We start from the raw sequence: 57,671 nt of genomic DNA on the forward strand, positions 1-57,671 counted from the left end.
GCCGATCTGCTCGCTCACCGAATTCTTGCTGGCCCAGGACGTGCCGAAGTCACCTTGGACGGCGTTGCCGAGCCACTCGACGTAGCGCGTCGTTATCGGACGGTTCAGCCCTAGGTCCTGGCGAATATTGGCAACGGCCTGCGGCGTTGCCGACTGGCCGAGATAGGTGGTTGCAAAATCGCCGGGCAGCGCTTCCAGCCCACCGAAGATCAGGATGGAAACGGCAAAAAGCAGGACGATGCTGAGCACGAAGCGCTCGAGGATGAGGGCGAGCAGCGGAAAACGCTGCCGGAACCCGAGGCCGGGCAGGATATTGCTTGGGGCCGGATTGGTCATGGCGAAGACCTCGCGCTAAAACGTCGGGAGGACCGCGGATTTCACCCACGGTCCCGGCTTCGTTGGAGATCGGAGGGGCATGCGCCCCTTGCCATCAGGCGTCCAGCCAAACGCGGGTCGCGACGTAGCCGTTCGACATGTCGTTGCCGATATCGTCGACATAGCCCTTCAGCGTCTTCGAAGAGGCCATGATGTTGTCGTTGAAGACGGGCAGGATCAGACCGCCATCGTCTCGCACCATCAGAGCCAGCTGTCGATAAAGCACCTTGCGCTTGGCTTCATCGAGCTCAGACCGCGCCTGCAATACCAACTTGTCGAAGTCAGGGTGCTTGAAATGCGTGTCGTTCCATTCGGCGGTCGATAGATAGGAGGTGGAATAGCGCGAATCCTGTGTCGGCCGGCCGCCCCAGAAGGAGGCGCAGAAGGGCTGCTTGTTCCAGACATTAGTCCAGTAGCCGTCTTCGGGTTCGCGCTTCACGTCGATCGTGATCCCGGCCTTGCGCGCGCTTTGCTGGAACAGGATCGCCGCATCCACGGCGCCCGGGAAGGCTGCGTCGGAGGTGCGCAACAGAATTGGACGGTCGAGACCCGATTTCTTAAAGTAGAAGGCGGCCTTGTCGGGATCATACGGCCGTTGCTCGATATCGGTCGGCGCCAGGGGGTAGTTGGAGTTGACCGGATAGTCGTTGCCGATCGTTCCATAGCCGGCGAGAACCTTGTCCAGGATCGACTGGCGATCGATGGCATATTTCAACGCGAGACGAAGGTCGCTGTTGTCGAAGGGCGCCGTGTCGCAATGCATCAGGAAGCAGTAGAAGCCCTTGCCTGCATTTCGGATGATACTCACAGTCGGTGCCCGCTGCAGCATAGGAACTGTCTTCGGGTCGATACTGTTGACGAAATGAACCTGGCCGGAGGCAAGCGCCGCAACGCGGGCCGTGTTGTCGTTGATGACGAGTATTTCGACGCTGTCGACAAAGCCGCGGTCGGAGCGCCAGTCGTCCTTGTTTTTCTCGAATGTGGCGCGGACCCCGGGTTCGAAGCTTTTTAGAATGTAAGGACCGGTGCCGACAGCTGCTGCCGGCTTTTCGACGCCGCCCTTCGGCTGGATGATCAGGTGGTAGTCGGTCAAAAGGAGGGGCAGATCCGCATTGCCTTCGGAAAGCGTCAGAACGAGATCGCCCGCCTTTTCTTCAATGCCTGCAATTGACGCCATGAGCCCAAGTGCGCCCGACTGCGAGTTTTTGTCCGCGTGCCGCTTCAGCGTCGCGATGATATCGGCGACGGTCATCTTGCTGCCGTCGTGAAACCGTACATCGTTCCTGATCTTGAAGGTCCAGATCGAAGCATCCGCCGACGGCGTCCAGGAGGTTGCCAGCGAGGGCAGGGGTGCACCAGTCTTGGGATCGGATCCGACAAGTGTGTCGCCCCAGAGGCGGCCAATGACGAACAGTACCGAGGCACTGTATGTCGCCGGGTCGAGCGCGTCGCTGGTGGCGCCGCCCTTGAGGCCAAGCTTCAGATGGCCGCCACGCTTGGCTTCCTGCGCCCGTGCGTCACGCGGCATCAGGAGGCCCGAGGCGAGGGCCGGCAAGGCGCCGAGCGCGACGGCACCGCCGAGGAAGTGGCGGCGGCCGATTTTCGGCTGCGAAGATTGATCCTTTTGATGCGTCATGACGGTTCCCTCTTTTTCATTTGTAAGTGGGAACGTAGAGGCTGGGCCGGCTCACGCAATTTCGCGACTTGACGCATCCTTAAGCGAGTTTACGCTGGTTCACGAGAAGACGGAGTTACGGATGCCTCACCTGGTCGAGAACCTCAAAATCGCCTGCGCAACGCAACGTTCAATTTCGCATCTGTGCCGTGCAATCGATATCAACCGGCAACAATTCAATCGATACATCAACGGCCAGACGAGGCCTTCCGCCCATAATCTGGCTCGCATCGCCAACTATTTCGATCTTGACGCAGCCGACTTTGGCCTCGCTCCCAAGCAGTTTCGCGAGCGACTTCACAAACCCGTCCTCGGTATCAACGGAGGTTCAGAGCTTCTCAAAGCGTTTCCCGGAAACCTAGCCGCGCTCAGGCGTCACATCGGCTATTTTCAGACCTATTATCGTTCGCCATCCTGGCCCGGGATGGTTGTCTGTTCGTGCAGCCGCCTTATTGAGCAGGGTGGATTGGTGCAGGCCAAATCGATGGAGCGGCTTCGAGACCTCGGAAGCGGCATTCAGCAGTTTTCGAAATATGTGGGCTTGGCGGCCTTCTATCGGAACCGGATCTTCATCACGCAGCGTGTCGTCGGACCGAACGCCATGCTGTCGCAGACGATCCTCCTGCCATTCGACGAGTATCAGCGCGTCTATCTACGCGGGACGACGATGGGAATTTCCTGGCGAAGGGAAAACCTCCCCTATGCCTCGCGGATGATCTGGCGGCATGTCGGCACCGAGCCAGACTTGCGTGAACTTCTTGCGCGCTGTGGACCTGTCCCGCTATCGTCGCGCCAGCTACCACCGACGGTGCGCTCATTCCTCGAGGATCCAGCTGCAGAAGTATATGAGGTGCCCGCGGAGTATTGAGAAAAGTCCGGGGGGATGTCACAACGGCCGCCAACGGATCACCAGGCAGTTTTCCTAGATATTAGTCGCTGTGTAGAAGTCGAAGGGGACAATGTGCTGCGACACGGTCGGTGATCGGTCGGTATCGAGAGCTTGCGCCATTGCACGCACCAAGGTCTCCCCCAACTGCTTTGCCGGGTGAGATAGGACGACCTTGATCAATCCTTCAGCAAGACCGGCTTTTGTTTCATTCGTGAGTTCGTGTGCTATGACCACCAGGCGTTTGGCTGCCGGACCACCATCCTCCCGCAGGGCTCGCATCACACCGGTGATGCCGCCGCCGGCAACGTAAAGTCCGACCCAATTTGGTTCGGTCTGCAAAAGGTGACGCGTGGCCTCATAAGCAATTTCGGGCTCTTCAAGGGTTGCAACCGTCTCCAGCATCTGAAAGCCCGGCGCGCTCTCCCGGAAGTATGATCGAAAACCCATTTCGTTTAGTTCTTGCCCGGATCAATTGAGTTCCGGGCATCCATAATCAGATCGGGCTGCTAGGCTGCCTGACGGAAACCGATGATGGCCTTGGTCTCAAGGAATTCAGCGATCGCCATCGGACCCCATTCACGTCCGTTGCCGGACTGCTTGTAGCCCCCGAAAGGCGCAGCCAGATCAAGATTGACATTGTTCAGGTAGACTTGGCCGGCACGCAGGCGACGCGCGACAGCTTCGGCCGCAACCCGCTCACCCTGGACATAGGCAGCAAGGCCGTAGGTCGTGTCGTTGGCGATCCTCACCGCTTCCTCCTCGTCGGAATAGGCGATGATGACCAGGACTGGCCCGAAGATTTCTTCGCGCGCGATCGTCATGTCGTTGCGCACATCGGCAAAGATCGTAGGCCGGACGTAGAAGCCAGCATTAAGCCCGTCGGGACGGCCGAGCCCTCCAGTCACAAGCGTGGCGCCTTCATCGAGACCCGACTGGATCAGACGCTGGATTTTGTTCCATTGCGCTTCCGAGGCCACCGGTCCCATCTTTGCATTCGAAGCAGGATGGCCGACCGACCACGTTTCGGCGGCCGCCTTGGCATAGCTGATTGCTTCGGCAACCTGATCGACGTGGACCAGCATCCGAGACGGTGCGCTGCAGTTCTGTCCGCTGTTCAGCATCATCTGCGCCACGCCCCCTTCGACAGCAGAAGCGAGGTCCGCGCTACGGAGAACGATGTTGGGTGACTTTCCCCCCAGTTCCTGATGCACCCTTTTGACTGTGAGGGCACCGGTGCGAGCCACCTCGATCCCAGCCGCAGTTGAGCCGGTGAAAGATACAAGGTCGACGTCGGCATGGCTCGTCAAAGCATTGCCGACAACGCGGCCATCTCCATGAACAAGGTTGAACACGCCCTTGGGTACGTCGTTTCATGTCGGCAAAGGCGGTCGACAGCAGCTTGCGCAAAACCTCGGCCTTACAAAGAAATAGTAAACGTCAGTCACTACTTGGAACCACAGCATGCTGGTGGCAGGGTAAGGAGAAAGGCCACACGGCCTTCAGCGCCCGCAGGTTTGGCGCCACGTTTCATACTTCGCCAAGTGCTCGTCCTTGGTAGGAGGGTAAAGACCGATGATGGCTTCGCCAGCCTTGACCTGCTCGAGGACAAAATCCTCGAAGCTTTCCATCGCCGTGCATTCCTCGGCAAGTTCTTCCGCAAGATGAGCTGGGATTACCATCACGCCGTCTCGATCGCCGACCAGCACGTCACCGGGAAATACCGCCACATCGCCGCAGGCGATCGGCACATTGATATCGAGCGCTTCGTGGTGAGTCAGATTGGTCGGGGCCGACGGCTTTGCGTAATAGGCGGGCATGTCGAGTTCGCCGATGCCGACCGCGTCGCGAAAGCCGCCATCCGAGACGACGCCGGCGGCGCCGCGTAGCGCCAGGCGGGTGATCAGGATCGACCCGGCAGTCGCTGCGCGGGCGTCCTTACGGGCATCCATCACCAAGACATGGCCGGGTGGGCAGGTTTCCATCGCGACGCGCTGCGGATGATCGGCATTGCGGAATACGGTGATCGGATTGCGATCCTCGCGGGCCGGAATGTAGCGCAGTGTAAAGGCCTGCCCGACCATGGTATCGGCCTTCGGCGCCACGGGCACGACGCCCTGGATGAACTGGTTGCGAAGGCCGCGCTTGAACAGCGCTGTGGCGATCGATGCGGTCGAGATCTTCTTGAATTTGGCGCGGGTCGCTTCGCTCAATACGTAGTCGGTCATCGGTATTCCCTTCCTCAATAGATATCCGGCTCGCCGGCATTCTTGCCGAAACCGGTTTCCAGAAAATCGAAGTCGCAACCCTGGTCGGCCTGCGTCACGTGGCGGGAGAACATCCAGCCGTAACCGCGCTGGAAGCGCGGCTCCGGCGCCTTCCATTCGGCCTTGCGGCGGGCAAGCTCATCCCCGCTCACCAGCATGTCGAGTTGACGATTGGGCAGGTCGAGACGGACGATATCGCCGTTCTGCAGGAGCGACAGCGGCCCGCCGATATAACTTTCCGGCGAAACGTGCAGCACGCAGGCGCCGTAGGATGTGCCGGACATGCGGGCGTCGGAGATGCGCAGCATGTCGCGGTGGCCTTGCTTGATAAGGGCCTTGGGGATGGGCAGCATGCCCCATTCGGGAAAGCCCGGCCCGCCGAGCGGGCCAGCATTTCGCAGAACAAGCACATGGTCGGGCGTGACGTCGAGTTTCTCGTCGTCGATCGCCTTCTTCATCTCCGGATAGCTGTCGAACACCATGGCCGGGCCCTGATGCACATGATATTTCGGGTCACAGGCAGCCGGCTTGATGACGGCACCGTCCGGGCAGAGATTGCCGCGTACCACGGCGAGCGAACCCTCGTGATAGACCGGATTGGAAAGCGGCCGGATGACATCGTCGTTATAGACCTGCGCGCCCTCGAGGTTCTCACCCATGGTCTTGCCAGTAACGGTCATTGCCGAAAGTTCGAGCCGGTCCTCAATCTGCTTCATCAAGGCTCGCAAGCCACCGGCATAGAAAAAGTCCTCCATCAGGTAGTCCTTGCCGGATGGGCGGACATTGGCGATCAGCGGCGTGACGCGGCCGAGGGCGTCAAGGTCGTCGAGCGTCAAGTTGACACCGGCGCGCCGCGCAATGGCGATCAGGTGCACGACTGCATTCGTGGAACAACCGGTGGCCATGGCGACGATCGCGGCATTGCGGCAGGCAGCATCGGTGACGATCCGGTCGGGGGTGAGATCTTCCCAGACCATGTCGACGATGCGACGGCCGCAGCTTGCCGACATGCGCTGGTGGTTGGCATCGACGGCGGGGATCGACGAGGCACCAGGAAGGGTCAGGCCCATGGCATCGGCAATCGCCGTCATGGTCGAGGCAGTGCCCATGGTCATGCAGGTACCGGCGGAGCGGGCAATGCCACCCTGCACGCCCAGCCATTCCTCGTCGGAGATGTTACCTGCGCGGCGTTCGTCCCAGTATTTCCAGGCATCCGAACCGGAGCCCAGGATCTTCCCCGCATAATTGCCACGAAGCATCGGGCCGGCGGGGAGATAGATCATCGGCACGCCGGCCGAGATGGCGCCCATGACGAGGCCAGGCGTGGTCTTGTCGCAACCGCCCATCAGCAGGACGCCGTCGAGTGGATGCGAACGGATCATCTCTTCCGTCTCCATGGCCAGCATGTTGCGGTAGAGCATGGAAGTCGGCTTGGTGAAGCTTTCGTCGACCGAGAGCGACGGCATTTGAACCGGGAAACCACCGGCCTGGGAAACGCCACGCTTCACATCCTGCACGCGTTCCTTGAAGTGCGAATGGCAGGTGTTGAGTTCCGACCAGGTGTCCAGGATGCCGATGATCGGCTTATCTCGAAAGTCCTCTTCCGCATAGCCGAGCTGCATCATGCGTGAGCGGTGACCGAATGAGCGCAGGTCGTCAGGCGCAAACCAGCGGGCGCTTCGCAGCGTTTCTGCCGTTTTTTTGTTTGTCATGGGATGACCTTCTTGGGAATTGCGAAGGAACAGTCTGACATCTATTCCTTCATGCCCCATTTCTGGATGGTATGGCGTTCGATCGTCTGGAAAACGAGGTTTTCAACGATCAGACCGATAATGATGACGGTGAGAAGGCCGGCGAATACCGCCGGGATATCGAGCAGGTTGCGGTTCTCGAAGATGAACCAGCCGAGACCGCCCTGGCCGGACGAGACGCCGAAGACAAGTTCGGCGGCGATCAGCGTGCGCCAGGCAAAGGCCCAACCGATCTTCAGACCGGTGAGGATGGACGGGAAGGCGGCCGGCACGAGGATGCGCAGCACGTATGAAATGCCGGTGAGGCCGTAGTTTGCCCCGACCATGCGCAGGGTGCGAGACACGCCGAGGAAACCGGAATGGGTGTTGAGGGCAACGGCCCAGAGCACCGAATGCACGAGCACGAACACCAGGCTGGAGGCACCCAGGCCGAACCAGATCAGCGCCAGCGGCAAAAGCGAGATGGCCGGGAGCGGATTGAACATTGCCGTCATGGTTTCGAGAAAGTCGGTACCGATACGGGTGTTGATGGCCAGCACGGTCAGGAGCGCGGCCAACACCGTGCCCACCGCATAGCCCACGAACAGGATCTGCAGCGTCGTCCAGATCCGGGCCGGCAGTGTCCCGTCCGCAAAGCGGTCGATCAGCGTGGTGATCGTGTCGGTGAGGGTCGGGAACAGCAGCGGGTTGTCGAGAAACGAAGCATAGACCTGCCAGACGACGGCAAGGGTCAGGATCAGCAGCGTCTTGCGCAAGGCGCCGATGCCCCACAGGGTTTCGAGTGGGCTGAGCTTCTGTTCCACCGGCTTGATGTTGTCATAAGGTTTGTTGGCCTCGACATCGGCCGCGAGAATGATGTTTGCGGACAGCATGGCTTATTCCTTGTGACCGGGCTCGTGGGAGAACAGCAGGTTATGGATATCGCGCTCAAGGGCCGCGGCGCTGCCATCCTCGTGGCTGATCCTGTCTACATCGACGACCTCTGCCTTCACGCGGCCGGGATGCGGCGAGAGCAGCAGGATGCGGTTTGAGATCTTAATGGCCTCTGCGATCGAGTGGGTGACGAAAATGACCGTGAACTTGGTGTCTTCCCAGAGCTGCAGCAGCTCGTCCTGCATCTGCCGGCGGGTCAGCGCGTCAAGGGCGGCGAACGGTTCGTCCATCAGCAGGATGTCCGGCTGCATGGCCATGCCGCGGGCAATGGCCACGCGCTGTTTCATGCCACCCGACAGTGTGTGCGGGTAGCTTTCGATGGCGCGAGTCAGCTTGACCTTGTCGATATATTGGCGAGCCAGCGCCTCGGCTTCGGCCTTCGGCAGCTTGCGGGCGACAACGAGCGGGAACATGACATTTTCTAACACCGTCTTCCATGGCATCAGCTGGTCGAATTCCTGAAACACCATCATCCGGTCTGGCCCGGGGCGCTTTACCTCACGGCCGTTGATGTGGATCGCGCCAGCAGACGGAGCCATGTAGCCGCCGACAGCCTTCAGCAGCGTGGACTTGCCGCAGCCCGAGGGGCCGAGAAGAACGAAACGGTCGGATTCGCGGACATTGAAACTGACGTCTTCGGTGGCGGTGATGAGAAGGTTGGGTGTCTTGTAGCGCAGTGTCACGTGGTCAACGGACAGAAGCGGTGCCTTGTCGGCAGCCGGCGCAATGCGCTCGGCGGCGGCAATATTTGCCTGCATGATGGGTTCACTCCCTAAGAGGAGCAGCGGCAAGCGTGTCCGCCGCTGCTGGTGTCGCGACGGGCTCAGTTGCCGTTGAGATAGGCGCTGTCGGGCAGGTAATAGTCGGTCCAGGCCTTTGGCATGGTCTTCAGCGTGCCGATCTTGCTGAGATGTGCGGCAAACTTCATCGTTCCCTGCGGGTCGGTGCGCCATTCGTCCATGCCGGGTTCCTTCAGCATGGCGAGAAGATCGTCGAGGCTGGTCTTGTCGCCGGAGATGGACTTATAGGCTTCAAGGGCTGCCTTCGGATCCTTCTTGATGAAGGCGACGGCCTCTTCGGTCGCCGTACGCAGTGCCTTGACCAGTTTCGGATTGGCTTCTGCGAAGGCCGTGGTGGTGAAGAAGGTGGCTTGGGTCAAGGCACCGCCAAGGATTTCGCGCGAATCCGTGACCTTGTGGACACCTTGCTGTTTCAGCTCGACATACTGGAACGGCGGTGCGGAGAAGTGGTTCTTCACTTCATGCTTGGAGTTGGCGATGGCTGCCACTGCATCCGGATGGCCGAGCTGCACGGTGTTGGAATCGAATTTCTTGACCTGATCGTCGCCATAAAGCTTGGCTGCCGCCATCTGCAGCAGGATAGCCTGGGTCGAGACGCCGACAGTCGGCACGGCGATCTTGTCGCCTTCGCCAATATCCTTCAGCGATTTGATGCGCGGGTCGTTGGACACCATGATGACAGGTTGGGCCGAGCTGGTGATGATGCCCTTCACCTTGCCGCGGGTGCGATCCCACAGAAGCAGGAGGTTGCCAGTACCTGTATTGACGACATCGACATTACCGGCGAGCAAGGCATCAGTCTGGGCGCCACCGCCGCTAAAAGTCCGCCATTCGACGGTCACGCCCTCGACACCCTCGTTGGCGGCCTGTTTTTCGATGAGCTTCTGCGTCTCCATCACGTGGCTCGCAAGATAAAGAATGCCAGGCTGCCGGGTGATGGAGATATTGGTCTTGTCCTGTGCCTGGCTCGGACAAGCCAAGCCTAGAGCCATAGCAATTGCGGTCACGCCGCTGATCAAGAGTCGCATGGTTTTCCTCCCAAGGTGCGGACCCTCCCGGCCCGGGTTTCGCCTAGTGTGAAAAGCGATTAATGCATTGAAGCACTAAAACATCAGTGCATCAACCCCGCTTTTATGTTTTAGTACTGTGATGGCGAGCAAGTGGATGGAAATGGGATGGGTAGTGTGATGAGGGGCAGCCAACTGGACCGTTCGAGGCAGGTGGCGCTACAGGTGCATGAAATTCTGCGGGAGCGCATCCTCAAGGTAGAACTAGCGCCAGGCACGATTTTGTCGCGGGCATCGTTGCAGTTGGAGTTCGGGGTCAGCCAGACGCCGGTACGTGACGCCCTGATGCGGCTGCAGGAAGAAGGGATCGTCGATGTCTATCCGCAATATGCGACGGTTGTGGCGAAGATCGATATTGACCATGCCAGGCAAGCGCAGTTCCTGCGGTTGTCGATCGAACTCGAAGCGGTGCGAAGGTTAACGGAGGCGGCACCCGCCAAGACTGCAGCCGAACTTGGAGAAATCCTCGCCAGGCAGAAAGCGGTGGCAACGCCCGAAACCTACGACACATTTGACGGCATCGACCGCGAGTTTCACAGAAAACTCTATGAAAGGAGCGGCATCCTGCAGCTCTGGGCAAATGTTCGTCGCCAGAGTGTTCACCTCGATCGATTGCGTCGCCTGAACCTGCCAATGCCTGGAAAGATGCAGATGGTGATCGCGGACCACGCGGCAATCGTCGAGGCTATAGGGTCCGGCAAACCCGAGGCAGCGGCTGCGGCGCTAAGGCGCCATCTGTCAGGCACTCTTTCCATCATTGACGTTATCAGCGCAGAATTCCCTGATTATATTCGAGCTTGATTGGACAGCCCCAGGGACTATCACATTCCGAGAATAACGCTTCATAGGGGCTGATTTTTGTTACTCAGCCGAACCTCATGCTCTTAACAGGCGATAGAGACTGAGCCGAAATCGCGAACGCCAGTTCCATAAAAAGCGATATATGCCGCAATCGCCTGATCGATGGTTCGATTCCGTTCAAGACCGCAGGTACCCCAATCAACACCTACTGTTCTCCAGTCTCATCGTCGGCGATCTTGCGCAGCAGATACAACAACGCTATGCGTTCCGCGGGGTTGAGACGCGCGACGGTCTTTTCGCTGATGATATAGGCTTGTGGATACATGTCCTGCAGCAGGGCTTCGCCCTTGGGCAGCAGGGAGATCACCACCTTGCGGCCGTCGGCCTGGTCCTTGGAGAGATCGATCAGTCCGCGGGCCTTCAGCCGCTCGACGATGCCACGGATGGTCGCCTGGTCGACGGAGGTGGCCTTGACGAGCTCGACCTGTGAACTGGGCCCGAGGTCATGCAGCGCGCACAGCGTCACAAACTGCACCGATGTCAGGTCTGGATCACTGGCATTGGTCTGGAAAATCGACAGATGACGCTGATAGGCCTTGCGCAGCAGATGCCCGACTTGCTCCGTGACGTGGTAGCCATTCTGAGGCGCCGGCGCTTCGGGGAGGCCTTCGGTGTCTTTTGCGGTCATCGTCGGTGTGGTCCATCGGTTTGCGGCTCTTCGGCGCGAATGCATCGCGGACTGCAGGAAACATCACAGCAGGTTGCGCTGGTCAAGGCGTCTCGAGCCGCACCCGCTCCGCGCGATTTCACGCGAAGCGGTTTGGCTATCTCGGCTATTTGAAGTTGTACTTCATTTCCTTGACGGCGATGTCGCCATCCAGAACCATCGGTTCATCGTCGAGGAACAGCGAGCAACCGCGCATCGGGATGTCCAGATGGCAGGCGGTGTCGTTCGGGCCGCCGAGCTCGTTGTTGGGGCCAGTGGAGAACATCACGTTGCCGTAGAAGGAGCGTGCCTCCATGCCCATGCCTCCGGGGAATTCGCCGGGCACCATTCGATGCCACTTAGCGTTCTGATTAAGGCCCCAGCCGACATGGCTCATGCCCATGCCACGCGGGTCGTTGAAACCTGCCATATAGGATTTGACCAGCTCGGCATCGAGACCGCCACGAATGTCGGTGATCCAACCGTTTTCGATCGTATAAATGATCGGGTCGCGCACGTAGATGTTCTGCGGCAGCAGGATATCGCCCGGAGCAACGACGATTGTCCCGTCGACGCCATCGTCGTCACCACCGGTAAAGACAAAGCCGGACGGCCAATGATCCCAGCGGCCCGGCTCGTCCGTGCACGCATATTCCGTAATGGCGGGATAGGTGTTGAGCTTGTAGGTGACATCCGTACCATGCGGAGAAGTGATCCGCATCACCTTCGCCTTGGACAGCAGGTCTCCGGCAAATTCAACGCGCTCGCGCAGTTCCTTTGTCGGCAGCATGCGCGCCAGAATCTCCGGCGGTTCCACGGCGGTCAGGATACGCGTGCCGGCCGCCTGGATCGACATCTGTTCCGGGCTGAAGAGTAGAAAGATGCAATCGATCAGCATGTCGGCGGCCTTCAGGGCCTCTACCGCTTCCGGCATGGCAGCAAGGCCTGTCTGGCCGACCGCCCATGCACCTGCCGGCGGCACCGGCGGCAAACGCATGTGATACATCTTGGCGCCAAGACGCATGCCCGCCGCCATGAAGGCGTCGGCGTAATCGAGGCGCTCGTTGCCCTGGGTAAGGACAATGAGTTTTTCTCCCTCGTGGACGCCCGACATCTTCAACTGATGTAGGCAGATTTCCGTGAAGCTGAATTGATCCATGCTCGTTCCCTTATCTTGCTTGAAGGCTTGGGTGTTTCGTCCAGTTACGGACAGTCGGACTTGACCTTGGCGATTTCGGCGATCGCCTCCTCCCTCGAAACGACATCGCCATATTTGCTGTCGATATCGAAGAGGTTGGCATTGTGCGGATCCGGGTGCCGGTCGCCGACGCATTCGCGCACGACGATGCCCCGAAATCCGTGCTGGACCGCATCGACGGCGGTGGCGCGAATGCAGCCGCTGGTCGAGCAGCCGGCCATGATCACGGTGTCGATGCCCTGCGCATGCAACTGTGAGGCGAGGCTGGTGCCGAAGAAGGCGCTGGCATATTGCTTGACGATGACGAGCTCGCCATTGGAAGGCTCGACGCCGTCGCAGAACTCGGCAAGTGCGTTGCCTTCGACCATCCCCTTCATGACAGGCGATTTCTTCACCCACATGCCGCCATCGGCGCAGTTTTCCGCGAGATAGAGGATGCGCGTATGGATGACCGGAATGCCGGCCTCGCGGGCGGCCTGGATCAGCGCCGGTGTTTGCGCGACCGCTTCAACCACGCCCGCCGCAAACAAAGGCGCGCCCTCGGTGGTGTATCCCTTGAGGAAGTCAATGACGAGCAGGGCAGGGCGTTGACCGAAGCCGATGCGGTTGCCCCAGACGCCCTGATAATTGCTTTCTGCGCTCTGCATAATGGCCCTCTTCAGTAACCGCCGGACAGAAGTGCGCCGGCGCCGGGCACGACTGCCTCCAGGCCGAGCTTCTTCAACATGCAGTATGTGGTTGCAACCGCGGCGGTCAGAACCGGCTTGCCGGTCATGGCTTCGACCTTGGCAATCACCGGCAGCGACGGCATCTGCACGCAGGCCGAAAGCACGATCACGTCAACGTCGGTCAGGTCGAGCGTCTGCACGATGGCCGGCAGGTTTTCCGGGTCGTGGCGGGCGACATCGAGATTATCGGCAATTTCCAGCGCCCGCCAATCCATCACCTCGAAGCCCTCTTCGCGAATATAGTTCACGACGAGTTCGGTGAGGGGCTTCATATACGGTGCGACGACGGCAATCTTCTTGGCCTTCATCACCTTCAGGCCTTCGATCAGCGCGCCGGCGCTGGTAACAACCGGAATGTTCGTGTCGTTTTCCTGAGTGCGGCCGGTGAGGCGCTTTTCCGACTGGCGGTGATAGCCGAGGCCCATCGCCATGATCGCAACCAGGCAGGCGTATCCGAGAACATCGACGCGGGCGTCGGAAAGCTCGACGGCGCAACGGTCGGATTCGGCGTCCATCGCTGCCAGTTCTTCCTTGACCACTTTCTTCATTCGCATGCGGCTGGAGTGGAAGGTGAAGCGCTCGGGGCGGATGGACTGGCGTGCCGTCAACATGGCGGGAATTTCGGTCTCCATCGTTGTATTGGAGCTCGGAACGATCTGGCCGATACGGTAATATTTCTGCACGGATGGAATCCTCTGCGTTGCAAAAGCGAGTGTCAAACAAACGCCGGTGGATCGTCGATCCGCCGCCGTTCCAATCAACGGGAGAGAAAATCTCCAAGCGCGGCAAAGAAGCCGTCGAAATCATCCCAAGGGATCATGTGCCCGGCATTGGGCACCCGGGTGATTTCCAGCGCCGGATACAGCGAGCGGGCCTCGTCCTCGTCCACGGTTTCGATCACGCCTCCTCGGCCGGCCACCATCAGCATCACCGGCCGCTTGAGCTTCGGCAGATCCGGGAGGATGTCGTCCTTGTGGAAGTCCTCGAAGGCGGTGACGATGGCGGGCTCGTAGCAGGTGTGCAGCCATTCGGCGCGCAGTTTCAGCTGTTCGTCGGTCCATGTCGGGCAAAACGCCTTCATGCCTTCCGCATCGATGCCCTTCAGCGCAAGGCGGATGCTGTCGACATACCAAGGCAGCTTGCTCGGGTAGGCGCGGCGTCCGGGGCCAGAAACCGGCGGATCGATCAGCGCGAGCCTCGAAAACGCCTCGGGCGCCGCAACGGCGGCGCGGATGGCGATGCGCGCGCCCATCGAATGGCCGAGTAGGGCAGGGGCAGGAAGCCCGAGCGCTGTGGCGAAGCCGACCACGTCGGCGGCCATCGCGTTGAGGCCGTAATCAAGGTCGGGCCCCGTCGAAGACAGCCCCCGGCCGCGCACGTCGATCACGTAGACGTCGTAGCGTTCGGCGAGCCGCTCGGCGACGAAACCCCATGTGATCGCAGGGCTGGTGATGCCAGGGATCAGGATGACCGCAGAGCCGCTTCCGCCGTAGCGCAGATAGTGTTGCCGAATGCCGTTGGCGAAGACGTTCGCACCGTACAAGGCGCCGCCGCTCATGCTGCGGTCTCGCTCTTCAGCGGCTCGGCATAGATGTCGTAGCCATAGACCCACGCGGGATCCTCCTGCTTGAGCAGGAAGGTGTTGGCGTTCGAAACGCTCTGGACACGCGTCGCGCGGTCGCGGCGGTTAGTCTCATACAGTCCGAAAGCGGCGCGGAAATCGTTGATGCCGGTTTCCTGCAGGCAGCGGGTCAGCATGGCGGCGTCTTCGATCGCCATCGCGGCACCCTGCGCCATATGGGGTTTCATCGGATGGCAGGCATCTCCCAGCAGCACGAGGCGGCCCTTGCTCCAGAGTGGCAGCGGGTTACGGTTGAACAACGGCCACTTCGTCACCTCATCGGTGCTTTCGATCAGAGCCTGGATGATCGGATGATAACCCTCGAACGCCGCCGCCATCTCGTCGCGGCTGCTGTCGACGAAAGCCGAATCGAACTCCCAGGCTGGATGCGGAACGCCGGTGACATAGTAATATTCGTCGCGGCGAGCCGTCGTGTAGTAGACCATCATGTGACGGTCCGAACCCCACCACTTGACGCAATCCTCAAACGTCAGGTCGTATTTCTTCAGCTTGTCGGACGAGATCAGAGCGCGATGACCGACCCAGCCGCTGTAATTCGGCCTTTCTGCGCCGAGCAGCGTTTCGCGAACGCGCGAATTGATACCGTCGGCGCCGATCACGATATCGGCGCGCACCGAGGTTCCATCTTCGAATTCGATCAGCACATCGGTGCCGTTGTCGTCGAGGCGGGCCAGCTTCTTGCCGAAATGCAAGGTGCCCGGCTGCAACGCATCGCACTGAATGGCCTGCAGGTCTCCGCGGTGAACGGTGCAATAGGTCTGGCCGTAACCTTCGAGCGGAACCCGCGCGGTGTATTCGCCGGTAATGCCGTCGCGGCTGAGCCAATGGCTCGGTGTGCTGCTGATGCGGATGACCTTCTTGTCGACGCCGATGCGCTCGAAAATCTTCAGGACGTTCGGCCCCATATGGATGCCGGCACCCAGGCGCGAGAAGCTCGGCGCCTGTTCATAGACGTTGACGTCAAAATCCGCGTGCTGGAGTAGCGCACCCGCGACGGCGCCACCGAGGCCGGCGCCGATAATCGCGATCTTTTCTTTTCCGTTAGACATAGCGACCCTTCTTAGCTGTCTTTCGACGCATTGTTCCCACGATTGGTGGCTTGGCAAAAGTCTAGCGCATACGCTCTAAATAGCAATAGCGAGGCTTTAATTTTCATCAAAATTGTGCAGAAATTCCTTCGTCAATTGAATATACTAGGGAAATCGCAATCGCTAAATCCGACTTGTCATCTGTCATTATAAAGCGTATACGCTTTTTAATAAAATAAAAGGGGCAATAGATGCGAAGAGTCGGTGACTGTCGCATCGTTATGATTTGTGGGCGTCCGCGCGATGTCTGCTGCGTAGCGGTTCGGCCGATGGAAAAAGGCGTGGTCTGTGTTTCGTTCTCCGGTGCGGAGGGCCTGCTTTGACACTGCCAGTTTGCTTCAGTTTGAATGTGAACGATGCCGTAGCGAGCGTCGAAGCAAGCCCGGAAACACCGCTCCTGTACATCCTAAGAAACGATCTCTCTCTCAACGGCCCGAAGTACGGTTGTGGGCTCGGGGAATGCGGGGCGTGCGCCGTTCTCGTGGACGGTCGTGCCGTCCGGTCCTGCACGGTGCCGCTCGGTGCGGTTGGCGCGCGCCGCGTAACCACGCTTGAAGGGCTCGGGACACCCGAGCATCTGCATCCGGTCCAGGCAGCCTTTATCGACGAGGCCGCCGCTCAGTGCGGATACTGCCTGAATGGCATGATCATTGCCACCGCTTCCCTGCTCAATCGCAATGTTGATCCGAACGAGGAAGACATTCGCGAAGCACTGCGCCATCATCTCTGCCGCTGTGGGACGCATATGGAAATACTCGCTGCAGCCAGGCGGGCCGTCGGCTATGCCAAAGCCGAACGTGCGCGCCGACCCATGCCGGATCCCGTGCCGCTGGACGCCGTGAAGGAGGTTTCTCCATGACCAATCACCGCGAAATGCCAAAATCCGGCTATATGTCCGCTGCAGACATGCTGCTCATCGTCAATGATGCGTCGCTGGGCGATGCCGCAGAGCTTTACATCGCGGTCGGTGCGGATAGCCGTGTGACCGCATTCAACGGTCACGTCGATCTCGGGACCGGCATCCGTACCTCGCTGGCGCAGATCGTAGCCGAGGAGCTCAGCGTGCCGTTCGAGCAGGTGGATATGGTGCTCGGCGCCACCTCGGCTGCCCCCAATCAGGGTGCGACGATCGCCAGCGAAACGATTCAGATCACTGCCATTCCCCTGCGCCAGGCCGCCGCCACCGCCCGCCATTATCTGCTCGCCAAGGCGGCAAACAAGGCTGGCGTGGCGCTTGAGCGGCTGATCGTGGACAATGGCATCATTCGTACGGATGGCGGCGAGAACTGGCAGCTCAGCTTCGGCGACATCATCGCCGGCGACCATGTGAGGCTGTCGATCGACAAGACAGCCGCGCTAAAGCCGGCGGCGGACTATCGGCTCGTCGGCTCGTCGCGTCCGCGTGTCGATATTCCTGAAAAGGCCACCGGGCGCTGGACCTACGTGCATGATGTACGCGTGCCCGGCATGCTGCACGGTCGGGTCGTGCGCCCTCCCTATGCCGGTTTCGATCACGGCGAGCATGTCGGCAATAGCCTGATTTCGATCGATGAAGGATCGGTCGCGCATATTCAGGGGCTGGTCGGCGTGGTCGCCATCGGCGATTTTGTTGGTATCGTCGCGACCCGCGAGGAGATCGCCATCGAGGCGGCCAAGAGCCTGAAGGTCGTCTGGCGCGCGCCGCCCGAGTGGCCGGATCTGAACGCACCTGAAAAGGCGATTCGAGCCAACCCGGCGAGGCCGCGCAAGCTTGCCGACCTTGGCAATGTCGATATGGCGCTGGCCGGCAGCGCCCAGCCGATGAACCGCACGTATATATGGCCCTACCAGATGCACGGCTCCATCGGTCCGTCCTGCGCGGTGGCGGACTATAGCGAGACAGGTCTCACGGTCTGGTCGGGCACGCAGAACCCATTCCCCATGCGCCGCGATCTGGCACTCCTTCTCGACATGCCGGAAGATCTCATCCAGGTCGAGCGGCTGGAAGCTGCGGGCTGCTATGGCCGTAACTGCGCCGACGACGTCACGGCTGACGCAGCACTGCTGTCGCGCGCCGTCAAGGCACCCGTGCGGGTGCAACTGACCCGCGAGCAGGAACATGCCTGGGAGCCGAAGGGCGCCGCCCAGATCATGGACGTGCGCGGCGGTCTCGATCTGGAGGGTGGTCCGTCTGCCTACGATTTCGAAACGCGCTACCCCTCCAATCTGGCGCCGACGCTGTCCCTAATCCTCACCGGCAAGGTGCCTCCGGTTTCCGACGTCGTGCAGATGGGCGACCGCACCGCGATCCCGCCCTATGCTTACGGCAATCTTCGCGTGACCGTGCATGACATGCCGCCGATCGCGCGCGCTTCCTGGTTCCGCGGCGTCTCGGCGATGCCGAACACTTTTGCCCACGAATGCTACGTCGACGAACTGGCCGCCGCCGCCGGCGTCGATCCGGTCGAGTACCGGCTTCGCTACCTCCACGATCCGCGCGCCGTCGATCTGGTGCATGCGCTGGCCGACCGGGCGAAGTGGGTGCCGCATACGGCATGGGGCACTCTCGGCGGCGAGGGCGACCTGCTCTATGGGCGCGGGTTTGCCTATGCCGTTTACGTCCACGGGCCGTTCCCGGGCAAGGCCGCCGCATGGGCCGCTTGGGTCGCCGATGTCGCCGTCAATAAGAAGACAGGCGAGATCGCGGTGACCAAGGTCACCTGCGCGCAGGATTCCGGGATGATGATCAATCCCGATGGCGTGCGCCACCAGATCCATGGCAATATCATTCAATCCACCAGCCGGGTGCTGAAGGAGAAGGTCGAATTCTCGTCGACCGCCGTGCAGTCGAAGGAATGGGGCGGCTATCCGCTGATCACCTTCCCCGAGGTGCCCGCCATCGACGTGCTGATGCTGCCGCGGCAGGACGAACCGCCGCTCGGCGTCGGAGAGTCCGCCTCCGTTCCCAGTGCCTCGGCCATTGCCAACGCGGTCTATGACGCCACCGGCATTCGCTTCCGTGAATTGCCATTGACGCCGGAGCTGGTGCTCGCTGCGCTGAACGGCAAGAAGGATGAAACCCCTTCCGCCCCGCCCGCGAATAAGCGTAAGTGGTGGAACATCGGTCTTTCCGCCGTCGGTGCTGTCGCGGCACTGTCCGGCATCGTCACCGTGTCCTCGCCATGGCGACAGGCAATCGGCACCATTCAGCGGCCGGATACCAATGTCTATAGCGCCGCCACCATCGAGCGTGGACGGCTGGCGGCAGCTGCCGGTGCCTGCAATGTGTGCCATGTCGGCCCCGACGGCACGCCCTTTGCTGGCGGTCGACGCTTCGACACGCCTTTTGGGGAGGTCTATGCCACCAATATCACGCCGGACACGGAAAACGGTATTGGCGCGTGGTCCTATCCGGCCTTCGAGCGGGCCATGCGCGAGGGCGTGAGCCGTGACGGCCATCACCTCTATCCCGCCCACCCCTACACATCATTTGCGGGTGCCGATGATGCTGATCTTCAGGCGCTCTATGCCTACATGATGACGCAGGCCCCGGTTGCCGAAAAGGCGCCGGAGACGAAACTGAAATTCCCCTACAGCATCCGCGCGATGATGGCGGGCTGGAACGCGCTTTTCCTGAAAGCGGAGCCGTTCAAATACGTCCAGGCCCGTAATGCACAGTGGAACAGAGGCGCTTACCTAGTGGAAACGCTCGGCCACTGTTCGGCCTGCCACACCGATCGAAACATGCTCGGCGCGGAAAAGAGCGGCAGCGCCAGGCTTTCCGGCGGCTTTGCCGATGGCTGGGAAGCGCCGGCCTTGAATGCCTTCGCCAAGGGTCCGGTCGGCTGGACCGCCGATGCTTTCTACGACTATCTGCGCACCGGTCACTCGCGCGATCATGGCAGCGCGGCGGGCCCGATGGCGCATGTCGTCGAAGTGATGCAGCCGCTGCCGGACACCGATATCCGCGCCATGGCAACCTATCTCGCAAGCCTGAACGAAGCGCCTGCCGACACCAAGGCACAGAGTGAAGCGGCCGTTGCGGCGAGCGAAGCCGCCAAGGTCTCTGCTGCGCATATTTCACCGAAGGGCGAGCGGCTTTTCAACGGCGCCTGCGCCACCTGCCATACCGGAAACACTATCCTGTCGTCGCTTGCCCTCAACAGCAACCTGCATGCAGACACACCCGACAATCTCATCCAGGCGATCCTGAACGGCGTCGAGGCGCCGGCGATCCTTGCGCAAACCACCGGCCGCGAAGGCCCAGAGGTGATGTCGATGCCGGCGTTTCGCGAGACGTTGAACGAAAGCCAGATCAAGGATCTCGCCGCCTATCTCAGGGCGCGCTTTGCTCCGGACAAGCCGGCCTGGACGGAGACGACAAACGCCATACAGCGCGTCACGGCATCAAGCCACTGAGGGAGCAGACGAGTTGGCCCAGATCCGAACCGGACAGGATATCGACCACCGCGGCGTGTTCGAAAAACCGACAGCCGCCTTTCGGCCCTCGGCCTACTGGTTCTGGCATTCGATCCCGACGGAGGAGGTCTGCCACGCACAGCTCGACGATTTCAAACTGAAGGGGATCGGCACCATCCTCATCCAGGCGCGTCTTGCGATGTCGCGGGATGATTATCTGTCGCCTGATTACCTCAATGCCTATCGCGTTGCGGCCGAAATCGCCGGTGAGCTTGGCCTGAAGCTCGGCATTTATGACGACTACAACTGGATCAGCGGTCACGCCGGCGGGCGCACGGTTGCGGGCTGTGACGCGGTGCGCGAACGCCACCTGTTCTGGGCCTCGTCCGAGCAGGCTGAGGGGCAGATCAGCGGCATCCATCCGCCTTTCACGCAAAAGATGGGGTCGGACATTTTCGAGTGGCAATATGAAGGCGGTCGGGTCGAGTGGTGCGAATGGGTGGTCGCGTCCGCCCTGCTGCATTCCTCCGATGAGGTTGGCGGTCTGGACGAGATTGTCGATGTGATCACACAGACATCGGTCGTTAGAAGCGACGATGTTTCCTGCACCTACGCATTCGACGGCGAGATTAAAGACGGCCAGACGTTGACGGTCTTCATCAGCGCGCGCTCAACGACCTCCCGGCTGATCAACTACCTCCTGCCGGAAGCCGCGGAGCGGTTCATCGACGTCGGGCTTGATCCGCTCGTCGAAGCGCTTGGTGATCTCGTGCCTGATCCCGTCGGCTTCGTGTTCTATGACCAGCCGGCGGCCGGGTTTTACAAGTGGGATCAGATTTCGGGCAGTCTCGGCAACAGTCTGCTGTTTGCTTCGACGCTGCCGGATGCCGCTTTGCACAGCACGGGCCAGCCGTTCGCCAAGACGCTGCTGGCGCTGCTGCGCGATGTCGGGCCTGAAACCTTGCGGTTGCGCGCGCAATTCTATGCTGCCTATTCAGCCCTGATGAACGATGCCTTCTCCGGCACGCTGCGTCGATGGGCCGAGGGCAAGGGCATCGCGCTGACTGGACACGAGATCCTACCGCATATCAGCGCGTGGTCTTTGAACGGCGGTTTCACCAGCATAGACCCCAGGGTTGCGCTCGCTGTGGATTTCTTCGGCATCGACGCTTTCAGGCATGAGACGGCGGTCGATTCCAACAATTTCATTGCCCAGCTTGCGCCGAAGCTGGGCGATTCCGTTGCCCGCTCGAATGGCCGCAGCCGCTGTGTCGTGGAGACCTATGCCAGCGCCGAGCGAACGCCCGTGCGCGCCGCCGGCCAATGGGAGCTGACGCTGGAGACAATGCGCGCGCAAGCGATCCGGCTCTATTGCCTCGGCACCCGACAGTTTCTCTGGCACGGCGTTTACCAGAGCGATGGTCACGACGACGATCCGACGCCCTTTGCCAATCCGCGTTTTGATTTCGGGCCGGGCATCAATTTCGAGCCGTGGTGGAGTTATCACGATCTGTTCGCGCAGGAGACCGCACGCATCTCCGCCTTCATCGAGCCGGCCAAACCCCGTACCCCCGTTGCAATCCTCTATCCGCTTCAGACTGCGTTCGCAGAAGGCCCGCGCCACACACATGCCACCCACATCGGCGCATGGTGCGAAAAGCTTCTGACGCAGGGACGCGACTTCATGTTGGTGAGTGAGGCTGATCTTGCGACTGCAACGATAGAGAGTGGCCGTCTCCTGGCATCGGGTCTGGTTTTCGATGCGATCGTCCTGCCATCTGTGACCGTGCTGGAGACTAAGGCGACGTTGCAAACCCTTGATGCCTTCAAGGCTGCGGGCGGTGTCATCTGGTCGTCGGGCGATCACTTGTCCACCGTCTGCGATAGCGCAATACGGGATGCCGTCGAGGTTTCAGTGCATGTCGAAGGGATGCCCGGCGACAGCGATGTGATCGCTCTGTTGCAGTCGCTTCCGTCGTCCGGTCCCGACTTGGTCTGCCGCTCTGGGAACAAGCCATGGCAATGGGTCGGATACGAGGCTGACGGCTGGTGGCGGGTTGTCCTGTTCAACGATGGCTCAACGGAGCTCGTCAGCGAGATCTCCTTCGGAGACAGCTTCGAGTGTGAGGTTTGGGCCGCGACGACAGGCGAGGTGAATGAGGCATCCACCTTCGGTCGTCTGGCGGTCGCGCTCGCACCACAGGAAGTACGTTGCATTCGGCTGCGGCAAGTGCTGCAGAAGGCAACGATCCAAGGTCAACTCTCGGATCAACCGCTTCTTGATGCTGGACACGCGATATCGCTTGTCGACGGTTGGAGCTTTGCGCCGGGCACCGGTTTAGAGTTCGTGCCGATTTCGGTGCTATCAGGTTGGGAGATGCAGGGCTTTACCGATTTCTCCGGTACCGGCATCTATCGGCTGACGCTGGAAATAGGCGATGAGGCCGATTGGGTCCTAGAATTGCCTGAGGTCAATACCGTGGTCGCCGCGTGGCTGGACGGCAGGCAGATCGATCGCCGCGGCTGGCGGCCCTATCGTTTTGCCTTGGGTCGGTTGGTCTCCGGTGTTCATTCGCTGGAACTGCGCGTCGCCAACACGGCCGCAAATCGCTATTACAGCAACACACCCTATCTCGGCGACAGCCTCGACAAGAGCGGATTGACCGCAGCACCGAAACTCATCCCGCAGACAAACTGACCGGAAACCACCTAGCCATGCCACAACATTCGACGATCCCCCTGATGCGCGCCTGGAACAGCTGGTCCAACCGGCCGGCCGAAATGGTTTTCCTGCCCCTCGGCGTGCGGATCACGCCGATTCTGTACTCGACCCGCAGCAAGTCGACCTCTGTCATCGAACCGCGCCGCGACTCGGTCCGGCTGGGGCGCCACACGATCGACGGCTCGCTGATCGAGCTGGAGACCGATCACAGCGGCACGACCGTGGCCTTTTCGACCACGAAGACCGATCCCTTCGCCGTTCGCGGCAGCTGGGACGGCAAGGTTTCGGCCGAATGGGGGCTGCGCTTCTGGGTGACGCTGGCGATCTCGTCCGATGGCAGTGAGCTCGCCGTCCATGATGCAGGGCGAAACGTCACTCTCTTGAAGATCGGCACCCGCTTCGTGGCGGTCGCGACCTCCGAACCGCCGATCCATGTCACCGGCCACGAGACGATCGACGCATTGTGCGCGGATTTCGAGGAGAACGGCTACTTCTACACCGCCACTCGCAAGAACGAGGCACCTGTCATCGCCTTGCGCTTCAATCTCGAAATGATGCGCAAGGGCGCCTATGCCGCAGGCGTTGCCGATAGCGCGGAGCTTGCCATTTCGAAGGCGCAGGCCTGCCTCGCTGCCGGTGCGCCCGCCGAAATCGCCGATGTCCAGGCAGGCGTGTTCGAAGGCGCGCTCGACGCCATCCGCGATGTGGTCGCCTGGAACACGATCTGGGACGAAACCAATGCGCGCCCCTATACGGCAGTGACGCGGATCTGGAACCTCGGGAAGTTCGCGGTCTGGTACAATGACCAGATTTTCGCGGCTCTATTGGCCGGCGTCTTCGACGCGGATCTGGCGCGCGAGAATATGGCCACTGCGGTGGCGGGTGCGACGCCGCAGGGAAATATCGCCTGCATCGTCACCTCCAACGACGCATGGGTCGATCGTACGCAGCTTCCGTTCGGTGCTTTGGTGGTCTGGCAGTTGTATCAGCGCACCGGCGAACGCTCGATGATCCAGGCAAGCTATGATGCGCTGGTCCGCAATCGGCGCTGGTGGCAGGAAAACCGCGATCCGGATGGTTTAGGGCTGCTCTCCTGCGGTACGTCGGATGTTGGCGAGGGCCTGTACAAGGGGACTGCCTTTGCCGCGCGCAATGAAACCGGCATGGACAATTCCGCGACCCATGACGAGGCGGTCTACGATCCCGTCACCCGCACCCTGTCGACGTTCGACCTCGGCCTCAACTGTGCAGCGGCTCTCGACGCCGAGATGCTGTCGAAAATGGCCGCGGTGCTCGGCAAGCCCGAAGATGCACGCGAATTCGCCGCCCTTGCCGAGCGCAGCCGCAAGCTGATCTCGGAAACACTGTGGGACGAAAGCCGTGGCATATTCGCCAATCGCCAGCGGCGCGGTGGCTTCGTGCGGTCGCTATCGCCGACCAGCTTCTACCCGCTGCTATGCGGCGCGGCCACGCCAGTGCAGGCCGCCCGCCTGCTCGAGCATCTGAGCGATGAAAGCACGTTCGGCGGCGACTACGTTCTTCCGAATGCTACGCGCGACGATCCTGCGTTCGCCGACAATGTCTACTGGCGCGGACGCATTTGGCCGAATGTTAACTACATGGTCTGGCTCGGCCTGCGCCGCTATGGCTTCGTTGCGGAAGCGAGCAAACTTGCCGCCCAGAGCTACGACCTCTTCATGAAGTCCTGGCGCGAGGATCGCATCGCCTCTGAAAACTACAATGCGGTGACCGGCGAGGCGATGGACCAGGGCGATACCGACCCGTTCTACATCTGGGCAGCGATGCTGCCTCTGATGGCCGCCGGCGAGATCGTCGAGTTCGATCCCTGGACGGGCTGGACCGTGCGCAACACTGGGCAGGATGTCGCTCTCGGGCCGATGGTGTCGCCGTCAGGAACGCTGCATCTGGCCGTTGAAGCAGGCATTCTTGCCTTGACGCTGAACCGCCGCACCGCGCTCAAGACCGACCTGCGGACCACGCTCTCGCGCATCACCATCGCAGAAGGGCGGATTGCCTGCACCGTCGCGCCAACCGCCGAAGACGGCTATATCGAGCTGCCTGACCTGAACATTCGTCAGGTCGTTGCTGTCCGTCTGGATGGGGAGAATGTCGCCTTTGTTGCATCACAGCAAGGGATACGCCTCATGATTGCCGAGAGCGCCCGTGACCGCCAACTCGACGTCTATTTTTCACCACGCGAGCCGCTCCCCACGCAAGGTAGCGCTTGACACAAGTCAATTCCTCATCAATAGTTTGTATACAAATAAAAAACGAAAAGACTGATACTAATAACAGAGGGTTTGAACTGAGGTCGGCGACAAATCGAATGATTGAAGTTGGCTTTCTATCGGCGTTATACGCTATTATCCGTCTATAAAACGATGTTCCGCAGCTGTGCGGCGCAGGTTTTCACTTGCCCGGAAAAATGCGTGTTCGAATATTCGATTTCCTCTGATGATAGTTTGCATACAAACAATTAGATGTGCCTGGCATGTCGCCTGTTTTCGGCTTAGCCGATCCGTTGAGGTCGCTGACTGCGGTCGCGATCGTCTATAACTGTGTATGTTCAAGAGGGGTGCCACAATGACTGAACTCACCAGACGCAATACGATGAAGTTGATGTCCGCAGCGCTTGTCGCTGGCGTCAGTTTCTCCAGCCTGCCGCGCAAGGCCTTTTCGGCTGGCACCATCACGGTATTGAACTGGCAAGGCTACGGCACGGACGAAGCATGGTCCGTCAAGGCTTTCACCGAAAAGACCGGCATTGCAGTCGTTCACGACTACTATAGCTCGGAATCGGAGATGCTGACCAAACTGCGCACCAATCCGGGCGCTTACGATCTCGTCGTTCTCAACGCCGCACGTTGCGCCCAGGCCGTTGCCGAAGATCTGCTGCAGCCGATCGATTTCAGCAAGGTTCCGAACGCAGCGACGGTCGATGAGAACCTGCGCTCCAACCCGAACTTCAGCAAGGACGGCAAGGGCTTCGCAGTTCCGTGGGTCTGGGGCATGACCTCGCTCGCCATCCGTGAAGGCATGCCGGTTCCCAATAGCTACGCCGTTCTCGCCGACCCTGCCTATAAGGGCCGCGTTGCCATGGACGACGATGCGATCATCAACGTTGCCGTCGGCGCCCTAATGAGCGGCCAGGACATCAACGATCCAAAGGATCTGGCCGCTGTTACGGCTGCACTCAAGTCGATCAAGCCGAACGTTAAGCTTCTCTGGTCCACGGAAGATCAATGGAACAAGTCGTTTGCCGCCAAGGAATTCGACCTGTCGCTCTTCTGGTCGGGCGGTTCGGTGCGCTCCAAGCGCAACTCGAAGCTTCCAGTTCAGTTCGTTGTTCCCAAGGAAGGCGGCATCGGTTGGGTCGATGGTCTCGGTATCCCGGCATCGGCTCCGAACGCGGAAGGCGCGCTTGTGTTCGCCAACTGGATGATCGATCCGGCATTCTATGTGGAATGGGCCACCAAGGTCGGTGCTCCGGCGTCGTCGAACTCGGCCGCTCTGTCCGCGCTTCCGACCGACGATCTGAGCCGCCAGGTGCACAAGCCTGAATACCTGAAGACAATGGGCATCATGTCGGCGCTGCCGGACGATCGCCGCGAAGCCTTCAACAACGTATGGCAGGAAGTGAAAGCCTTCTATGCAGAATGACCAACTGACATTGGCGTTAGTGCGTGGACCTTCGGGTCCGCGCAGTCGGCGCGCGCTCCCGTCATGGGTTTCGACGACAGCCTTGCTGCTGCCAACTTATGCTTGGTTGACACTTGCTGTCTTCCTGCCGCTGCTGACTATGTTCGTGTTCAGCTTCATGTCGGCGACACCGATGGGCAAGGCCCCGATCGTCTTTACGCTGAAGCAGTACCGCGCCTTCATCGATCAGCCCTATCTGGTCGGCATCGGCATCACGTCATTGCTGATCGGCTTCTGGACAACGCTGTTTTGCGCCATACTCGGCTTTCTCGCCGCCGTTGCGCTGGTTCGATCGACCTTTGGCAAGACGCGCGAAATGCTGCTGATCCTGATCCTTCTGCCCTTCTGGACCAACGGTCTGGTGCGCGTGTTCTCTTGGACGATGGTGCTCCGGGAAAACGGCTTCCTCGACAATCTGCTGCACATGATTGCGCCCGAGGCCGGATCGATCGGCTTTCTCTACACACGCTATGCAATCGTGGTCGGTCTTGTTCACGGCTATCTGCCATACATGATCCTGACCTGTTACATCGCCCTGGTGGCAATCGACGACGCGATCATAGAGGCTGCATCCAGCCTCGGCGCACGCTGGTGGACCATTCTGTTCAAGATTCTGGTGCCGCTCGCGGCTCCTGGCCTGATCTCCGGCTCCGTCCTGATCTTCATTCCGGTCATCGGTTCGTTCATGGAGCCGCGCATCCTGGGTGGCCGTGTCGGCGTCACCATGGGGACGGTGATCGAAGACCAGTTCACGCAAGCCTTCAACTGGCCGCTCGGCGCATCATTGTCCTTTACGCTGCTGGCCGTCGTGCTCGCCATTTTCGCAACCTTCTCCGGCGTTCTGCGCCGTGGCACGACAGCTTGAGGAGGGGATCATGAACCCGCTTGGACGTCTCTATCTCATCGCGATCCTGATCTTCCTCTATACGCCCATTCTCGTGATGATGGCGATGGGCTTCAACGCTTCGCCGCTTTATCAGCTGCCGTTCAGCTTTTCGCTGCAATGGTACCAGGCGCTGTGGAGCAACACTGTTTTGCTGACGGCCGGCATCAACAGCATCGTTATTGCCACCATCACCGCGGTGCTGGCGACAGCGCTCGGGACCATGGCATCGGTGGCGCTGTCGCGGCGGACATTCCGCGGCAAGAGCCTGCTGCAGCTTATGCTTCTGCCACCGATTGCCATCCCATGGCTGATCACCGGCACGGCCATGCTGATCTTCTTCTACTGGAGCGGCATCGGGCGCGGCATGCATGCCCTGCTGATCGGCCACGTGGCCCTCGCCATCCCTTATGTGGTTCTGGTGGTCGGTACCGGTTTTCGGACCATTCGTGCCGATCTCGAAGACGCCGCGATGAGCCTTGGCTCCACGCCGGTCCACGCTTTCTTCTCGGTGACACTGCCGCTGCTTTATCCGAGTATCCTCGGCGCGGCACTTTTCGCCTTCGCCGTATCGCTCGACCAGTTCGTCATTTCCTACTTTCTCGCAACGCCCGGCTACACCACGCTGCCGGTGCAGATCTACTCCTCGATCCGCAAGGGCTTCACCCCTGAAATCAATGCGATCTCGACCGTGCTTCTGCTCGGTTCGATGACGATCATCCTGATTTTCGCGCGCTTCGCCAAGCCCGGAGACACCCGTGACAAACGTTAAAGTCAATTCCGTCGCCAAGACCTATGGCACCACGCCCGTCCTGTCAGATATCACCACCGAGTTTCCGGAAGGCTCCTTCACCAGCCTTCTTGGACCGTCCGGTTCCGGAAAGACTACGCTTCTGCGCATCGTCGCGGGCTTCATCAAGCCGGACCAGGGCGTTGTCACGATCGGCAACAACGATGTGACCGATATCCCGGTCTGGGGTCGTAACATCGGCATGATGTTCCAGTCTTACGCCTTGTTTCCGCACATGACGATCGCCCAGAATGTTGCGTTTGGTCTGGAACGTCGCGGCATCAAGGGCGCGGCCGCTCGCAAGGAAGTCGATCGCGCTCTGGAGATGGTGCGGCTTCCCGGCTTCGGCGACCGCACGCCCAAGCAGCTGTCCGGTGGCCAGCAGCAGCGCGTCGCGCTGGCGCGCGCCATCGTCATCAAGCCGAGCGTGTTGCTTCTGGACGAACCGCTGTCGGCGCTCGATCGGCGTCTTCGTCAGGAGATGCAGGTCGAACTGCTGCGTATCCAGCGCGAGAGCGGTCTTACGACGATCTTTGTCACCCACGACCAGGAAGAGGCGCTGACACTCTCCGACAAGGTCGCCATTCTCGACAAGGGGCGGATTGTCCAGATCGGCGAGCCGGAAGCGGTCTACGAGCGGCCCCTGACACGCTTTGCCGCGGAATTTCTCGGCGATTCCAACTTCCTGACCGGTACGATTGATAACGGTGCCGTGCGCCTGAACGATGGCACCGTGGTGACAACCACCGGGACACTACCCGGCGACCGCTCGAAGGTCACGCTCGCCGTGCGCCCGGAAAAGATGTCGATCGTATCGGGCCCGACGGACGGCAACAGCCTGACGGCGCGCATCACCACCGTCATTTATGCTGGCCCGGTGCTTTCTTATCTCCTGGAAACCAAGGACGGACTGCCGCTCAAGCTGTTTGCACAGAACCGCGACGGCAAGGTCCTGAGCGATGGTGACACCATCACCTTGAGCTGGTCTCCGGAACACACGGTCCCGGTGGCTGAGTGACCATGGCGACCGTGCCGTTTTCGAAAAAAACGTTGCATGTCGTCATCGATATGCAACGCCTGTTTATCGAGGAGACGGCGTGGTACACGCCGGCGATTGCCGAGATTCTTCCGAACGTGATGGCGCTGTGCGCTGCAAGGCCATCCGATACCGTGTTCGCCCGTTTCATGGTTCCGCGGGATCCCGAAAGCGCCAAGGGCCGATGGAAGAACTATTATCGCCGATGGTCGGCTGTGACGCTGGATGAACTTGACGTCGCGATGCTTGATCTGGTCGCACCGCTTGCGGCGGTCGCCCAACAGGGATCGCTCGTCGACAAGGAAACCTATTCGGTCTTCGGGTCGCCCGGTTTTTCCGAGCGATTGCAGGCAGCAGGCATCGATACCATGATCTTTTCGGGCGTCGAAACCGATGTTTGCGTCTACGCCAGCGTTCTCGATGCAGTCGATGCCGGCTACCGTGTCGTTCTGGCAGAAGACGCGCTGGCAAGCGGCGACATGAAGGCGCATAGAGTCGTCGTCGAGAATTTGGCGCCAAGGCTTTCTGAGCAGATTGAAATTCTGTCGACAGAAGCCATCCTGAACTTATGGCGAGAATGAATTTAGGAACGCGGTTGCCTGCCTGGAAGACGAACAGATAGATTTGAGAGATCCCATGGACGTTCCGTTCAAAGATAAAGCCGATTCGCCAAAGGCAGCACCTTCATCCGCGGCCGACGCAAACGCTCCGCAGGCCGAATATGCGCTTGGCGAACAGATCGGATTTTATCTGCGCCAGGCCAACCAACGCCATGTCGCCATCTTCACAGGCCTGATGGCTGAGAAGCTGACCACGACCCAATGGGCAGCGCTGGTCAAACTCAAAGATCTGCAGCCCTGTTCCCAGGGCAATCTTGGCCGTGAGACGGCGATGGATATGGCGACCATCAAGGGCGTCGTCGACCGGCTCGTCAAGCGCGGGCTGGTTCACACCGCGCCGGATGCAGCCGATGCGCGGCGTCTTGTTTTGACGCTGACTGCAGAAGGGGAGGCGACGGTAGCGCGCAATCTATCGATCGCCCTTCAGATTTCGCAAGAAACGCTGAGCACCTTGACGCTTGCCGAGCGGATGATGCTGATGGAACTCCTGCAGAAGATCTGCTGACAGGACCATCTCTGCTGCCCAGAAATGAGAGAGTATCGATGTTTCAGCCCAGCGACGACGAAATCCACTCGCTTGTCGGCCAGATGACGGTTGCCGAAAAGGTCGATCTGCTGAGCGGACGTGGTCTGTGGAAGACAGGATCCATCGAACGGCTCGGCATTCCATCTGTTGTCATGACCGACGGCGCCTATGGCGTTCGTTACTCGACGACCCAAATCGACGCCGGTGACAGTGATGCAGACAGCCTGCAGGCATTCTTGGAACTCGTCGACCAGCAGGCCGATGCGCCAGGCGGTATGTTCGGCATGACCCGTCCCGCGACGTGCTTCCCAAACGGCAATCTGCTTGGCTGTTCGTGGGACGTCGATCTGGCCTATCGGATGGGGGCGGCGCTGGCGGCGGAATGCCAGAACTTCGGCGTCCATCTCCTGCTTGGACCGGGCATCAATATCCGCCGCACGCCGTTGGCCGGCCGTGCCTACGAGTATTATTCCGAGGACCCCCTCATCAGTGGGGACATTGCTGCGGCCGTCATCTCGGGCCTGCAGGATAACGGCATCGGGGCCTCGCTGAAGCATTTCGCTTGCAACAATTCCGAGATCGAACGAACAACCACCAGCTCAGAAGTCGATGAACGGGCACTGCGCGAGATCTACTTGGCTGGCTTTGAACGGGCGATCGAAAAGAGCGCGCCCTGGACCGTCATGAGCGCTTACAATCCGCTGAACGGTGTCCAGGCGGCCGAGAATCACTGGCTTCTCACCACAATCCTGCGCGAGGAGTGGGGCTATGACGGGCTTGTCGTTTCTGACTGGCACGCCATCAAGGATCGTGGGGCTGCGCTCTCTGCCGGGACAGATCTCGACATGCCGGAGAGCAAGCCACGCAAAGCGCGCCTGAGTGCTGCGATCAAGGCCGGTAAAGTGGCGCCCGAGGCGGTCGACGCTGCCTGCGCGAAGGTTCTGGCATTCGTGCGCCAATGCAAGTTGAACGAGCGGCGCGGGATGGCCGCGAACCTTGACGGGCACCATGCCCTGTCGCAGGAGATCGCCGCGGAATCGATCGTGCTGCTGCGCAACGAAGGCAATGTGTTGCCTATTGATCCAAGCCGCCCAGGCGAGATCCTCGTCGTCGGCGATGGCGCTGTCACCCCTGTCATTCAGGGTTCTGGGTCGGCCACGACCAACCCTTATCGCGTTGACAGCCCCTTCGTTCAGATCGCCGCCCGGGCGGGAAGTGACCTCAAGGCAAGGCATCTGCCATTTTCCTCCACTGTTCCGGTCGGCATGCCGGCATCGATCGAAACGATCGTCGAGGCAGCATCGAGTGCCGACGTCACGCTGGTGTTCGCGGAGAACGAGAAAAGCCGCCACGGCGAGGGCAACGACCGTGACTCACTGAGGCTGGCCGCCAGCCACGATGCTCTCATCAAGGCGTTGGCGGCAGCCGGACGGAAGGTCATCGTCGTGCTCTCGATGCCCGATACCGTCGAGATGCCGTGGCTCGAGGATGTCCATGCCGTGCTTGCCATCTTCTATCCGGGGCAAGGCGGCGGCGAAGCGCTCGCTCGCATTCTATTCGGCGAGCAGAACCCTTGCGGCAAGCTCTCCGCCAGCATGCCCGCGCGAATGCAGGATATTCCCGGCTGGCACACCTATCCCGGCGAGCACGGACGCCATGTCTACAGCGAGGGTATTTTTGTCGGCTATCGCTTCTACGATCTCAAAGCGATTGTCCCGGCGTTCCCGTTCGGGCATGGGCTCAGCTATACGACGTTCTCTTATGAGAATATCGAGATCGATGCGCGTGAGATCGGCGCAGCTGCGGATTGTCGGGTACGTGTCACTGTCCGCAACAGCGGATCGGCCGCCGGCAAGGAGGTCGTCCAGCTCTATGTGCGCCCGCTTGCGCCAGGCCTGAAGCGGCCGATCCGTGAACTCAAATCCTTTGCCAAGCTGCATCTGCAGCCCGGCGAGGCGAAGACGGTGAGCTTCACGCTAACGCAGCGCGATTTTCGCTATTTCGATACCTCACGCTCTACCTGGGTTCTTGATGCGGAGGCTTTCGTGATCGAGGCTGCGGCATCCTCCCGCGATATCCGCTTGTCCGTCACCCTGCCGTGCCGCCCGGAAGCTTCCGCTCTGCCTGTCATCTCGCCCAACTCTCCCACGGCGCTCGTTTTCGCCCATCCGAAGGCCGAGGCCGCTCTGGTCGACTTCTTCATCGCGGCGCTTTCGATTTCTGTTGCGGAAGCCACGGCACTTCTGGCCAAAACGAAAGGCTCCTTTCTTGGCTTCTACGACACCCTCAGCTGGTATGTCGGCGATAGCGTCAAGGAGAGCGATCTCGCCAGTGTCTTCGCTCGATTGAACGACCATCACTATTAGGCTCCGTCAAGATGATGGCGGCCGGCTATTCGAACCGTGCATCGCCCATCTTGCTGGGCGATGCATCCTAGCGTCGCGCTGTTCTTCGCTCCGCATTTGGGACAGGGTTTAAAATAGCCAAAGTTCCATAAATAGGCGCTATGCCATATCTCATAGGTTCTTCAGGGGGGGCGCTGGTAATGATCCTTTCAAGAGCTGACCATTTAGACGCCATTCGATCATGGTCAGAAGTGCGAGGTGCTCATTGGACGATCCTAGGGACATTTTCATGCCGATGACCTCGGCACAAAACGCCCCTGCATGACAACCATTTCAGCGTCGCGCTTTCCGGTGATCATTGCGACAATGGCGTCGACCATCTCGCCGGCGGGCTGTTCGTAGCTTGTCAGTCCATAGGCGGGGGCGCCGCCGAGCTCGATATTGTCGAAGCCGACGACTGCCAGGTCTTGCGGGACTCCGAGACCGAATTCGCTCCGGGCGACATCCATCGCTCCCATCGCCAAAATGTCATTTTCACACATCAATACATCGATGCGCGACGCGGGCGAAGTTGCACGCAAATAAGTTCGTGCTGCCTCGGCGCCGGCCTGGGCGCTGTATCTTTCCGCGGCCAATTCTGTGACGCCTTCAACACCCTTCCGTCGCCAGAAATTTGCATAATGATGGCGCCTGCCCAGCGCCGTCGACAGGGTTCTCGCCCCCGTCATAAAGCCGGGACGGCGATAGCCCTTGTCGAACAGGTAATCGACGATCTCGCTGAGAGCGAGTTCTGCATCGCAGGCAATCGCGGGAACGCCGGGAATTTGGCTGTCTCTCGCAAGAACGAACATCGGCGGGAAACCTCGGCCAAGGCGTCGATCACCGAGCGTTTCCTCGCGAAAGGCGGTACCGAATAGGATAACGGCGTCGAATTGTCGTTGGTCGGCGTTGATCAACGCGTGAACGTGATCGAAATGGCGGTTGATGTTGATCAATACGGTCAGCAGACCCTGTGCCTGCAGGCGCTCGGTCAACATCTCCAGAACCGGAAGCTTGTGCGGATTGGCGAAGTCGTCGACGAAGACGGCCACCTGATGGGTGGTGTTCGTCGCAAGACTGCGGGCAAGCAGGTTAGGCGAATAGTTCAGGACCTCGGCCGCCTGAAGCACTTTTTGTCTGCTTGCGTCCGTAATCGACGCACCTGGCGTGAACGCACGGATGACGGTCCATTTCGACACGCCGGCAGCCTCAGCCACCTCTTTTGCCGTCGCCCGTTTGCGCATGCCCGCCTCCTTCTGATTGGAATGAATATTCCACAAAAAAATAAAAATGGAATGGACGCTTGATTTTTGTCGACAATAAAGTAGCTTTATCGAGTTTGCTACCGGGTGCAAATGGAGTTGCAACCGGTAGCATTCGGAGGTTCGGGTAGCGCGGACTGTTTTTTGGGAGGGTAAAATGAAATTCGGTTTGAAATCGCTTCTCACGGGCGCGGCCGTTGCTGCTGCGCTCATGGGCTCTTCGGCAATCGCCAATGCCGCTGACATTCGCATCGTCACCGTCACTCACGGCCAGGCCAATGATCCTTTCTGGTCCGTCGTCAAGAACGGCGTCAACGCAGCGGCGAAGGACATGGGTATTAGCGTCGATTATCGCGCTCCGGAAACTTTCGACATGGTGTCGATGGGGCAGCTCATCGATGCTGCCGTCAATCAGAAGCCCGATGGGCTCATCGTCTCCATTCCAGACGCCTCAGCACTCGGTCCATCCATCAAGAAGGCTGTCGCCGCCGGTATCCCGGTTATTTCCATCAATTCCGGTTCCGACGTTTCAACGGAGCTAGGAGCGCTGTTGCATGTTGGCCAGGACGAATATACCGCCGGCAAAGCCGCCGGCGCGAAGCTGCATGAGCTGGGCGGCAACGAAGGCCTGTGCGTGAACCAGGAGGTCGGCAATGTTTCGCTCGATCTGCGCTGCAAGGGCTTTGCCGACGGGTTCGGCGGCAAGGTCACGGTGGTACCCGTCAGCAACGATCCGGCAGATGTCCGCGCGAAGGTCAAGGCGGCACTGAGTTCAAATACCGCCGTCGACACCGTCATGGCGCTCGGTGCCAGCACGGCCGGCGAGCCGTCGCTGGCGGCGGTAGAGGATGTCGGAATGACCGGCAAGATCAAGGTGGCGACATTCGACCTTTCAGCCGATTTCCTGAAAGCCGTGGCCGACGGCAAGGCAGCATTCGCGATCGATCAGCAGCAGTTCCTGCAGGGCTATCTACCGGTCGTATTTTTGGCAAACTACGCCAAATACGGGCTTATCCCGGGTGGTAATGTTCCGTCCGGCCCGAACCTCATCACCAAGGACAAGGCTGCCCAGGTTGTGGATCTTTCCGCCAAGGGCATTCGCTGACCGGAATTGCCGAAAGGCATTCTCCCAGAATCTCCTCCTCCTAGTGGGGAGGAGGTTTGGCTGACCGAACGCGCTGCCGAACAGCGCCACCGCTACCCTAAATTACGATCCAGTCGGAGGAGTTATGGCTTCGCTTGAGCAGAGAACGGCGGCTGCGCCGAAGGCCGATGAGCGCGTCAAACAAGTGAATTTTCTGACGCATATGATGCGGCGGCCCGAGCTTGGTGCTGTGGCAGGTCTTGTTCTCGTCATCGTCTTTTTCTTTCTTACCGCAGATTCGACGATGTTTTCGCTTTCCGGCTTGATGACCATCATGGCGCCGGCATCGCAATTGGGAATCCTTGCCATTGCGGCGGCACTTTTGATGATCGGAGGAGAGTTCGATCTCTCGATTGGCTCGATGGTGGCCTTTGCGGGACTGATCTTCGGCGTCATCCTCACGAATTTCGGTCAGCCGCTTTCGGTTGCCATCGTTATGACGATGCTCTTTGCCGCGTTCATGGGCGCGATCAATGGGCAGATCGTCATTCACACACGCCTTCCGTCCTTCATCGTGACCCTGGCATTCCTCTTCATTCTCCGTGGCCTGACGCTTGTCGGCCTGAAATGGGCGACAGGCGGCTCGACGCAGCTTCGCGGCATCAGCGACCGTGTCAAGGACAGTCCGCTGCTTGGCTTCTTTTCCGGCGATGCACTGAAGGGCGTCTTTGTCTGGCTCGCGGATCACGATCTGATCGACAGGTTCCCCAACGGCATGCCGAAGGTCACGGGCATCCCGGTCTCCGTATTGTGGTTTGTCGCGCTTGCCCTGGCTGCGACCTGGGTCCTCCTGCGCACCCGCATGGGCAACTGGATCTTTGCTGCCGGTGGCGATCCCAATGCGGCGAGAAACTCCGGCGTCCCCGTTCACAGAGTTAAGACCGGCCTGTTTGCACTGACAGCATGCGCGGCAGCTCTGGTTGCCATCATCACCGTGCTCGATGCTGGCTCGACTGACGCCAGACGCGGCTTTCAGAAAGAGTTCGAGGCGATCATTGCCGCCGTCATTGGTGGGTGCTTGCTGACGGGCGGCTACGGTTCGGCGATTGGCGCCTTCTTCGGCGCGATCATCTTCGGCTCGGTCTCGATCGGCCTGACCTACACCAAGTTCGATTCCGACTGGTTTCAGGTCTTCCTGGGTTCGATGTTGCTGCTCGCCGTTCTCTTCAACAATTTTATCCGCCGCAAGGTTACCGGGGAGCGCTGATCATGTCTGATGTCAATAATCGAACGCCGATCATCGAAGTGACTGACATCATCAAGCACTACGGCTCCGTGATTGCGCTCAACGGCGTGTCGATGCAAGTGTCGGCCGGAGAAGTGCTTTGTCTCCTCGGAGACAATGGCGCGGGGAAATCCACATTGATCAAGACGCTCTCCGGTGTCGTGCGCCCAAGCGGAGGTTCGTTCCTGGTCGAAGGCAAGCCGGTCAATTTTCGCAGTCCGCGCGACGCGCTCGATGCAGGGATCGCGACCGTCTATCAGGATCTTGCCATGATCCCGCTGATGTCGATCACCCGTAATTTCTTCATGGGGCGGGAGCCTCGCAAGGGCTTCTTCCCTTTCCGTCGCCTCGACCTCACGCATTGCAACGATGTCACGCGGGAAGAGATGCGCAAAATCGGCATCGATATCCGCGATCCCAATCAGGCGGTGGGTACATTGTCCGGGGGCGAACGCCAGTGCGTTGCCATTGCTCGCGCCGTCTATTTCGGCGCCAAGATCCTCATTCTCGACGAGCCGACCTCGGCGCTCGGTGTGGCGCAAACCTCGATGGTGCTGAAATACATCCATCAGGTTCGACAGAAAGGACTGGGCGTCATTTTCATCACCCACAATGTCCGCCATGCCTATGCGGTGGCAGACCGCTTCACCATCCTCAATCGCGGCCAGACGCTTGGTACCTTTGCCAAGGCGGACATCGCGATGGATGAGCTTCAGAACCTCATGGCTGGCGGCAAGGAACTGCAGCAATTGTCCGCAGAACTCGGCGGTACGATCTAGCCGGCCCGCTTCCGAAGCGGCGATCGCTTGGCTTTCAAAGGACGTCGCCGCCCTCTCACTCAATCAACTATGGAATACTGTTATGAACGACGGCTCGTCGAATGCCTCATCCCCCTTCACGCTCGCGGTCTGCGCCGAGATGGTCTTTAAGTCGCTTCCTGTCGTCGACAGGCTCAAGCGCATTACCGAACTCGGCTTTCAAGCCGAGATCTGGGACTGGACGAAACATGACATCGCTACCCTTGCAAGATCAGGAGCAGCCTTCTCGTCGATGACGGGCTATGTGACCGGCACGCTCGCCGATGACGAGGGCGCCGACGAATTGCTGCGAACTGCGAAGCAATCGATCCCGGTCGCAAGGGAGCTCAATTGCCCGCGCCTCAACCTGCACGGAACCGGTCTCGACGGCCAGGGCCTGCCGGTGGTCAAGGCCGACAAAGTGACGGGCGCCATGTGGCTCAAGGCGCGCGACACGCTTAACCGCATCGCCGACCTCGGCGAGAAAGAGGGCGTCACCTTCGTGCTCGAAAACCTCAATGAAGCAGTCGATCACCCCAAGACACCGTTTGCCAAAGCCGAAGATACGCTCGCGCTCGTTTCGTCGGTGAACCGACCGGCGCTGAAGCTCAATCTCGACCTCTACCACGCCCAGATCGGCGAAGGAAACCTGATCGAGCTGTGCCGGCGCGCTCTGCCCCATATCGGCGAAATACAGGTGGCGGACGTTCCCGGCCGCATGGAGCCGGGCACCGGAGAAATAAACTACAAGGCAATCGCCCGTGCTCTCAAGAATATGGGCTATCGCGGGACGATCGGCATGGAGGCCTGGGCCTCCGGCGAAGATGAGACGGCGCTTGCCCGTTTCCGCAACGCCTTCACCGTTTGAAGATTTCGATAGTCAACGCTTACACGTCATGGAGAAATATCAATGATCAGGTTTGGAGTGATCGGCGCCGGCCGGATAGGCAAGGTGCATGCCGCGACTATTGTGGCGAACCCGAAGGCGAAGCTCGTCTATGTGGCGGATGCCTTCAAGGCATCGGCTGAGGCGCTTGCCGCGCAGACGGGCGCCGAGGTTGCCGAAGCGGCAGATGTCATCAAGTCCTCAAGTGTCGATGCGATCCTCATCGCGACACCGACCCCCAGCCACGCCGATCTCATCGAGGCGGCCGCGAAGGCCGGCAAGGCTATCCTCTGCGAAAAGCCGGTGTCCCTGTCGGTCGAGCGCATCAATGCCTGCCTCGACATCGTCGAGAAGAACAGGTCGACCTTGATGATCGGCTTCAATCGCCGGTTTGACCCCAACTTCGCCAGTGTGGAAGCACGTCTGCGCCGCGGCGACATCGGCGACATCGAGATCGTGACGATCACCAGCCGAGATCCCGCGCCGCCGCCGGCCGACTACGTCAAGTCCTCCGGCGGGCTGTTCCGCGACATGATGATCCATGACTTCGATATGGCCCGCTTCCTCATCGGGGAGGAATTCGTCGTCGTGAATGCACTTGGATCGTCGCTCGTCGACAAGGCGATCGGAGCTGAGGGCGATGTGGATACCGCCGCCGTGCAGATGCAGACGGCTTCCGGACGCATTGCGGTCATCACCAATTCTCGCCGGGCGACTTACGGCTACGACCAGCGCATCGAAGTCCATGGAGCTGCCGGCATGCTAGCAGCGAGGAATATCCACGCAACCAGCGTCGAGCTTTCCAATGCGAATGGTGTCAGCGGCGACCCCGTTCAATATTTCTTCCTCGAACGCTACGCCCAGGCCTACGCCAACGAGATCAATGCCTTCATCGATGCGATCGACAGCGGCAATCGTTCACCGAAGCCCGGCGGACTTGATGGCCTCCAGGCGCAGAAACTGGCGGAGGCCGCCACCGTGAGCTGGCAGACGGGCAGGCCGGTGCAGCTCGGTTAACAAGCCTCGATGCGGTGCGGCCAAGTCCTGACGTTGCCGCATCGCCACCGGGCTCACGTGCCGCCCCGCGATATGCGTCCGGATCGCACCGCGCTTTCCGGAAGACGTTCTTTGGAAGGCGAAGCGCAATGCCACAGGAAAGAAACCACCATCCTCCCGCGACACTGCAGGAATTGAAGTACCTGATCGCCAAGCGGCAGATCGTCTTTCCCAATAGTCTCGAGCAGGTCGCGAGACAGATCATAGAACGGCCGGAAATGATTGCTTTCGAAAGTGCTGCTGCGATTGCACGCAATTGCAAGGTTTCTCAAACGACGGTGCACCGATTTGCACAGCACATTGGGTTTCAAACGTTGGGCGAGTTTCGCGCGGTGATAAGAGATCATCTTCGCAAGACTGCTGCAAATCGCCGCTAGGCGGACAGCAGCTGTGGGCTCCTGTCATCAGGATCATGTTGGGTACGGAACAAGAACAGCTCTGGGCGCCATCCGCGTTGGCAGCAGGGATTGAACCATGGCGCGGTATGCCGGTTTGCGTTTCGGAATTTCGTGGGGCACACTTGGAAGCGGGAGCGCGCCCGCGACCGGACTGCCTTCTCATCGATCCCATGTAAATCGGGCAACGTCGAAGCTTCCCCGCTTCAATTGCCGCGAGACTTTTTTGTTGCCATGGACGCGGAACTTCGCATCGTAGCCACCGCATATCTTGATCTTCGATATCCGTTGCGGGCGCGGACCGACAGGCGGTCGACGTCCAGGAGCTTCGCGACTTGACGGGGGAAATCGCAGCGGATCGGCTCGGTTCTGAACAACCCCCGGTGTCTGTCGATGAACGATGTCATCGCTTCAATTGGCGGTCGAGCTCTGGCCCGAGAACTCAACCCGACTACAAGCTCTAAGCGTCAAGATAACGCTCGGCCAGACGCGCCCAAATGGCCGCGCCGGTCGTCAGGCTGCCGTCATTGAAATCGTATTTCGACGAATGCAGGATCGGCGAGTCCTTGCCGTTGCCGAGACGGAGGAAACTACCGGGCCTACGCTCAAGGAAATAGGCGAAGTCTTCGCTGCCGGGCAGGAGAGGGCATGTGAAGACATTTTCAGCGCCAATCAGTTCCTCGGCCACTTCGCGAGCGAATGCCGTTTCCCTTTCCGAATTCACAACGACTGGATAGCCATGCTCATAGTCGATCTCGGCTCTTGCGCCATGGCCCTCCGCAACGCTTGCCGCCAGCGTGCGGATGCGCTCCTCGAGGAAGGTGCGGATCGCCGGGTCGAATGAGCGGACGCTCATCGAGATCTTTGCCGTGTTCGGAATGACGTTCGACGCTTCGCCGGCATGGATCGTGCTGACGGTGACGACGGCCGTCTGGGTTGGATCGACATTGCGCGAGACGATCGACTGCAGCGTGACGACGAGGTTGCAGGCGACCAAAACCGGATCAACTGTGAGATGCGGTCGCGACGCATGGCCGCCCTTGCCGACAATGGTGATCTTTACCGTATCGCCGGCCGCCATCATCGGACCGGATCGGGTGAGCAGTGCGCCGGCCGGCATGCCGGGATGGTTGTGTAGGCCGAAGATCGCGTCGATCGGGAAACGCTCGAATAGGCCGTCGGCGATCATCCGTTGCGCGCCGCTGTTCTGCCCGGCCTCTTCGGCCGGCTGGAAGATCAACGTCACTGTGCCGTTGAAGCGTCTTGTCCGCGCCAGATATTCGGCTGCACCGAGAAGAACCGTGGTGTGGCCGTCGTGGCCGCAGGCATGCATCTTGCCGGGTATGGTGCTGGCATAGGCGACACCCGTCTCTTCCTCGATCGGCAATGCATCCATGTCGGCACGGATACCGATGCTCTTGGTGCCGGTGCCGTTCTTCAGCGTCGCCACGACGCCATGGCCGCCGACATTGCGGGTGACAGCATATCCCCAGGCTTCCAGCTTATCGGCTACGTACCGGGCAGTCTCGGTTTCCTCGAAGGAAAGTTCCGGGTTGGCGTGCAGGTGATGGCGGGTCGCCTTCAGCTCGGCTTCCATGGCATCGAAATCGGATACGCGGGCGTAGAGATTGTCTTGCGAGGGCATCGGAGTTCCAGACTTAGCAAAATTCAAACAAAAGGCCCCGGCCTTTGGGGCCGGGGCTAGGCGGGGAGATTTTTAAAGAAAGCGCGACAGAAAAGCCTGCGTGCGCGGATGCTGCGGATTGCCGATCACATCCTCGGGCTTGCCCTGTTCGACGACCACGCCGCCGTCCATGAACACCACCCGGTCGGCCGCTTCACGGGCAAAACTGATCTCGTGGGTGACGACGATCATGGTGAGACCCTGCTTTGCCAGATCCCGCATCGTCGCCAACACTTCGCCGACCAATTCCGGATCGAGTGCCGAGGTCGGCTCGTCGAACAGCATCAGCTTCGGCTTGATCGCCAGTGCGCGGGCAATCGCCACGCGCTGCTGCTGGCCGCCGGAGAGCTGCCGCGGATAGGCATTGGCCTTCTCCGACAGACCGACGCGTTCCAAAAGGCGCTTGGCGTTCTCGATCGCATCCTTTCGGCTTTGACGATGGACGCCGACTGGCGCTTCGATGACGTTCTGCAGCACGGTCATGTGCGGGTAGAGGTTGAACTGCTGGAACACCATGCCGATCTTGCGGCGCTGCCTGGCAATGCCGGTGGGCGACAGCTTTTCCAGATGGTCGTTCTTCACCCGGTAACCGATCTGTTCGCCATCAACCTCGATATATCCCTTCTGGATATCTTCGAGGTGATTGATACAGCGTAGAAAGGTGGATTTGCCCGAGCCGGACGGCCCCAGAATGGCCACGACTTCCCCCGGCATGATGTCGAGGTCGATGCCCTTCAACACTTCGAGCTGGTCGAAGGACTTGTGGACATTACGAGCCTGGACGAGGGGCTTGGCGGTATCGACGATGGTCAATGGCTTGCCTCCTCTATGACGGCGGCGGGCTTGGGCGTGGCGCCATTGCGGCGGTCGCTGCGGCCGTAATAGGCTTCGATATAGCTCTGGCCGATATTCAGCACCGAGGTGATGAGTAGGTACCAGATGACCGCGACCAGCAGCATTGGGATGATCTCGAACGTGCGGTTATAGATCGACTGAACCGAATAAAGCAGGTCGGCCATGGCGATGACGCTGACGATCGAGGTCGCCTTGATCATGCTGATCAGCTGATTGCCGGTCGGTGGTACGATCGAACGCATCGCCTGCGGAATAATGATCCGCCATAGGGCTCGCGCCTTGGTCATGCCGAAGGCTTCCGCCGTTTCGGTCTGACCGCGGTCAACCGACAGAAGGCCGCCGCGGATGATTTCCGCCATATAGGCCGCCTCGTTGAGTGCGAGGCCGACGATCGCCGCGGTCAGCGGCGTGATGACGGAATTGGTATCCCAGCTGATGAGCGTCGGGCCGAAGGGAAGGGAAATCGATATCGTCGGAAACAACGTCGACATGTTGTACCAGAAGATCAGCTGGACTAGGAGCGGCGTGCCGCGGAAGAACCAGATGAACAGTGACGCGAACGAGCGTGCTAGCTTGTCGGACGACATGCGTGCAATCGCGATCACGAGGCCGAGCGCGACGCCGAGGATCATGGCGATCACGGTGAGGCCAAGGCTGACGTAAAGACCGTTCAAGACCGTCGGATCGAAGAAATACTGGGCAACAACCGGCCAGCCGAAGTTTTCGTTAGCGGCGATGATCCAGCCGAAGTCGACGACGACCAGCGCAATCACGATCCGGAGAGCAAGAGGGCCGCTCCGGAAAGGCGTGTGGGCCGTCGCCACATCGCGGAAGTCCTCGGCGCCCGAAGGCGCCGCATGTGTCGTAGTGTTCGCGCTCATTTGGGAAGCTGTCCACCGAGGTTGAGGCCGGGCTGCTTGATCATGTTGTTCTCAAGGCCCCACTTCTTCATGATCGCGGCATAGGTACCGTTGTCCATGAGAACCTTAATTGCGTCGATGAACAGCGGGCCGAGCGGCGAACCCTTTGGAACGACGGCACCCTGGAAAATGTCGTCAAAACCGTTCTTTTGCCCGACGCCGTTCAGTTCCAGCTGGCCGTTCGCCTGGCTGACGAAATAGGTCAGCGGTGCCTGCGAAGAGAAGAAAGCGTCGGCGCGCTTAGAGCGGACGGCCAGGATGGATGCCGGCTGATCGGTATAGGACTGCACTTCCACCGGTTCCTTGCCTTCGGCCTTGCACTTGTCCGACTGTACCTTGATCACCCGTTCGGCGGATCCGCCGGCCATAACCGAGATGCGCTGGCCGCAGGCCTTGTCCAGCGAGGTGATGCCCTTCGGGTTGCCCTTCAGGGTGGCGAAGACAACGAATTCCTGCACCCAGTCGACGAAGTCGCTTGCCGTTTCGCGATCCTTGTAGTCGCCGACCGGACCGAAGGCGAACTGGTAACGGCCCGAGTTGACGCCGGCCAGCAGCGCCGGCAGCCCGCCAACTGTCGCATGGTCGATCTTGACGCCGAGCACCTGTCCGATCGCGTCCGTCAGGTCGGCGCTGGCGCCGGTCATGACGGTGCCGGTGACGATCTCGTAGGGAGGGAACGAGCCGTTATTGACGGAGATCATTTTGCCGGCCGACTTGATGTCGTCCGGCAGGCGATCGTGCAGCTCCTTGTTGACGTCCAGCTTGATGGATACGTCCTGCGCCTTGGCGACGCTAGCAAGTGCTGCGCCGGCGAGGGCGAGAGCGATGAGTTTCTTATGCGACATGTTCATTCCCCTTGTTTTACTAAGCTACGTTTCTCGAGAGATTAAGGGTGCGACTGCCGGTCAGATCCGGCTGCCATCCGTATCGAATGCGAAAAGCTCTTCCGGCGTCATGTGGCGCTTCATGATGCCCTGGGCATGCAGCTCACTGGCGAAATCGTCGATCATCTTGCGGTTGGCGGTAAATCCGCTGGCATCCCAGCCCTTGGGCAGCTCGCGCGACGTTTTCAGTACCTCTTCGAACATCCACGGCGTGGTTTCAGCGTACTTGCGGCGCTTGGCGGTCCACATGCGCTGCGATTCGTCGACGAGCCGGCTCACTTCGGCAATCACCCACGGGTTCTCGGCAACGATCTCGGCCTTGATGCCGATCAGATGCATGCCCGGAACATATCCCACATCATCGAAATACTGGCGCTCTTCTGCGCGGAAATCGGCCAGCACCTGACGGAACGGCGAGCCCGGCTCGAAATAGCCATCAGGCATGAAGGGCGTAAAGATCGCATCCAGTCCGCCTTCGCGCAGAAGGTCTACCATCGGGCGTTCGCCGGGGCAGGCTTCGATTAGGCCGGCCTGGCCAAAGCCGTCGAGGCGATCGGTGACTGGGTGTGCCTCCGTCAGGCGGCCGGCATACCACATCGCGTCCTTGACCTCGACGCCTTCGCGGCGGATGGCCGCACGCGTCCAGGTGTTGCCGCTGTCGCGCCATCCGGTGACTCCGATGCGTTTGCCGGCCAGCTGGCCAAGAGTCGTGATGTCGCTGTCCCGGGTAGTCATGATGCAGCGATGGCGGAATCCGCGCATGATGAAGTTGGGAATGCCAACGACACTGTCATCGCCGTCATGACGAAGCTGGGTATAGCGGCTGAATGAAATCTCGGCAGCCTCATGGTCGGGGCTTTTGCCGAGATGGGAGACAAGCGTTCCGATCCGGTCCACCTGTATGTCGAGCTTGTCGGACGCGACATCGCCGAGAATCAGCGGTGTCATGTAATCCCAGTCACGCAGTGCAATTCGAAGGCTCAGTGTCATTCTAGATACTCATGTCAGGAAATGCTTACGAAGGGAGATTAAAATGTTCACTTCGTAATGATCAAATGTTATTACGTTATTGAACATTTAATCTGGTGAGAAAATGAGCGACGCCTACGATTCGATCTGGTTTGCCGAAAAATTAAGCGATCGAACAATTCGCGGAATCGCATTAGAAACCAGTGCCTTGATCAGGGCAGGGGCGCTTCCGGTCGGCGCCAAGTTGCCTCCAATCCGTGATCTCGCTTTTTCGCTCGGTGTCAGCCCGGCGACGATTTCGGAGGCCTGGAGCGAGCTTAGACGGCAAAAGATCATTACAGGCAGGGGACGAAACGGCACCTGGGTGAGCGGCGACCGCTTCATCGCAAAGCCAGAGCGCCTGGCAAGTTCCGGCCACTACGGTGCCGATGTGCTCGACCTGACGATGGCCGTTCCTGACCCAAGGCTGCTGCCGCCTTTAGAGAAGGCGCTGGCGTATGGCGCTTCCGCGGAGAACCTCAACAGCTACGAGCGCAGCCGTATTCTGCCGGAACTGGAGGCCGAACTTCGCAAGACATGGCCGTATGAACCGGAGGCATTGCTGGCGACCAACGGCGGTTATAACGCTGTGTATACCGCTATTCATGCACTGGTGACGCCCGGTGCGCCTGTCGCTATCGAAGAACCGACGGCGATGCGCCTCCTGGATATCCTTGAGCATCAGGGCGCACGCATCCTACCTGTGAAATGTGACGAGTACGGGCCGCTGCCCTCATCGCTACAGGATGCCATGCGCTACAAACCGGTCGTTTTCCTCTTCCAGCCGCGGCTGCATTCGGTGACCGGCCGGACAGTGACGGCGCAACGCCTAGGCGAACTAGCCGAAGTACTACGCAACAGCGACACCCTGATAATTGAGGATGATGGCATCTCCGATATTTCCGGGGTTGAGCGTCATTCGCTTGGCACCCAGTTTCCCGACCGGGTTATTCACATCATCTCGTTCTCTAAAACGCTCGGTCCCGACCTTCGCTTAGCCGTATTGTCGAGCACGTCGGCAGTCGTTGAACAGATTCAATCTTATCGCAGTTTTAGTGCAGCCTGGACCAGCCGCGTTCTTCAAGCCGCCGGCGCATGGTTGTTGCGCCAACCGGGAACTTGGGAAAATATCGCATCTGCCCGGGCTACCTATAAAAAACGACGCGATATGCTCGCTAGCGCCTTGCGAGTGCGCGGCCTCACCATCGAAGATGGGGAAGGGTTGTCTTTGTGGGTGCCAGTTGTTTCTGAACCCTTTGCAATGGTTACGCTCGCTGCCCGAAACATTGCAGTCAACTCAGGAAGCAAATTCTGCGTTGCTCATAGCAATAACATTCGCGTGGCAACGTCGATGTTGGATGAGCGCTGCGAGGATGTAGCTGACGCGATTGCGCTCGCCCACATTATGTAGCTGCACGCGCAACGCGTTGACGGCTCCGGTGCAACCGCAGCTTACAATCATATTCGAGAGAAACTAAAGACAATAGAAGAGGCGTTCGAGCGAAACTCAGGCGAGCGCTATCACAGGGGAAAGCGTCCGCGATCGCCGGGTTCATGAACAACGTCGTTGCGTTTTCAAATCGCCTGACGCCGCGTTCGATGCAGCGAGCCACCATGAAAAGAATTCTGGGGCCATAGAATTTGGTATCGGTTGCCGCTCCACACTCCCGAAATCTGGGCCGGTCAGTTTCCAATCTGACAGCGTGCGATGCGTCTTCGACATGGAAATCTACCACCCCGAACGATCCCTTCAGTCGCTTACAGCATCCCCAACACCTAGGGATGATCAATGGTATCGACACGATGAGAGTGGTTGCTATCCGTGCCAGTGACCGCTGTACGGCTGACGGAAAGTTCCATAAATAACTATACTGATCTGAAAGCGGCAGGACGCTCCATCTGCCGGCGCCGCCTTCTATTTTCTTCCGCGCCGGGGTGGAAGATCGAGAACAGATGGGGCTGCAAGAAAGCATCGCGCTTTCGAAAAGTACTGACAGATCACGGTTCCTCCGCCGGCGGTGGGAAGAAACAGCAGAATGCCCGGATCAATCGAGTTCCGGGCATCCGTTGTCAAAAGTCCTTAGGCTGTCAAGCTGCCTGACGGAAACCGATGATGGCCTTGGTCTCAAGGAATTCAGCGATCGCCATCGGACCCCATTCACGTCCGTTGCCGGACTGCTTGTAGCCCCCGAAAGGCGCAGCCAGATCAAGATTGACATTGTTCAGGTAGACTTGGCCGGCACGCAGGCGACGCGCGACAGCTTCGGCCGCAACCCGCTCACCCTGGACATAGGCAGCAAGGCCGTAGGTCGTGTCGTTGGCGATCCTCACCGCTTCCTCCTCGTCGGAATAGGCGATGATGACCAGGACTGGCCCGAAGATTTCTTCGCGCGCGATCGTCATGTCGTTGCGCACATCGGCAAAGATCGTAGGCCGGACGTAGAAGCCAGCATTAAGCCCGTCGGGACGGCCGAGCCCTCCAGTCACAAGCGTGGCGCCTTCATCGAGACCCGACTGGATCAGACGCTGGATTTTGTTCCATTGCGCTTCCGAGGCCACCGGTCCCATCTTTGCATTCGAAGCAGGATGGCCGACCGACCACGTTTCGGCGGCCGCCTTGGCATAGCTGATTGCTTCGGCAACCTGATCGACGTGGACCAGCATCCGAGACGGTGCGCTGCAGTTCTGTCCGCTGTTCAGCATCATCTGCGCCACGCCCCCTTCGACAGCAGAAGCGAGGTCCGCGCTACGGAGAACGATGTTGGGTGACTTTCCCCCCAGTTCCTGATGCACCCTTTTGACTGTGAGGGCACCGGTGCGAGCCACCTCGATCCCAGCCGCAGTTGAGCCGGTGAAAGATACAAGGTCGACGTCGGCATGGCTCGTCAAAGCGTTGCCGACAACGCGGCCATCTCCATGAACAAGGTTGAACACGCCCTTGGGTACTCCGGCGTCATGGAGGATCTCGGCAAGGATCGTACCTGAGAACGGCGCGATTTCAGACGGTTTCAACACCACGGTGCAACCCGCAGCAAGTGCTGGTGCCACCTTTGCGGCCATCAGCATCAAGGGCCAATTCCATGGCGTTATCAGCGCGCAAACGCCGATCGGCTCGCGCACGACTTCGCTTGTGCCAAGCGGCTCATCAAAACGGTAGGTCGCAAGCGCTGCTCGTGCAATCTTGAAATGGGCAACGCCGACCGTCACCTGCAATTGCTCTGAAAGCCATTGCGGCGCGCCCATTTCATCAGTTACCGCTAGGGCAAGGTCGTTCGCTCGCTTGTCGTAGGCAGCTATAATCCGGTCGAAGAGTGAAATTCGCTCCTCAATCGAGGTGAGCGAATACGTTTCAAATGCCTTTCGCGCGGCTGAAACCGCATCGTCCACGTCACTCGTATCGCCCAGCGCGACTTGACCAACGACGGTTTCGTCCGCGGGGTTGATAACATCGATTACGGCTGTGCTTTTGGGCTGTACCCAGGTTCCGTCGATATAGAATTTAAGATTGTTACGCATGAGAAAGCTCCATCATTGTTGATGGAGCCATAAGTATCTTTCGTAAACTTGGCGTCAATCAGGCACTTAAAGTAGCCCTGGTAGGGCACGGTATACCTGGTCCGAGTTCTCTTTCCCGAACCGCCGCGAGCCAGTATCGGACCTCCTGCAGTCGATCTCGTCGCGTTAAAGGCGTAACTGGATTAGCGCTCTGTCCGCGCCCTTCTGTCCGCCATCTATGCTGTCGAAAGCCTCTCTTGCCGCGGTGACCTCCGGCAGTTTTACCAGTGTCCATTTGTGAAGTTCCTGGAGTGGCTCCCGTAACGTTCGGCCCAGCGGTGTCACCTGATACTGAACTGCGACCGGCGAGAGTGAAATCACCTCTCTCGCTATCAGGCCGTTGCGTTCGAGGCGACGGAGGCACTGAGTGAGGGCCTTTTGCGTGACGCCTTGCAGCCGACGGCGAATGGCGTTGAAGCGCTGCGGTCCGTCATCGAGCACGGCAAGCACCATCATCGACCACTTGTCAGCAATCTGATCGAACAAGGCCCGGCTCGGGCATTCAGAAGAAAAGCAGAGCGGTTCCAGTTCGAGCATGATGGTTTCCCTCAATAAACCTACGCGACTTGAAGTGCCTGACTGACGCTAGGTCTACATCATATACCAGTAGCGCCGTTAAACGCAACGGAGTCTACTAATGCCCAGTCTCGATACAAGCAGCCTGTTTCGCCCCTTCACCGTCCGATCACTCGAACTCAGAAATCGCATAGTCATGGCGCCCATGACCCGCCTTTTTTTCGCCTGAGGGCGTGCCGGGGCCGGCGAGTGCTGACTACTATCGGCGCCGGGCAGAAGGTCGCGCCGGATTGATCCTGTCTGAAGGGACGGTGATTGATCGCCCTGCATCGCGCAACGATAGCGGAATTCCATTCTTTCATGGCAATGCAGCACTTCAAGGATGGAAGAAAGTGATTGACGCTGTTCACCACACTGGCGGTCGTATGGGGCCACAGATCTGGCATACCGGAGCGACGCGCTACATCAATGCGGCGACGGTCCATAAATGCCGCCGCCGAAGCAAGTTTACGGATACATCGGTTCGAATACGGCTACAAAGAAAGCCGTTCGCGACAAATGGCTTCTACAAGGTCCTGCAGGGACTTAACGCGCTCAACCAACCAAATCAACTCTTCTTTACTGATTTCGAATTTCGATGAATATCGTGCCTCGACATAAGCCCGCGACAGCAATTCGAAGCATCTTCGGGGAAACCGGCTGTCGCGCGGCCAAGCAGCAATCAGTCGGCTGTCGACTGCCTCGGCCTGAGAGCGCAACACCTTTATTCGATGTGACTTGGGGCTGTAGAGGGTGAGCGTCAGCAGGGCGCAATGATAGGCACGTTCAGTGGCTTGATGCAGCATGAATGCGCCGTCTCGCCAGATACCGTTGGAAATACTGAAGTCAGCGACCTTCAATGCGTCCAGTGATAACTGATACCACTGCTCAAAGTAGCTCGCCGCCTCGCGATGCGCCTCCTCAACCGTGAGGGGCTTTGGTTCAGCCAGCGGATGACCGGGTTTCTCGTAGAGGACGACGCCGTCCTTGGCGATGTCAACGAAGAATGGTCTGCCACGGGAAAGCTGATCGTTGACATCGGCCAGGGCGTGGATGATCGGCACGACGGGCGTTTCGATCCGATGACTGAGTTGCTCTTCCAGCAGCTTGTCCTCGATGCCTTCCCAAAGTTCTGCCTCTTCGGCAAAATGTTTGGTGTTGACGACGATCAACAGGTCGTAGTCGGAGCGATAGCCACTAAAGCGATCCTCGACCCAGTCACCCCGGCCGTAGGAACCATACAGGATGACCTTCAGAATCCTGCCGGCATTTCTCTTCTCGGAGAGCTTTGTCGCCTGAAAACGTTCGACCTCGGCAAACAGGATCTCGATGATGCGCGCCAACTCGCGCCGCTTCCTGTCCGGCAGGTGCTTCATGTGATCGGTCAGGGTCAAAGCAGCGTCGAAGCCTTCGGTGTGAATCGCATCCATCGTAGCGGTTCCATCGTGATTGCGCACTCAGACCTTTACGGGAAATGTATTCTCTATTCAATCAAAAGATGTCGTTAAGCTAGCCTTTCGCCGCCGAAGTGATGTGAAAGACCCTGGCACTTTGACACGGTTGCTTGTGATCACATTCCGGGGGTAGCGGACGGTTATACGATCCTGATGGGGACGGTTGCGACGCATGCGCTCAATCCGTTGATCCTGAAGTCGACCCCCTACGACCCCGAAAAGGATTTCGCGCCAATCTCGCTATTGGTTCTGGTTCCCAACGTTCTCGTCGTCAATCCCGCACTGCCGGCCAGAACACTTGCCGAACTGGTAGCACTCCTCAAGGCCAATCCGGGCACCTACAGCTATGCCTCGTCCGGCAACGGCACGCCGCTGCATCTCTCCGGAGAGCTCTTCAAGGCGATGGCCGGGGTGGAGATGGAACATATCCCCTATAAGGGCTCGGGCCCGGCGTTAAACGATGTTCTTGGCAATCAGGTTCCGATCATGTTCGACAACCTGCCGTCGTCGTCCGGCCACATCAAGAGTGGCACGCTGCGGGCACTTGCGGTCACCACCAAGCAGCGCGCACCGTCCTTCCCCGATGTGCCGACGGTTGCCGAGACGGTTCCGGGCTACGAAACCTATACCTGGAACGCGCTGTTTGCTCCCGCCAGCACCCCGGCAGACGTCGTTGCTCGCCTGAACCTGGCGGCCAACAAGGCGCTCGCCGATCCGGGCGTTAGCAAGAAAATGGCCGAATTCAGTGCCGTTGTCGTGGGTTCGACGCCGGAGCAACTCGGCGCACATGTAAAGGCGGAGATCGCCAAGTGGACACCTGTCGTGCGCGACGCCAAGATTGAACTCGAATAGGCGCTGCCGAATCTCAGGCGAGCGTTGTCGAGCGGATGGGGGCGATCATCGCTCTTTTGGCAAGCGCGAGAGCGGAGGCTTTGACCGGCTAAACCCGGACGCAGCTTTCCAATCGCAGCGATGATCTACATTTGCCGAGACGCTATCACCGCATCACCATCGATAAGGGATACGAATCGAACCTCAGATATTGTTTGCATTAGCCGCTCGCGTCAGCGTCTTTTGACCTATTCGATGGCAATGAACGACGAAACGAGTCAGGTGTGCTTCGCTTTTGCGATGGACCGTTCTAATCGCAACGAACTCCGGCCTTTCCGCTCAGAGCCAGAACAGGTTGAGCAAATCCACCGATCTGGTCGGGAGCACGTAATTTATCCCCGTGCCACGACTGGGATTGGTAAAATCAGCGAAAACACGGTAGGCCTCTGCAAATTCTCGCGCGGGAATCTCTGAGACTGCGCATCCTGTACGAAGCGCATGATGAAACCCGCTAGCACATCGGCTGCTTGATACCGGCAGATTGCTCAGAGCGAAGAAATCGCATTTCTGCTCTTCTCGATGACGCGGTAGTCAGCATTGCGGACCGACCAATCTCTTCCCGCTTAGGCCAAATCTTCGATCGCGATATGTCAAACATTTGATAGACGGCCAAGTGCTTGCGCTATGTCGGGTTTTTGCACGAAAGAAGCAGAGCATGAGCCAGCCAAAGACATTAAAGCAGAAGATCGAAAATCGTGTCGCCAGGACCAGAAAGACCGACGTCTTTCTGCCGCGCGATTTTGCAGACCTGAGTGGCGAGGATCAGGTTCTTCGCGCTCTGCGACTGCTGGTTAAGGACGGTAGCTTGATGCGCCTCGGCTATGGAGTCTATGCCCGCGCGATGAAGTCGCGTATATCGGGCCGGCCGTCTCCAGCTCCAACGGCTTCCATAGCGCTGCACTTCAGGCTCTTACCAGGCTTGGTGTAGCCTGGGAGCAGAGCGACAGTACGAAGGCCTATAATGAAGGCCGCTCGACCCAGATCCCAGTGAACCCGACGGTCAAGATTAGAACGCGTTTCAGCCGGCGGCTGTCTGACGGCCGCACGGAGCTGCGCGTTGAAAGATAAGCCAGATCGTCAGACACTTCTGGAAGTGTAAGAGCATTTTGGCCTTCCGTCCCCTGCGCTGGTCGAGAAGGACTGGTTTGTCGTTCAAGCCTTGGCAGCAATCCACGATGTGGAGGTTGACGGGCTCACTCTGGCGTTTGGCGGTGGGACAGCGCTTGGTCGCGCCTACCGCCTACTCGAGCGAATGTCGGAAGACATCGACCTACGCATCATTGGCGAAAAGTCCAACTCGCGAAGCGTTCTGAAGCGGCTTCGGGGTGAGGTGAACGACCGGCTGAGCGCTGCGGGATTTGCCGTCGAAGGCCATTATGAGGTGAAGCAAAGCGATAAGTATGTTCGGTACGATTTGCCCTACGAACCGATCGCAAAAGGTGAGGGTGTTTTACGCCCAGAGATAAAGATCGAACTCTCTACGTTCCCGGTCTCGACAGAACCGGAAATGCGTTCGGTGTCGTCCTTTATTACGGAGGCAAATCGTGCCGAGGCAGAAGCCATCGACGTCAAATGCGTGAGACTGGTGGAAACCGCGGCGGACAAGTTCGTGGCCTTGGCGCGCAGGCCGGGCTTCGCTTTCTCGGGCCTTGGTCCCCTTGATCACACGCTCGTTCGTCACATCTATGACCTATCGCGTATGGATGGCCATTATGATCTGGACGCCGCCGTCGTGATCGCTCTTGAGATCATGAAGACGGAGGCCGCGGCCCGGGCGGGGGACTATCCCGCCTACAAGGAAAATCCCAAAGCGGAAACGCTTCGCACATACAAGATCATGGCCGGCGACACGAAATTTGCCGAGGGATATGCGAAATTACTGGGTGATCTCGTCTACGGTCAGAGACCTGATTTCGAGGAGGCATTCACAGCGGCGCAACGATTCGCCGAACGGCTCGATAACGCCGGGACCAGACGGCGCCAGACGTCCGGCTGGATGTCGTCGATGGAAACTCTGATCTGCACAGCGTTTGCGGTTGAACATTGCACGAATGAACAAGGTCGGACGACGATCGTCAAGAAGGCCGCTCGATTGGGGCACTGGATTCGATTGGATCGTCCTGACGGTGATCTGACGGCATGTGCAGCCGTCGCGACCTGAGCGCTGGAGCCTCTGGTAGCCACATATTGCGTTAGTCACGCAGCATTTTCTCTGACCTTGTCGGGAGACAAATCATCGGGCAGACAGGTGCCCTGTCGCCAATTCTGTCCGACAAGCCTCGCCGAAATCGAGCAGAAAATTCATTGCCCCTGAACGCGCAAGATCCCGGAGTTCAGAGAGACAGCGGTTGGATGCCAGATAGGTTTCGACGATCCTTTCCATAGCAAGTTCGGCGGCGTCCACAACCGGACGCGATGAGATCAGACGCATCTGGGCGACCAAAGCATAAAGCAGCACGAGGTCGGAAACGTCGTCCTTCTGGTGGCTTAGGGCATCGCCGTAAAGCCGCGTGGCTTCCTTGATAAAATCCGAAAAGAGCTTTTCGCGCTTGGCGACCTCGACCTCGCGATGCTTTTCCTTCACCTGTGATCGCTGCGTCATCCAGGTGGTGGCGAACGAGCTCAGGCTGCCAATCGCGATGCCTGCGAGACCCATCAGAGCCGAGATGTATGCGTCCAAGAGACTTCTCCTCTGGAAAGGGCCGGATACGCCCTTATGAAAACAGCAGGGCGGGTGGTCGATCACGCCCCGATGCCCAAGCGTGCTCGTCAAAAAGGCAAGGTTTGCGAGTCCACGGCTTGGGAGGTTTACTCGACAGGCGGAGGACCTACCCACACCCCTGCCGGTATCGCAGGAATACAGTTCGCCAATCCGTCGAGCATGCCTTGCAAGACGCCCTCGGTCAGCTCTTCCATCTTGTCACCGGGGCCGACCAGGCGGTCGACCAGCAGCAACGTGAGCCCGTGCATTTGCGACCAGAAAATCAGTAAGGCGCCATTGATCTTACGCTCGTTTTCCGCGGTGTCCGGAATGAAGCAGCCAAGAGCGCCGCCGCTAATTGCCCCCGCGACCAGCGCCTTCATGTTCTCAGCCGCGTTTCTTTCGATAGCAGGACGTCGGTTGTCCTGATCCATAAGGTAGCCGCCGAACATCAGTCTGTAGAGCGCAGGATTGTTGACGCCGCCGCAAACATAGGCACGCGCCATGGCTGCCAGCCGCTCGCGCGGACCATTGAGTTCCTTCGTGGCATCGGTCATCCGCTTTGCCAGGAGCTCGAACCCTACCGCCGAGACGGCCGCCAGCAATTCACGCTTGTCGGCGAAGTGCTTGTACGGGGCGTTGTGGCTTACGCCCGCCCGCCGGGCGAGCTCCCGAAGCGAGAACTCCGTGCTTTGGGATTCGCTGAGGACATCGATGGCAGCATCGACGATCGCTCGTTGCAGGTCACCGTGGTGGTAGGGGCGTTGGTCTGTTGTGGAAATGTCTTGGGTCATATTTGTCTCATTTACGTTTCTAAGTTGCTTGTGTCAACATTTTTACTGGAATGATGTTGACATTGGCCACTCTAGCCTTTAAGTGGGCGTTGTCAACATCGGGCATGCCCCGTAACTCGCGCTCATATTTGGAGACTACAAAATGAACCATGAAGACCGCAGCCAAATGGATCTGTCGCAACACAGGACGAGCGCCAGCGGGTGGGGCCTGCGTTACCCGGGCCTTGTTATGGGCAAGGGCGGCAAGAACGAAGTCAAGGAGTTCACCGGCATGTGGGGGCTGAAGTCCGACGCCGACCTGGTGGCGTTCACGGACACGCTGAGCCGCGAGGTCCCTGTCTGGGGCGGACCTGGAAAGACCTTCTCGGAGGCGACGACGATGCTTGGCCTGATCCGGACGGCGCGTTGGTTCGTCGCCAGAACCCAGGACTTCGACGGTTACACTCTGTTCTTCATCTCTCAGTTCGACGGAACTCTCGAGAAGTACTTCGACGACTTCGTTCTCAATGGGAAGGAGAACCTGACGAAGATCTGGGGCCATTGCGTTGGGTGTCCGACGGGCCCGGATGCGACGGCACGTGACATCGTGGACTATATCGCACGTGGTCAGATCAAGACCCTGGCCTGTTACGATGTCGCTCCGAGCCTCAGTCTCGGCCAGATCTACAAGGCCGCCGACTGGTACGAGAAGACCCAGAAGTTCCAGCGTGCAGTCGCCAAAGGCGACGTCGATCTCGAGGACGCCGTGAACGCGTTCTTCGGGGAGCTGGCCGAATCCTACAAGCAAGTGCCAAGCGCCGCGATGATCGACACGGATGTGGCTCGCCAGTGGCAGTACGAGGACGTAGCCGAACACATCGGCAAATGATGACCGCGAACACCGTCAGAACCATCTGACTTCCAGAAGATGAGGTTGACCGCTGCTCCAGCCTGGGCCCGACGATTGCGTCGAACATACTGCGACAAGGATTGCCCACAATGCCCACTCTAGGTTCTCAACCTGGCCTGACCTCTGCTGACCTAAAGGCCAACCTTCACGACATCCAGGACAATGTCGTGACGCCTATTCTCCTGCGATACGGGCGTCACATTTTCCTGAGGTTCAACGACGGGGCGAAGTCGCGAGCATGGCTGCGCAACATGTTCCAACGCGTGAATGCGCGACAGAGGGAGCATGGGACCGGGTTTACGATCAATATCGGGTTCACCCATGAAGGGCTGAAGGCGCTTGGACTCTCCGAGCGAGCGCTGAACACCTTCCCCGAGGCATTCCGAGTAGGCGCGCGGGGCCGTGCGAATGTTGTCGGCGATGTCGGACCGCACGCGCCGGAGCGCTGGGAAGGCGGCCTTGGGGGTCCTGATATACATGCCATGGTCTTGGTGCGAACCGATTCCGATAAAGGTCGCGAAGAAGCAACGCGGATCCTTCAAGAGGAAATGGGTTCGGCCGGCGGGCTCGAAGTCCGGTTCATTCAAGATACGATGGCGACGAATGAAAGCGGAATCGGATCTGAGGGCGAGCATTTCGGTTTTGCCGATCCAATCTCGCAACCGCCGATCGAGGGCGCCGACACGCCCTCCTATCCCGGTGACGGCGTGCTGGAGCGCGACGGCACATGGCGCCCGCTGAAGCCGGGCGAGTTCCTGCTCGGTTACGAGGACGAGGTCGGGCCTGGCGGCACGCAAATGCCCGAACCGTTCGAACTGCGTGTGAACGGGACATTCGTGGTATTCCGCAAGCTCTATCAGGACGTGGCGGTATTTCGCCGATATCTAGCGACGGCCGCCCGGTCGCTCTATGGCAGCGACGATCAGCATAATCGGGACCTGGTGGCGGCCAAGATCATGGGGCGCTGGCCCAGCGGCTGCCCGCTCGATCTGTCGCCCGACAAGGACGATCCGGCCATCGCCGCGGACCCTGACCGGCGCAACAACTTCACCTATGAAGGGGACGACGAGGGTTTGCGATGCCCGCTCGGCTCGCACCTGCGGCGCAGTAACCCGCGTGCCACTCCGCTGAAACGGGCGACTGCCGTGAGGCGGCACCGGCTGCTTCGGCGCGGCGTCGAATACGGCCCACATCTTAAGGATGACGCCCTTGATGACGACGGCGTCGATCGCGGCTTGATCAACCTGTTCATCCAGGCCGACATCGAACGGCAGTTCGAGTTCGTCCAGGCCGAATGGATGAAAGGCGGCGAATTCCTCGGGCTCGATCCCAGCGAGCAAGACCCGATCAATGGGGTCGGCGGCGAAGGCTCGCAAATGTCAGTGCCCGGTGCCAAGCGACCGTTCCTGTTCGACCTGCCGACCTTCGTCACGGTGAAGGGCGGGGAGTACCTGTTCGTGCCCGGGCTGAACGCGCTCCGCGGCATCATCGACCAGAAATACTGAACAACGGAAAGAGAGGTGAACGCAATGTCAGATCATTTCAGCGGTCCCGCAGTGATGGACGATCCCGCAGTGGACATCACCGATTTCTACGCTTTTCCCAGCCCGGAACACCCGGGAAATCTCGTCCTGATCATGAATGCGTTTCCAATGGCCACATCGCAGTCCTTCTTCAGCGATGCTGTGACCTATCGTTTCCGGTTGCGGCCGCTGACCCG

Annotated in this window: 49 protein-coding genes and 5 pseudogenes (1 of these 54 running past the window's edge); 28 read left to right on the top strand and 26 right to left on the bottom strand. The window is 59.5% G+C overall.

Annotation, left to right across the window (positions count from 1 at the left end; translation table 11 throughout):
- Positions 1 to 336 (bottom strand): ABC transporter permease (locus FHT71_RS17380; RefSeq protein WP_132590389.1); only part of this gene is annotated, 336 nt, incomplete at its 3' end.
- A 94-nt stretch (positions 337 to 430) separates the two neighbouring features.
- Positions 431 to 2,011, bottom strand: coding sequence for an ABC transporter substrate-binding protein (locus FHT71_RS17385; protein WP_132590391.1), 1,581 nt, complete (start codon positions 2,009 to 2,011; stop codon positions 431 to 433).
- 121 nt (positions 2,012 to 2,132) lie between these two features.
- On the opposite strand from FHT71_RS17385, the gene FHT71_RS17390 reads away from it, so the two are divergent.
- Positions 2,133 to 2,918 carry a helix-turn-helix transcriptional regulator gene (locus tag FHT71_RS17390; RefSeq protein WP_132590393.1) on the top strand — a complete coding sequence of 262 codons (786 nt, stop codon included), beginning with the start codon at positions 2,133 to 2,135 and terminating at the stop codon, positions 2,916 to 2,918.
- A 54-nt stretch (positions 2,919 to 2,972) separates the two neighbouring features.
- Here FHT71_RS17390 and FHT71_RS17395 read toward each other — a convergent pair.
- The 7 genes and pseudogenes from FHT71_RS17395 to FHT71_RS17425 all read right to left on the bottom strand — a co-directional run.
- Positions 2,973 to 3,401, bottom strand: a pseudogene (locus tag FHT71_RS17395) (substrate-binding domain-containing protein); the annotation flags it as partial.
- A 44-nt stretch (positions 3,402 to 3,445) separates the two neighbouring features.
- Positions 3,446 to 4,303 (bottom strand): annotated as a pseudogene (locus FHT71_RS17400) (aldehyde dehydrogenase family protein); the annotation flags it as partial.
- Between the two features lie 135 nt (positions 4,304 to 4,438).
- Positions 4,439 to 5,164 (bottom strand): ribonuclease activity regulator RraA, encoded by a 726-nt coding sequence (locus FHT71_RS17405; protein WP_132590395.1) that lies wholly within the window; start codon positions 5,162 to 5,164, stop codon positions 4,439 to 4,441.
- A gap of 14 nt (positions 5,165 to 5,178) precedes the next feature.
- Positions 5,179 to 6,915 carry an L-arabinonate dehydratase gene (gene araD / locus FHT71_RS17410; RefSeq protein ID WP_132590397.1) on the bottom strand — a complete coding sequence of 579 codons (1,737 nt, stop codon included), beginning with the start codon at positions 6,913 to 6,915 and terminating at the stop codon, positions 5,179 to 5,181.
- A 41-nt stretch (positions 6,916 to 6,956) separates the two neighbouring features.
- Positions 6,957 to 7,826, bottom strand: coding sequence for an ABC transporter permease (locus tag FHT71_RS17415; protein WP_183721199.1), 870 nt, complete (start codon positions 7,824 to 7,826; stop codon positions 6,957 to 6,959).
- Positions 7,827 to 7,829: 3 nt separating this feature from the next.
- Complete coding sequence (locus tag FHT71_RS17420; protein WP_132590401.1) at positions 7,830 to 8,645, bottom strand: ABC transporter ATP-binding protein; 816 nt, start codon at positions 8,643 to 8,645, stop codon at positions 7,830 to 7,832.
- Positions 8,646 to 8,710: 65 nt separating this feature from the next.
- On the bottom strand, positions 8,711 to 9,715 hold the full coding sequence (locus FHT71_RS17425) for an ABC transporter substrate-binding protein (protein WP_183721202.1): 1,005 nt from the start codon (positions 9,713 to 9,715) through the stop codon (positions 8,711 to 8,713).
- 147 nt (positions 9,716 to 9,862) lie between these two features.
- Here FHT71_RS17425 and FHT71_RS17430 point away from each other — a divergent pair, with 147 nt between their 5' ends.
- The gene (locus tag FHT71_RS17430; RefSeq protein WP_007800779.1) at positions 9,863 to 10,555 is read left to right on the top strand and encodes a GntR family transcriptional regulator; all 693 of its coding nucleotides are present in this window, start codon (positions 9,863 to 9,865) and stop codon (positions 10,553 to 10,555) included.
- Positions 10,556 to 10,760: 205 nt separating this feature from the next.
- Here the strand turns inward: FHT71_RS17430 and FHT71_RS17435 are convergent, their stop codons facing one another.
- The 6 genes from FHT71_RS17435 to FHT71_RS17460 all read right to left on the bottom strand — a co-directional run bounded on the left by FHT71_RS17435 (position 10,761) and on the right by FHT71_RS17460 (position 15,878).
- Positions 10,761 to 11,243, bottom strand: a complete 483-nt coding sequence (locus tag FHT71_RS17435) for a MarR family winged helix-turn-helix transcriptional regulator (RefSeq protein ID WP_132590405.1) — start codon at positions 11,241 to 11,243, stop codon at positions 10,761 to 10,763.
- 145 nt (positions 11,244 to 11,388) lie between these two features.
- Positions 11,389 to 12,420: a leucyl aminopeptidase gene (locus FHT71_RS17440; RefSeq protein ID WP_132590407.1), complete on the bottom strand. Its 1,032-nt coding sequence runs from the start codon at positions 12,418 to 12,420 to the stop codon at positions 11,389 to 11,391.
- 44 nt (positions 12,421 to 12,464) lie between these two features.
- The gene (locus FHT71_RS17445; RefSeq protein ID WP_132590409.1) at positions 12,465 to 13,106 is read right to left on the bottom strand and encodes an N-carbamoylsarcosine amidohydrolase; all 642 of its coding nucleotides are present in this window, start codon (positions 13,104 to 13,106) and stop codon (positions 12,465 to 12,467) included.
- 11 nt (positions 13,107 to 13,117) lie between these two features.
- Positions 13,118 to 13,870 (bottom strand): Asp/Glu racemase, encoded by a 753-nt coding sequence (locus tag FHT71_RS17450; protein ID WP_132590411.1) that lies wholly within the window; start codon positions 13,868 to 13,870, stop codon positions 13,118 to 13,120.
- 74 nt (positions 13,871 to 13,944) lie between these two features.
- Positions 13,945 to 14,745, bottom strand: a complete 801-nt coding sequence (locus tag FHT71_RS17455; RefSeq protein ID WP_007800770.1) for an alpha/beta hydrolase — start codon at positions 14,743 to 14,745, stop codon at positions 13,945 to 13,947.
- Positions 14,742 to 15,878: an FAD-dependent monooxygenase gene (locus tag FHT71_RS17460; protein WP_132590413.1), complete on the bottom strand. Its 1,137-nt coding sequence runs from the start codon at positions 15,876 to 15,878 to the stop codon at positions 14,742 to 14,744. The genes FHT71_RS17455 and FHT71_RS17460 overlap by 4 nt, the downstream gene beginning before the upstream one ends.
- Positions 15,879 to 16,260: 382 nt before the next feature.
- Here FHT71_RS17460 and FHT71_RS17465 point away from each other — a divergent pair, with 382 nt between their 5' ends.
- The 11 genes from FHT71_RS17465 to FHT71_RS17515 all read left to right on the top strand — a co-directional run bounded on the left by FHT71_RS17465 (position 16,261) and on the right by FHT71_RS17515 (position 32,978).
- Positions 16,261 to 16,776: a (2Fe-2S)-binding protein gene (locus FHT71_RS17465; protein ID WP_037083984.1), complete on the top strand. Its 516-nt coding sequence runs from the start codon at positions 16,261 to 16,263 to the stop codon at positions 16,774 to 16,776.
- Positions 16,773 to 20,315, top strand: a complete 3,543-nt coding sequence (locus FHT71_RS17470; RefSeq protein WP_132590415.1) for a molybdopterin cofactor-binding domain-containing protein — start codon at positions 16,773 to 16,775, stop codon at positions 20,313 to 20,315. Before FHT71_RS17465 ends, FHT71_RS17470 begins: the two co-directional genes overlap by 4 nt.
- 13 nt (positions 20,316 to 20,328) lie before the next feature.
- Positions 20,329 to 23,013 carry a carbohydrate-binding protein gene (locus FHT71_RS17475; RefSeq protein ID WP_132590417.1) on the top strand — a complete coding sequence of 895 codons (2,685 nt, stop codon included), beginning with the start codon at positions 20,329 to 20,331 and terminating at the stop codon, positions 23,011 to 23,013.
- Positions 23,014 to 23,030: 17 nt separating this feature from the next.
- Entirely contained in the window at positions 23,031 to 25,286 is a 2,256-nt protein-coding gene (locus FHT71_RS17480) for a trehalase family glycosidase (protein ID WP_132590419.1), read from the top strand.
- A 355-nt stretch (positions 25,287 to 25,641) separates the two neighbouring features.
- Positions 25,642 to 26,718, top strand: a complete 1,077-nt coding sequence (locus tag FHT71_RS17485; RefSeq protein WP_132590421.1) for an extracellular solute-binding protein — start codon at positions 25,642 to 25,644, stop codon at positions 26,716 to 26,718.
- A complete protein-coding gene (locus tag FHT71_RS17490) occupies positions 26,708 to 27,622 on the top strand; it encodes an ABC transporter permease (protein ID WP_132590423.1) in 915 nt (304 codons plus the stop codon). The genes FHT71_RS17485 and FHT71_RS17490 overlap by 11 nt, the downstream gene beginning before the upstream one ends.
- 10 nt (positions 27,623 to 27,632) lie before the next feature.
- Positions 27,633 to 28,412, top strand: a complete 780-nt coding sequence (locus FHT71_RS17495; protein ID WP_007800754.1) for an ABC transporter permease — start codon at positions 27,633 to 27,635, stop codon at positions 28,410 to 28,412.
- Positions 28,399 to 29,448 carry an ABC transporter ATP-binding protein gene (locus tag FHT71_RS17500; RefSeq protein WP_132590425.1) on the top strand — a complete coding sequence of 350 codons (1,050 nt, stop codon included), beginning with the start codon at positions 28,399 to 28,401 and terminating at the stop codon, positions 29,446 to 29,448. The genes FHT71_RS17495 and FHT71_RS17500 overlap by 14 nt, the downstream gene beginning before the upstream one ends.
- 2 nt (positions 29,449 to 29,450) lie before the next feature.
- Positions 29,451 to 30,047 carry a cysteine hydrolase gene (locus FHT71_RS17505; protein WP_132590626.1) on the top strand — a complete coding sequence of 199 codons (597 nt, stop codon included), beginning with the start codon at positions 29,451 to 29,453 and terminating at the stop codon, positions 30,045 to 30,047.
- A gap of 55 nt (positions 30,048 to 30,102) precedes the next feature.
- Complete coding sequence (locus FHT71_RS17510) at positions 30,103 to 30,591, top strand: MarR family winged helix-turn-helix transcriptional regulator (RefSeq protein WP_007800749.1); 489 nt, start codon at positions 30,103 to 30,105, stop codon at positions 30,589 to 30,591.
- 38 nt (positions 30,592 to 30,629) lie between these two features.
- The gene (locus FHT71_RS17515; protein WP_007800747.1) at positions 30,630 to 32,978 is read left to right on the top strand and encodes a glycoside hydrolase family 3 C-terminal domain-containing protein; all 2,349 of its coding nucleotides are present in this window, start codon (positions 30,630 to 30,632) and stop codon (positions 32,976 to 32,978) included.
- A gap of 266 nt (positions 32,979 to 33,244) precedes the next feature.
- Here FHT71_RS17515 and FHT71_RS17520 read toward each other — a convergent pair whose 3' ends face one another.
- Positions 33,245 to 34,240 (bottom strand): LacI family DNA-binding transcriptional regulator, encoded by a 996-nt coding sequence (locus FHT71_RS17520; RefSeq protein WP_132590628.1) that lies wholly within the window; start codon positions 34,238 to 34,240, stop codon positions 33,245 to 33,247.
- Between the two features lie 175 nt (positions 34,241 to 34,415).
- On the opposite strand from FHT71_RS17520, the gene FHT71_RS17525 reads away from it, so the two are divergent.
- The 6 genes from FHT71_RS17525 (at position 34,416) to FHT71_RS17550 (ending at position 39,743) form a co-directional block, all read left to right on the top strand.
- Positions 34,416 to 35,363, top strand: a complete 948-nt coding sequence (locus tag FHT71_RS17525) for a sugar ABC transporter substrate-binding protein (RefSeq protein ID WP_132590427.1) — start codon at positions 34,416 to 34,418, stop codon at positions 35,361 to 35,363.
- Between the two features lie 124 nt (positions 35,364 to 35,487).
- Positions 35,488 to 36,609 carry an ABC transporter permease gene (locus tag FHT71_RS17530; protein ID WP_007800741.1) on the top strand — a complete coding sequence of 374 codons (1,122 nt, stop codon included), beginning with the start codon at positions 35,488 to 35,490 and terminating at the stop codon, positions 36,607 to 36,609.
- Positions 36,610 to 36,611: 2 nt separating this feature from the next.
- Positions 36,612 to 37,406 carry an ATP-binding cassette domain-containing protein gene (locus FHT71_RS17535; RefSeq protein ID WP_132590430.1) on the top strand — a complete coding sequence of 265 codons (795 nt, stop codon included), beginning with the start codon at positions 36,612 to 36,614 and terminating at the stop codon, positions 37,404 to 37,406.
- Positions 37,407 to 37,488: 82 nt separating this feature from the next.
- Positions 37,489 to 38,292: a TIM barrel protein gene (locus FHT71_RS17540; protein WP_132590432.1), complete on the top strand. Its 804-nt coding sequence runs from the start codon at positions 37,489 to 37,491 to the stop codon at positions 38,290 to 38,292.
- 42 nt (positions 38,293 to 38,334) lie between these two features.
- Positions 38,335 to 39,327 carry an inositol 2-dehydrogenase gene (gene iolG, locus FHT71_RS17545; RefSeq protein ID WP_132590434.1) on the top strand — a complete coding sequence of 331 codons (993 nt, stop codon included), beginning with the start codon at positions 38,335 to 38,337 and terminating at the stop codon, positions 39,325 to 39,327.
- Between the two features lie 128 nt (positions 39,328 to 39,455).
- Positions 39,456 to 39,743 (top strand): MurR/RpiR family transcriptional regulator, encoded by a 288-nt coding sequence (locus FHT71_RS17550; RefSeq protein WP_007800733.1) that lies wholly within the window; start codon positions 39,456 to 39,458, stop codon positions 39,741 to 39,743.
- Positions 39,744 to 40,221: 478 nt separating this feature from the next.
- Here FHT71_RS17550 and FHT71_RS17555 read toward each other — a convergent pair whose 3' ends face one another.
- The 5 genes from FHT71_RS17555 to FHT71_RS17575 form a co-directional block, all read right to left on the bottom strand.
- Positions 40,222 to 41,406 (bottom strand): M20 aminoacylase family protein, encoded by a 1,185-nt coding sequence (locus tag FHT71_RS17555; RefSeq protein WP_132590436.1) that lies wholly within the window; start codon positions 41,404 to 41,406, stop codon positions 40,222 to 40,224.
- Between the two features lie 72 nt (positions 41,407 to 41,478).
- Entirely contained in the window at positions 41,479 to 42,258 is a 780-nt protein-coding gene (locus FHT71_RS17560) for an amino acid ABC transporter ATP-binding protein (protein WP_132590438.1), read from the bottom strand.
- Positions 42,255 to 43,181, bottom strand: a complete 927-nt coding sequence (locus FHT71_RS17565) for an amino acid ABC transporter permease (protein WP_132590440.1) — start codon at positions 43,179 to 43,181, stop codon at positions 42,255 to 42,257. Before FHT71_RS17565 ends, FHT71_RS17560 begins: the two co-directional genes overlap by 4 nt.
- Positions 43,178 to 44,065, bottom strand: coding sequence for an ABC transporter substrate-binding protein (locus FHT71_RS17570; protein WP_132590442.1), 888 nt, complete (start codon positions 44,063 to 44,065; stop codon positions 43,178 to 43,180). The genes FHT71_RS17565 and FHT71_RS17570 overlap by 4 nt, the downstream gene beginning before the upstream one ends.
- A 60-nt stretch (positions 44,066 to 44,125) precedes the next feature.
- A complete protein-coding gene (locus FHT71_RS17575) occupies positions 44,126 to 45,094 on the bottom strand; it encodes a nitrate ABC transporter substrate-binding protein (RefSeq protein ID WP_132590444.1) in 969 nt (322 codons plus the stop codon).
- Between the two features lie 103 nt (positions 45,095 to 45,197).
- On the opposite strand from FHT71_RS17575, the gene FHT71_RS17580 reads away from it, so the two are divergent.
- Together FHT71_RS17580 and FHT71_RS32360 are read left to right on the top strand one after the other, a co-directional pair.
- Complete coding sequence (locus FHT71_RS17580; protein ID WP_132590446.1) at positions 45,198 to 46,523, top strand: PLP-dependent aminotransferase family protein; 1,326 nt, start codon at positions 45,198 to 45,200, stop codon at positions 46,521 to 46,523.
- A 101-nt stretch (positions 46,524 to 46,624) separates the two neighbouring features.
- A pseudogene (locus FHT71_RS32360) lies at positions 46,625 to 46,750 on the top strand (short-chain dehydrogenase); the annotation flags it as partial.
- A 450-nt stretch (positions 46,751 to 47,200) separates the two neighbouring features.
- Here the strand turns inward: FHT71_RS32360 and FHT71_RS17585 are convergent.
- Positions 47,201 to 48,628: an aldehyde dehydrogenase family protein gene (locus tag FHT71_RS17585; RefSeq protein WP_132590448.1), complete on the bottom strand. Its 1,428-nt coding sequence runs from the start codon at positions 48,626 to 48,628 to the stop codon at positions 47,201 to 47,203.
- Between the two features lie 165 nt (positions 48,629 to 48,793).
- Positions 48,794 to 49,204, bottom strand: coding sequence for a helix-turn-helix domain-containing protein (locus FHT71_RS17590; protein ID WP_007800703.1), 411 nt, complete (start codon positions 49,202 to 49,204; stop codon positions 48,794 to 48,796).
- A 100-nt stretch (positions 49,205 to 49,304) separates the two neighbouring features.
- Between FHT71_RS17590 and FHT71_RS17595 the strand changes: the two are divergent.
- Positions 49,305 to 49,644 (top strand): annotated as a pseudogene (locus tag FHT71_RS17595) (12-oxophytodienoate reductase); the annotation flags it as partial.
- A gap of 72 nt (positions 49,645 to 49,716) precedes the next feature.
- Here the strand turns inward: FHT71_RS17595 and FHT71_RS17600 are convergent.
- Complete coding sequence (locus tag FHT71_RS17600) at positions 49,717 to 50,652, bottom strand: HEPN domain-containing protein (RefSeq protein WP_132590449.1); 936 nt, start codon at positions 50,650 to 50,652, stop codon at positions 49,717 to 49,719.
- Between the two features lie 159 nt (positions 50,653 to 50,811).
- Between FHT71_RS17600 and FHT71_RS17605 the strand changes: the two are divergent.
- The 3 genes and pseudogenes from FHT71_RS17605 to FHT71_RS17615 form a co-directional block, all read left to right on the top strand.
- Positions 50,812 to 51,528: pseudogene (locus tag FHT71_RS17605) on the top strand (tripartite tricarboxylate transporter substrate-binding protein); the annotation flags it as partial.
- Between the two features lie 694 nt (positions 51,529 to 52,222).
- Positions 52,223 to 52,495 carry a DUF6088 family protein gene (locus FHT71_RS17610; protein WP_245505472.1) on the top strand — a complete coding sequence of 91 codons (273 nt, stop codon included), beginning with the start codon at positions 52,223 to 52,225 and terminating at the stop codon, positions 52,493 to 52,495.
- A 231-nt stretch (positions 52,496 to 52,726) separates the two neighbouring features.
- Positions 52,727 to 53,728, top strand: coding sequence for a nucleotidyl transferase AbiEii/AbiGii toxin family protein (locus FHT71_RS17615; RefSeq protein WP_245505473.1), 1,002 nt, complete (start codon positions 52,727 to 52,729; stop codon positions 53,726 to 53,728).
- Positions 53,729 to 53,800: 72 nt separating this feature from the next.
- On the opposite strand, the gene FHT71_RS17620 is transcribed toward FHT71_RS17615, so the two are convergent.
- Together FHT71_RS17620 and FHT71_RS17625 are read right to left on the bottom strand one after the other, a co-directional pair.
- Positions 53,801 to 54,247 carry a hypothetical protein gene (locus FHT71_RS17620; RefSeq protein WP_132590451.1) on the bottom strand — a complete coding sequence of 149 codons (447 nt, stop codon included), beginning with the start codon at positions 54,245 to 54,247 and terminating at the stop codon, positions 53,801 to 53,803.
- Positions 54,248 to 54,375: 128 nt separating this feature from the next.
- A complete protein-coding gene (locus FHT71_RS17625; protein ID WP_132590453.1) occupies positions 54,376 to 55,062 on the bottom strand; it encodes a TetR/AcrR family transcriptional regulator in 687 nt (228 codons plus the stop codon).
- Between the two features lie 142 nt (positions 55,063 to 55,204).
- Here FHT71_RS17625 and FHT71_RS17630 point away from each other — a divergent pair, with 142 nt between their 5' ends.
- The 3 genes from FHT71_RS17630 to FHT71_RS17640 form a co-directional block, all read left to right on the top strand.
- Complete coding sequence (locus FHT71_RS17630; protein ID WP_132590454.1) at positions 55,205 to 55,930, top strand: hypothetical protein; 726 nt, start codon at positions 55,205 to 55,207, stop codon at positions 55,928 to 55,930.
- A 110-nt stretch (positions 55,931 to 56,040) separates the two neighbouring features.
- On the top strand, positions 56,041 to 57,456 hold the full coding sequence (locus FHT71_RS17635) for a Dyp-type peroxidase (RefSeq protein ID WP_132590456.1): 1,416 nt from the start codon (positions 56,041 to 56,043) through the stop codon (positions 57,454 to 57,456).
- Positions 57,457 to 57,480: 24 nt separating this feature from the next.
- A protein-coding gene (locus FHT71_RS17640; protein WP_132590458.1) for a DUF4331 family protein crosses the window boundary here: on the top strand, positions 57,481 to 57,671 show its 5' portion. Its footprint extends 928 nt past the window's final position; only the first 191 of its 1,119 coding nucleotides appear in the window; it begins with the start codon at positions 57,481 to 57,483; its stop codon lies off the right edge, out of view.

Source organism: Rhizobium sp. BK060 (assembly GCF_014193145.1).
In the GTDB taxonomy this organism is placed as follows: Bacteria; Pseudomonadota; Alphaproteobacteria; order Rhizobiales; family Rhizobiaceae; genus Rhizobium.

Coding starts and splice junctions, on each gene's coding strand:
- FHT71_RS17385 (WP_132590391.1), bottom strand. CDS start 2,011: ATGACGCATCAAAAGGATCAATCTTCGCAGCCGAAAATCGGCCGCCGC.
- FHT71_RS17390 (WP_132590393.1), top strand. CDS start 2,133: ATGCCTCACCTGGTCGAGAACCTCAAAATCGCCTGCGCAACGCAACGT.
- FHT71_RS17405 (WP_132590395.1), bottom strand. CDS start 5,164: ATGACCGACTACGTATTGAGCGAAGCGACCCGCGCCAAATTCAAGAAG.
- araD (WP_132590397.1), bottom strand. CDS start 6,915: ATGACAAACAAAAAAACGGCAGAAACGCTGCGAAGCGCCCGCTGGTTT.
- FHT71_RS17415 (WP_183721199.1), bottom strand. CDS start 7,826: ATGCTGTCCGCAAACATCATTCTCGCGGCCGATGTCGAGGCCAACAAA.
- FHT71_RS17420 (WP_132590401.1), bottom strand. CDS start 8,645: ATGCAGGCAAATATTGCCGCCGCCGAGCGCATTGCGCCGGCTGCCGAC.
- FHT71_RS17425 (WP_183721202.1), bottom strand. CDS start 9,715: ATGCGACTCTTGATCAGCGGCGTGACCGCAATTGCTATGGCTCTAGGC.
- FHT71_RS17430 (WP_007800779.1), top strand. CDS start 9,863: ATGGGTAGTGTGATGAGGGGCAGCCAACTGGACCGTTCGAGGCAGGTG.
- FHT71_RS17435 (WP_132590405.1), bottom strand. CDS start 11,243: ATGACCGCAAAAGACACCGAAGGCCTCCCCGAAGCGCCGGCGCCTCAG.
- FHT71_RS17440 (WP_132590407.1), bottom strand. CDS start 12,420: ATGGATCAATTCAGCTTCACGGAAATCTGCCTACATCAGTTGAAGATG.
- FHT71_RS17445 (WP_132590409.1), bottom strand. CDS start 13,106: ATGCAGAGCGCAGAAAGCAATTATCAGGGCGTCTGGGGCAACCGCATC.
- FHT71_RS17455 (WP_007800770.1), bottom strand. CDS start 14,745: ATGAGCGGCGGCGCCTTGTACGGTGCGAACGTCTTCGCCAACGGCATT.
- FHT71_RS17460 (WP_132590413.1), bottom strand. CDS start 15,878: ATGTCTAACGGAAAAGAAAAGATCGCGATTATCGGCGCCGGCCTCGGT.
- FHT71_RS17470 (WP_132590415.1), top strand. CDS start 16,773: ATGACCAATCACCGCGAAATGCCAAAATCCGGCTATATGTCCGCTGCA.
- FHT71_RS17480 (WP_132590419.1), top strand. CDS start 23,031: ATGCCACAACATTCGACGATCCCCCTGATGCGCGCCTGGAACAGCTGG.
- FHT71_RS17485 (WP_132590421.1), top strand. CDS start 25,642: ATGACTGAACTCACCAGACGCAATACGATGAAGTTGATGTCCGCAGCG.
- FHT71_RS17490 (WP_132590423.1), top strand. CDS start 26,708: ATGCAGAATGACCAACTGACATTGGCGTTAGTGCGTGGACCTTCGGGT.
- FHT71_RS17495 (WP_007800754.1), top strand. CDS start 27,633: ATGAACCCGCTTGGACGTCTCTATCTCATCGCGATCCTGATCTTCCTC.
- FHT71_RS17505 (WP_132590626.1), top strand. CDS start 29,451: ATGGCGACCGTGCCGTTTTCGAAAAAAACGTTGCATGTCGTCATCGAT.
- FHT71_RS17510 (WP_007800749.1), top strand. CDS start 30,103: ATGGACGTTCCGTTCAAAGATAAAGCCGATTCGCCAAAGGCAGCACCT.
- FHT71_RS17515 (WP_007800747.1), top strand. CDS start 30,630: ATGTTTCAGCCCAGCGACGACGAAATCCACTCGCTTGTCGGCCAGATG.
- FHT71_RS17520 (WP_132590628.1), bottom strand. CDS start 34,240: ATGCGCAAACGGGCGACGGCAAAAGAGGTGGCTGAGGCTGCCGGCGTG.
- FHT71_RS17525 (WP_132590427.1), top strand. CDS start 34,416: ATGAAATTCGGTTTGAAATCGCTTCTCACGGGCGCGGCCGTTGCTGCT.
- FHT71_RS17530 (WP_007800741.1), top strand. CDS start 35,488: ATGGCTTCGCTTGAGCAGAGAACGGCGGCTGCGCCGAAGGCCGATGAG.
- FHT71_RS17535 (WP_132590430.1), top strand. CDS start 36,612: ATGTCTGATGTCAATAATCGAACGCCGATCATCGAAGTGACTGACATC.
- FHT71_RS17540 (WP_132590432.1), top strand. CDS start 37,489: ATGAACGACGGCTCGTCGAATGCCTCATCCCCCTTCACGCTCGCGGTC.
- iolG (WP_132590434.1), top strand. CDS start 38,335: ATGATCAGGTTTGGAGTGATCGGCGCCGGCCGGATAGGCAAGGTGCAT.
- FHT71_RS17550 (WP_007800733.1), top strand. CDS start 39,456: ATGCCACAGGAAAGAAACCACCATCCTCCCGCGACACTGCAGGAATTG.
- FHT71_RS17555 (WP_132590436.1), bottom strand. CDS start 41,406: ATGCCCTCGCAAGACAATCTCTACGCCCGCGTATCCGATTTCGATGCC.
- FHT71_RS17565 (WP_132590440.1), bottom strand. CDS start 43,181: ATGAGCGCGAACACTACGACACATGCGGCGCCTTCGGGCGCCGAGGAC.
- FHT71_RS17570 (WP_132590442.1), bottom strand. CDS start 44,065: ATGTCGCATAAGAAACTCATCGCTCTCGCCCTCGCCGGCGCAGCACTT.
- FHT71_RS17575 (WP_132590444.1), bottom strand. CDS start 45,094: ATGACACTGAGCCTTCGAATTGCACTGCGTGACTGGGATTACATGACA.
- FHT71_RS17580 (WP_132590446.1), top strand. CDS start 45,198: ATGAGCGACGCCTACGATTCGATCTGGTTTGCCGAAAAATTAAGCGAT.
- FHT71_RS17585 (WP_132590448.1), bottom strand. CDS start 48,628: ATGCGTAACAATCTTAAATTCTATATCGACGGAACCTGGGTACAGCCC.
- FHT71_RS17590 (WP_007800703.1), bottom strand. CDS start 49,204: ATGCTCGAACTGGAACCGCTCTGCTTTTCTTCTGAATGCCCGAGCCGG.
- FHT71_RS17600 (WP_132590449.1), bottom strand. CDS start 50,652: ATGGATGCGATTCACACCGAAGGCTTCGACGCTGCTTTGACCCTGACC.
- FHT71_RS17610 (WP_245505472.1), top strand. CDS start 52,223: ATGAGCCAGCCAAAGACATTAAAGCAGAAGATCGAAAATCGTGTCGCC.
- FHT71_RS17625 (WP_132590453.1), bottom strand. CDS start 55,062: ATGACCCAAGACATTTCCACAACAGACCAACGCCCCTACCACCACGGT.
- FHT71_RS17630 (WP_132590454.1), top strand. CDS start 55,205: ATGAACCATGAAGACCGCAGCCAAATGGATCTGTCGCAACACAGGACG.
- FHT71_RS17635 (WP_132590456.1), top strand. CDS start 56,041: ATGCCCACTCTAGGTTCTCAACCTGGCCTGACCTCTGCTGACCTAAAG.